This is a genomic window from Belliella calami (genome assembly GCF_022549695.1).
In the GTDB taxonomy this organism is placed as follows: Bacteria; Bacteroidota; Bacteroidia; order Cytophagales; family Cyclobacteriaceae; genus Belliella; species Belliella calami.
The window spans coordinates 1-57,671 of sequence record NZ_JAKZGS010000007.1; the positions used below are offsets into that span (position 1 = coordinate 1).

Sequence of the window (57,671 nt, forward strand, 5' to 3'; positions counted from 1 at the left end):
CCTCCTCCATGGATCAGCTGAATAACCAATGTAGAATTTGTCAAAAATTGAAGAATATAATATGTATAAGTAAAAATCCACTTCTTGAAAAGAAAAAAAACCTCAGATTTCTCTGAGGTTTTGCTCCCCCTCTAGGGCTTGAACCTAGGACCCCATGATTAACAGTCATGTGCTCTAACCAACTGAGCTAAGGAGGAATTTTGTTTGTTTTGTCAACGCTTTCCGTTAACGTGATGCAAACATAACAGGATGTTTGATTTTTTCCAAACACTAACATCAAAAAAAATCAGCTTATCAGCCTTCAAAGATTTTTTAACCTATTAATCAGACACTTATTTTTTCATAAAAAAGAAAGAAATTTTCTTTATCTTCAAACATTAAAAAAAAACTCCCAATGAAAACCAAAATCCTCTTATTGGCTATTGCCTTATTTTCTTTCAGTCATGCATATTCGCAAAGCAAAATCAAAATCGCATGCGTGGGAAATAGCATCACACAAGGTCCTGGCAGAGATCACCAAGATAGCTACCCACTTCAGTTGCAGGAAATGATTGGCGATGAATACTTGGTCAAAAACTTTGGTGTAAGCGGTAGGACGCTGCTAAAAAAAGGGGACAAACCTTATTGGAACGAACCACAGTTCAAGCAAGTGAAGAGATTTTCTCCTGATATTCTAATTATCAAGCTGGGAACGAATGATTCCAAGCCTCAAAATTGGATACATAAAAAGGATTTCAAACAAGATTACCTAGATTTAATAGCAGCATTCAAAACGGCTATGCCACAAAATAGTCAAGTCTATATCTGCATCCCAGTACCTGTCGCAAAGGATAATTGGGGAATCAATGAAAAAGTAATGATAGAAGAAATCAGACCTCTTTTGCTCGAAATTTCAAATGAAACAGGTGCCAAAATCATTGACTTGCACAGCCCATTAAAAGAACGTCCAGACCTTCTCCCTGATGGCGTACACCCTAACACGGAAGGGCTGGGAATCATGGCACAGACCATCGCAACCGAAATTACTTCCTCTCGCTAAAATTGCTGAGGGACAGAGAACTCTAAGAATAAGTTTTATTTACTGAGTTTACTTGGCATTTTTTCTTATCGTTTTCAATCCTTGGACACGCTTCTTAATCGAAGTAAAGAGACCTCTCCTGCCGTCGAGGTGACATAATCATAGAAGCCCTGATTCTTGTATCTTGTTTTTCGCTTCTCGTTTCTTGCCACTCTGTCTCTCGCTTCTAATCTCTCGCTTCTCTTTTCACAGATTCCCCAAATCTAAAATCAACCCTCTTTAATCTAAAATCACAACTCAATCATCTCCAAGACAGGTTCTAAAGACATTCCTCCTGGATTCAACCCTGGCTTACCTTCTGGTATTTCTACACCCAATTTATCAAAATACTTTTCCCAGATGGGAAAGAGTTCTCCTGTACCAGGATCTTTGTAGGTCATTGGTTTGGGAGTAAAGAAGTCCTCTCCCCCATTTGCCGCCTTAAAGGAAAAATGTATCAATTCGGAGCAATAGAAAGCATCATTTTCAAAATCAAAAACTGAATCATACGGCTTACCCAAATGCTTTTGTGCTTCTTCAATGGCTGCTGGAATCAAATGTCTATACTCCTGATTCAATCTACCGACCATCACTTTAGGGTTTCCATTTGAGTCCACATGCTTATCCAAAAAACTATGAAGTGGTGTTTTACTGACACCTTTCCCAATGGCTTCCAAAACAAACCAATCTCCGGATTCCTTCATCAGTAATCCATTATGTGAAAAATCCCTACCATCATACCCTTGGGTAACTTTCCTAATTGCATCACAAAAATCACCACAATCTCCATCTTGAAAAAGGATATCTCCTTCTTGAAATTGAAATTCTGTGGTACAGGAAAAGCTGATTATAGCTAGGAAATATAGTACTAGAGAATACTTTAATCTCATTTGAATAAATATTTACAATTTGACAACCAAAGAGAAATAAAACAATGTAAGAAGTACAAAGAATGCTATCCGTTCTCTTTCGCACTTCACTTAACATAATCTTAAAATTTCTCAATCTTTCAATTTAACTATCAGTTGAAAATAGTAGCATCGGCCACGGCGGACAAGATTTATAAGGTACAAAGAATGCTATTTAACCACTCTCGTACGTCAGCTAACCTTCCAACTCTCTAACCTTCCAACCTTGCAATCCTTCTTTCAAATCACCAAGAAGAAAAAGAAAAGAGCTACACCCAACACCAAAATCATTTTTTTTGATTTATCCTTGACTGCTTCTGTGATTTTTCTTTTGCGAAGCACAAGAACTGCAATGCTGAGTCCAAAAAACTGTAAGGCTATCCCGACACCATTCAATGGCCCCATTGGCGCTTCCAAAACTTGATAATATGTATTTGCCAATGCCAAAAGACATAAAATGATCCCTGTCGCGCCAAATAAAAACGATCTTTGCAATAGCAAATCCTCGTCTTTTTCCATCCAATTCATATTTCTTTATTTAATAAATAATGCAACCAAAATGCTTTGGCTATAATTCAATTTACTTTTTCTTTTTGGAAAAATGCTTTTCAATCTCCTCAAGATTCAATGCATTGAAAGTCATATCGGCTGTCAAGCCTCCTTTTCTTCCTACCAAAACACCATAACGCATATCCGCATATCCTTCCATAGCATGCGCATCAGGATTGACAGAAAGCATAACTCCCTGCTCCAATGCATAATGAATCCAGCGCCAATCCAAGTCCAATCTCCAAGGATTTGCATTGATTTCAATAACTACACCGTTTGCCGCGCAGGCATCTATGATCACTTTATGGTCGATAGGATAACCTTCCCTTCTCAGTAGAAGTCTACCCGTAGGATGTCCAAGAATAGTTGTATGTGGATTTTCTATGGCTTTGAGCAAGCGTGCTGTGGCTTTTTTTCGATCCATACTCAACCCTGAATGGATCGAGGACACAATAAAATCAAAACTAGCCAACACTTCTCCTGGATAATCCAAACTACCGTCTGTCAAAATATCACTTTCTATCCCTTTGAAAATCTTGAAGGGAGCCAACTCTAGATTCAACTCATCGATTTCCCTTTGTTGCTTTTGTACTTTTTCGATATCCAATCCGCCAGCATAACTTGCTGTCCGGCTATGGTCAGAGATCCCCAAATACTCATATCCCAAGGACTTGCAATGCTCAGCCATCTGCCGCAAGGTATGCTTTCCATCACTGTAGGTAGAGTGATTGTGCAGGATTCCCTTTAGGTCTTTCTCTTCCAACAATGCCTTTTCTTCATCTTTTGCCCAGTCAAATTCGAAAAAACCCTCTCTCAATTCTTCAGGAATCCACCTAAAACCAGCTTTCTTATAAACTTCTTCTTCGGTCATAAAAGCTTCAGAATTCAGAATATCGATAAATGGCACATTCCCTTCCATTGGAAAAAGCAAATGCGCCTTGCAACCAGTTCTCAAGATTTTCTCTTTGATGAATTTTTCACTATCTGTGAAATGGATAATTATTTGCACTTCAGGATCAATGATCTTTCCTCTCCATTTGAAAGGACTGCTTCGCTTATAATCCTGCTCTATGTTAATTATTGAACCTAGTGCTTTGATGACTGTATCCTTATCCTCTACTGCAAAAAGCCATTCTACCTCAGTAATGATTTCCATTTTCCTGGCAAATTCACCTACAATAGCTTGAGTCTTTACATCTTTCAAAATCTTGAATTCATTATCCAAAGCAAGCACAGCCTCCTCTATATCGGCAAAGAGCCATTTTCCCTGATTTGACGCTTTAAATTCAAGCGCTTGGATAATACTTTCCTGCGTCTTCTCTCCAAAACCTTTTATTTTTGCCACTTGACCAGCTTGGCAAGCTTCCAAAAGTTCGTGCGTAGAAGTGATATTCATTTCTTCCCAAAGTATTTTTACTTTTTTTGGACCAAGGCCTTTCACTTCCAACACTTCCAAAATTCCCTTCGGAGTCTTTGCCAGCAATTCTTCTAGATAGGTATGCGTTTCAGTTGTATCCAAATGAAAAATCACTTCTGCAATACTCTTTCCTATTCCGGGGATTTTTTGGAGCTCTTCAAAGCTTTTTCCTTCTATAAAAATATCCTCACCTCTTTCTAAGGTATTGACAGCTGTTTGATAGCTGCGGATCTTGAATGTATTTTCGTCATGAAGCTCCATCAACTTAATGATGAGCTTGAGTTTCTTGATTATGCTTTTCTGATCCAATGTTTTGATGGGCTTAATTCACGATATAGACAAATGTCCTAATTAATTGTTTCAAAATAAAATCATAACGCTTAACTTAAGCAAATGATAGCAATAAAAACGCTATTCTTTCTTGCTGATAAAGTTCTAAACTTTGCCAAGAACAAAACAGAGCTAGATCAAGTAAAATATCAGAAACAAACCATGAAGTATCTATATTCCTTTTGCTTTTTTGCAATTATCTCTTCTAGCCTTTTTGGTCAAGTCGAGTTCACTCATAGATTAGAATTTGAAGCTGAATTTTTAGCAAACAATTTCATGACTTCTTTCTATAAGGATGGAATTATTGGTTTTAGAACAATGAAGGAGAAGGGTTTTAGTTCAAAACTGAATTTTGAGATGTTCACAGCTGATTTCGATCTTAACCAAGGGCCTTTAAAAAAAATGGCTGTACGTGACAATCACGAGTTAGCAGGGTACGATCTTGACGGGGAGATTTTCTATGTGCTATTTCAAAAACGAAATTCCACAATCGGTGAAGATCGATATATCATCGAAATCAATCTTGAGAATCATCAAACAAAAGAGTATAACCTCTCAAATGTACTGGACATGGAGCTCAAGGAGTTTTATGTAATGGAAGGAAAAGTGATTTTTATGGGAATTTCGGAATCTTTGCCTGTTTTGCAACTTTTTGACCTTTCGACAAACAATATTTTTACAGCACAAGGGATCTACTCAAAAAACACCGAAGTATTGCAATTGAGAAAAGATCACGAGCTTAAGGTTTTGGATGTATTGGTCAGCAAAAGAAACCAATATAAAGTGAAAGAGGTCTCTATACTGACTTTTGACATGGAGGGAAATAAATTACGGGAAGTAAATGTAGATCGACTGGATGATCCTAAACTCGAAATAATCGAAGGAATTCTAACACCTTTTCAAGAATATTCACAATCCCTTATCGGCACATTTGGAAAACAAAGGCAAGAAGCTTATCAGGGTATCTATTTGATAGATATCAACGAGTTTGGTGAGTCCACAAAAAAGTATTATACGTTAGAAGATTTCCCCAATTTTTATAATTATTTATCTGAGAAGCAGCAAGCAAGGAAAATCAAGTCTCTTGAAAAATCTCTCAATAAAGGTAAATCCCCAGATATTAGAGCTGCATTTTCAACAAGAGAAGTAATTACTTTGGGAAACGGTTATTTGATTTACAGCGATTTGTTCACTGCCAATAATCCACGGTATTATCCTCGGGATGGAGTCTATGCAAACAATATGTATAGAATGAATCAATTTGGCCCTATGTACAACTCGATGATGTTCAATGACCCTTATTTTTTAAGAGGATTGCCCTATGGCCCAGGTATGAACAATTACAGAGAAGGCGAATACAAATTTCATGCTGCCCAGTTGTTGTTACTTGACAATGATGGCAATATCATTTGGGACAACTCCCTCAAACTTCCCGGAAAGACTACAAACAATCCAGGGAAATTTGGGGAAATCAGTTTTACCGGAGAAAAATTGCACTTTATGTTTCTCGATAACAAAATGCTTTCTTTGAGCTATATTTATGATGGTGAATTGATTTTTGAAAATGAAACCTATGAGATTGCCTTGATTGATCAAAACGAGCGTATTCGGGAAACTGACGAAAACAGCCTGATGCTCTCTTGGTGGTATGACAACAACTATTTACTTTCTGGAAAACAAACAATTAGATTTCAGGATAACCAGAATAGACAAAGCACAAAGGATGTGTTTTTTTTGACGAAAATAGCTGTGAATGGAGCTTTATTTGATCCTGAAAAAGAGGATTAAAAAAATAAATTCACTGTGATTAAATTAAGCTGCTATTAAAAGTTGTTTTGATTTTTCAGAGTATTATCTCCATCCACCGGGACTTTTTTTGATCATTTTTTTATATTCAGACGGTGTCATGCCAGTTATTTTTTTGAATTGGGAAGAAAGGTGTTGGACTGAACTGTAGTCTAATTTGTAGGAAATTTCACTTAAGGAGATTTCTTCATAAAACAGCCACTCTTTTACTTTATCGATTTTTAGGGAAATGAAGAATTTTTCAATCGTCACCCCCTCCATGCTACTAAATAAGTGACTTAATTTACTATAATCTTCATTCAATAAAGATTTGATATGTTCGGACATACTAAATCCAGGAGGAACATCATCATTTTGCAATAGTTGGCGAAGAATTGTTTTTATTTTTTCTATTTTTTTGACATCCTTATCTTGGAGAATTTCGAAGCCCATTTTAACTAAACCCTCTTCTAGACTGGCCATAGCATCTTTGGTGGGTTTTTCTTTTATAAACACTTTCCCCAAAACCACCTTTTCAAAAGGAATATGTTGGTCTATCAATAGATTTTCTACGGCCATTACACATCTTGGGCATACCATATTTTTTATCTGCAGCTCTACCATCTAGCTAATTTAACCAAAGATTCCCATTGTGAAGGAATCTTGCTCGAAATCATTCAGAAATTGAATAGAAAACTCTATTTTGTGGCTACAAAATAAGCCCATTATGAATAGAGAAATTTTCGCTGATTCGCCTGTTGATTTTGATCGAAAAAACTATGGTGATGATACCTTACTTGATCTTTATCGATCCTTGCTTTTTCCAAGGAAAATAGAAGAGAAAATGTTGATATTACTCCGACAGGGAAAAATATCGAAGTGGTTCAGCGGCTGGGGTCAGGAAGCTATTTCCATAGGAGCTGTCAATGCACTGGATAAAGATGAGTTCATACTTCCAATGCATAGGAATCTGGGTATTTTCACAGGGAGAGGCATTCCTTTGGAAAGGCTATTCGCACAGTTTCAGGGAAAAAAATCAGGTTTTACCAAAGGCCGAGACAGGTCATTTCATTTTGGAAGTAGAGCGCACCATATAGTCGGAATGATATCCCATTTGGGACCTCAACTGGCTATTGCCGATGGAATCGGACTTGCAAATAAACTCTCACAAGAAGAGAAAGTCACACTTGTTTTTACTGGAGATGGTGCTAGTTCGGAGGGTGATTTTCATGAAGGACTCAATGTGGCTGCAGTTTGGAAACTGCCTGTCATCTTTGTAGTGGAGCACAATGGCTATGGATTGAGTACCCCAAGTGAAGAACAATTCGCTTTTCGGTATTTTACAGAAAAAGGGCCTGGATATGGAATGGAAACTGTCAGGGTAGATGGAAATAATGTACTGGAGGTATATGATTGCATCAAAAATCTAGCAGAAGATATCAGAAAAAACCCAAGGCCAGTATTGGTAGAGGCTATCACCTTTAGAATGAGGGGACACGAAGAAGCTTCAGGGACCAAATATGTTCCAAAAGAACTGATGAAAACGTGGTCCCTCAAAGATCCTGTAGAGAATTATGAGAAGTTTCTCTTGGAAACGGGTGTTTTGAGTAAAGAGAAAAATGAAGAAATGATTTCGGAAATCAAAGCTGCAATCAACAATGGACTTGATATTGCTTTTGCTGAAGAACCTGTAAAGCCAAATACAAAAGAAGAGTTAGAAGATCTATTTTTTCCATTTGAGCAAAAGAAAATCTATCCAGAAAGTGATCAAAAAACTGAAAAACGATTCATTGATGCAATCTCTGATGGCCTCAGGCAGTCAATGGAAAAGTACCCCAACTTGGTCTTGATGGGTCAGGATATAGGCGAATATGGAGGTGCTTTCAAAATCACGGATGGTTTCAAAGCAAAATTTGGCGCTGAGAGGGTAAGAAACACGCCACTTTGTGAAAGTGCAATCATAGGAGCTGGACTGGGGCTTTCTATGAAAGGTTACAAAGCCATGGTAGAAATGCAGTTTGCCGATTTTGTCACTGTGGGATTCAATCAGATTGTGAACAATCTTGCCAAAATCCATTATCGTTGGGGACAAAATGCAGATGTAGTTATCCGGATGCCCACAGGTGCAGGAGTTGCTGCAGGCCCATTCCATTCCCAATCCAATGAAGCGTGGTTTTTCCATACACCAGGATTGAAAATCGTCTATCCTTCCAATCCATATGATGCAAAAGGCTTGCTCAATGCAGCTTTGGAAGACCCTAACCCTTACCTGTATTTTGAGCATAAAGGACTTTATCGTTCTCTTTCAGCTGAAATCCCAGACGATTACTATACCATAGAAGTAGGAAAAGCCAAACTTGTGTCTGAAGGACAAGCAGTTTCCATTATTACCTACGGAATGGGAGTTCATTGGGCAAAAGGAGCAGTAGAAGAAATGAGAATTGATGCTGATATTCTTGATTTGAGAACGCTTCTTCCGTGGGACAAAGAAGCAGTCAAAGCGACAGTTGAAAAAACAGGGAAAGTAATTTTCCTTCAAGAAGATTGCCTGACTGGCGGAATTGGCAGTGAAATATGTGCGTGGATATCCGAAAATTGCTTTGAATTGCTAGATGCACCTGTGATGCGGGAAGGCAGTTTGGACACCCCAGTCCCTTTTGCCCCAAACCTAGAGAAAAATTTTCTTCCAGTAGAAAGATTCAAAGAAAAGCTAAAAAAATTAATTGACTATTGATAAGGATTTTTTGACAACAAGATTCGATATTTGAATAACCTTTGGACAAAAAAGGGCTTTTCTTCACAGAAAAGCCCTTTTCATTTTTTCTTCCACACTTACATTTCCAAATAGAAACTATCAAATAATTGATTTCAAAATCAAAAAGGAAGTTGAATTTCAAAAATAAATCAACAATTTTCCAATTATCAAGTGTTCGTGCTTTGGACAGACATTGACTACTTTGTTTTATAAAGGTTGTTGAAAAGCATTTTGAATGTACCATGAGCTTGTGCCCTGAAAGTAATTTCTGGACCGAAGGCATAAAGCTTTCCTTCTCCCACCGGTGCTTCAAATGCAACAATTCCATTTTTCAGATACGACTCACCCCAAGCCCATCCGCTTACCAAAGGTGATGTTTCATCAAACCATGCCAAAGGTTTTACTCCCTTTGCTGTAGCTTCATCAGTCAATCTAAATACTGGTGAATTATTGAAAATCATGTTTGCGGTATCTCCCATTCCATAATTAACACCACTTTTTTGATTGATATTTGCTTTTAAGATACTTCCAGGAATATAATATTTATCACCTGTCAGTCCTCGTTCTTTTCCATCATCTGTTTTTTCAACCAATGCATTTTCAACAGAAAGATCCAAGTGATAAGCCAAAGTAGTGGCTGCACCTACAGCAACGACATCTCCCCCATTCTCCAAGAAATTCATTATTGCTGGTATAGATTTATCTGTAGACAAAGTACCTAGCAATGAATGATATTCCGAGTCAATTTCATCAGGAATTGCTTGATTTCTAGATGGATAATCCCCTACTCCAGGAATTCCATTTCCAATAAACAATATTACATCATACTTCTTGTTCAAATCACCTTTGTCAATCTCTTGTGGATAGACAACTTCAAATGGAAAATTATACTGCTCTAGCATCCATCTAACCCATCCGGATGGCATAGAACCACCATAATAATCAAACAAGGCAATCCTCGAGGCTTTTACTTTATTCAGGGCCTGGGGTTTTGAAGCCGAAACAGGCTTGATCCCATATTCCTGAGCTGCCTTTTCAAGGATTTTTTTACCTTTGGAGCCAACATAGAAAGATCCTACGGGCAAGCCTTCTACTTCGGAGGTTGTTCTCTGAACTTCTACACCAGCCTTCAAAAGATCATTGACTGCGATAAACGAATTATTGACCCGCACATCGATCAAATAACCAGATCCATCCGCTAATTTTTGGGCTGGCATGGCTTGAATTTCTCCATATGGAACTTGCTCAAAAGAACCTTCAAAATCATCCAAAATCCTATCAAACTCAACTCCCATAGAAAATGCAAGCGTCCATCCAGCAGCATCATATGGCCTTACAGGAGGGCCTCCTGGGTATTGGAAGTCATTTGGATGGTCTTGGGGTTCAAACATATCCAAAACATGTGGCCTAAAAGCCTGAGCTGTTTTTACAATGTAAGAACCTGCTGGATAACTTTTTCCATTATGGGAAAAATCTGCAGAAGCCTTATGAACCATCACACCAGATTTTATCAATGCATTGATAAACTTGACCGCGGTAGGAAAATCCTTTTGGTTAGATGGTAAAACAAAAGCACGTGGATCTCGCAATGAAGGATCTTTGAAGACTTTGTCAAAATATTTGGTCGGAATCACTCCCCTTCTGGCATTATTTGATTCGGAATCTTTATCTGCATTATATGCTTCGGTGACTGCTGCCGCTCTTTTTGGATACTTTGTCCAAGAATCAGTATTGCCTTTATCTATGGCATTTTTCCCCATTTTGTAAATGTTAAACAAAAGGGCGTCTGAATTTCTTCTGGCATAATCCAATACAGCATAGTTCATCGAAACTGAGTAATCTATCGATTTTTTGAAATTCCAAGATTGAGGCTCTATTGGAAATGGCGTAGCATGGGTAGGAATCAATCTATCTGGTACCAAAGGAATACTAGAAGGCGTAGGGCTACCAGTAGTTTCAGTCAAGATTCCTATAATATTGTGAAAGTATGGAGTTGTTCTCAATCCACCGTTCCACCAAGAAGAAAAAACAGACCCACTCAATCTTGTATAACCCGGCTTATCTTCGGCGTTCAGACGATTGATCATTGCAGCACCGACTCCGTCCAAACTTGTCATGATCAAAGGATCGAAAACATGATTGAATGGATCTCTATAAGGAGGACCTGCTACCACTGTACCTGCTGGAGATGTTTGATGGTGATTATAGATAATCTGAGGGATCCATTCCACATATTGCTGAAGAGAAATATTAGTAGACTCTTTCATATTATTCATGAAAAAATCCCTGTTATTGTCATGTCCTACATATTTTTGATACATATAAGGACTTCTCATATTCCTTTTTTCCAAATCCTCTTGCCCCATAAACCAATTTGTGACAATCTCTTGTCCATCAGGGTTCACATGCACCAATAGAATGATCAAATCATCCAAAAGCTGTAAAGTCTCAGGGTCATTTTTAGAAACCAACTGATAGTAAGTTTCGATCAATTGATGGGAAGCAACTGTCTCTGTGGAATGTAAGCCTCCATCAATCCAAACTACTGGTTTCCCTTCCAATGAAAGCTTTTTTGCTTCTGATTCAGAAACTTCTGCACGACCTAGGAGCTGGGATATTTCTTTGTATCTGGCTAGTTTTTGGTGATTCGCAGGGGATGTTATGATCATCATTGGCATCTGACGGCCTTCCTCTGTCGGACCTATCTCTACGAATTTTACCCGATCTGAAACTGCTGCAACTTTTCTGAAGTAGGCATCTGTAGCTTCATAAGTGGCAAGCTGATAGTCATCACCAATCTCAAATCCAAAATGCTCTTTTGGTGTTGGGATCTGCTGTGCCTTACTCACAGCGACTGACATCATCACAAAAGCAAACAGAATGTATATTTTTCTCATAGTATTGTTTTTTATTGCTATTCTAAAAATACAGGCTGAAACTTCCACATCAAAACACCCATCTATGATCGGAGTTAATTAGGTTTGATTGGTATGGAATAAACTTGCTGGAAGGTCAAGAAAGATGCTTTCTAAAGTTTTTATATAAGGGTAGCAAATTTTAATTTAAAATTTTGGCCTTTGGGGACACTGAATATAGGAATCATTCTTTGGTCTGTGAGGACACAGACCAAAGGACCAACTTTCCATATGCTTAAATCTCTTTTTGCATATAGAAACGTATATTAAGATGTTGTTTTGCAACAATTCATCTATACTATCTGTTTGTTCCTTGATAGGTGAACAAAAAATCTATAAAATACAATTACTCCTCAATCAATTTCATTTATGAAAAATACAATTCATCAATTCATAATTACGCTGACAGTTATGTTCATGATCAATTTAGCTTCTTGTTCCGAAGCCAAAAACGGATCAGACAAATTGGTGGAAAATGAAACTAAAGATACTTACGCTGGCCCTGTCGAAAAGGCAACTTTTGCCGGCGGTTGCTTTTGGTGTATAGAAGCCCCTTTCGAAAATGTCGCCGGTGTAGTATCAGTGGTCTCTGGATACAGCGGTGGAAAAGAAAAAAATCCAACATATGCCGATGTAAGTGCTGGAAAAACAAGTCATAAAGAGGCAGTCCAAATCACCTACAATCCAGAAGTAATCAGTTATTCAGAGATCGTGGAAATTTTTTGGCAACAATTTGATCCTACTGATGCAGGCGGATCATTTTATGACAGAGGTTCTCAATATGAATCTGCAATATTTTTCCACAATACCACCCAAAAGAAAGTCGCTGAAGAATCTAAACAAAAACTTGATAAATCAGGGATTTTTCAGAAACCCATCGTCACACCTATCGTGAAGTATGACACTTTCTATGAAGCGGAAGCATATCATCAGGATTATTACAAAAAAAATCCAGATGAATATTATGCTTATCGCAAAGGTTCTGGAAGAGATGCATTCATCGCTGAACATTGGCCTTCAAAGCTAGAAGATAAATATACCCGGCCGTCAAAATCGGAGTTAAAGAAGACACTCGATGAACTCCAATATGCCGTTACGATGAACAATGAAACGGAAATTTCCTTTTCGAATCTTTACAATGAAAATAAAGAAAAAGGAATATATGTATGTATCGTATCTGGAGCCCCATTATTCAGCTCAGCCGATAAATATGAGTCCTATTCAGGATGGCCCAGCTTTACAAAGCCAATCGATGCAAGGTTGATAGATAAACCTACTGATGAAGAATATGGAATGATAAGGGTCGAAGTCAGAAGTAAACTAGGTGACTCACATCTTGGTCATGTGTTTTTTGATGGACCCAAACCAACTAATTTGAGATATTGCATGAATTCAGCAGCGATGCGATTTGTTGCCAAAGAAAACATGGAAAAGGAAGGCTATGGACAGTATGTGTGGTTGGTAGATTAAACTCTAAATTACCCGCAATGACATCAGAAGGTGAATTCTCAGATGAAATTACGCTGCTGACGATTGTTGACTATCGACAGCAGCAAAATTGATCTTGCCTGAATTTGGTTTACACATTATTATCCAGAGTCAGGTTTTGATTCTTGGTTTAACTCTGTATCCGCTTTCTTACTAATAGCGATTAATAATATAGTATGAAGTTCATTTCAATCAGCTGTGGTCTTAAGACTGTAGAGGCTGTTGACGAATTCAAGGTATTTATTTTATAAAATGTAGATACTGGTGTATTAAAGATGAAACACATATTAAACCATATATGAATAGCTTATTTGCAGACAAACAACCAATTACCATCATAAACACTTTCGGAGAAGTTGATTATATACCCGATTTTTTCAATAATTCAGATAGTGATGCATTTCTCAAAGCATTGATAGAAGACATCGAATGGGTGCAAGAGCCAATATGGATGTTTGGAAAAAAAATAATGCAACCTAGACTGACTGCACTCTATGGAGACCCATATATCCCCTATCGGTATTCGGGCATTGAAATGACTGCTCATAACTGGATCAAACCATTACTGAGGATCAAAGATGAAATAGAGGCCTTTTGTGGAAGTGAATTCTCACATGTCTTGCTGAATTATTATAGAAATGGTCAAGATAGTATGGGTTGGCATAGAGACAACGAAAAATCACTCGGTGAAAATCCCTTGATTGCATCAGTAAGCTTTGGGATTGACCGAGAATTTCAATTTAGAAAATACGAAGACAAGCAATCCAAAAAGGCAGTAAATCTTACCCATGGTTCTTTGCTCTTGATGAAAGGCAAGACACAGCAATTTTGGGAACATCAATTACCAAAAAGCAAAAAAATAAAAAATCCAAGAATCAATCTGACTTTCAGAAAGATTCTTGGATGACTTGATTGAAAATCATAAGGATTTCCACAATGATTTAAGCTTGCATTTCTGTGGCTTAAATTGAAGTGGATACGCAACTCGCTATATTTTGCAAAAGAAATCCACTTGTGGAAAACAGCGAAAAGTCGTTAATTTTAAAAGGTCTATTTGACCTAATTAAAAGGAGTTCCTTCAGACTCTTTTTTGGCATCTGACACGTCCAAGACCTCAATCACAACATACTCACTTGCACCTCTCCAAGGCACTGGATGAAGATATTCTTTGTAGCGAAGTTCTACGAATCTCCCACTTGCCCTTTCCAATTTTTGCGCTACATCATCACCTTGGGCACTAAATCTAAATTCATTGCTCTGCAGAGCTCCAGCCGTTGGACTTTGGAAACCTTCCTGCACCAATCTACCTTCCCATGTTTTGAAAGCAAAACCTTTTTTCTCAAAGTAGTTTAAATTTCCAGCCTTTACACCTTCACTGAAGACAAAAAAGTATCGCCAATAAACGACGGCTGAAAGTACCACAACTAAGACTAAAATCCCGATTTTTACATACTTGTTCATACTTTACATTTTTTGAGTCTATATATAGTTTTTGTTTTTTATTAATTCATTCTATCTAAAATTTCAAAACGGGAAGAATTACTCACATATTCAGGCACTATTGTCTTTAAATGCGACACAAGTGCATTTTCAGTGTCAGTTCCAATTAATTTATTAAGCAAAGAAAACTGTCCCTCAATCTTCAAAAAATTTACAGGAGTGACTTTTGCAATTAAAATTTTTGGATGATGCGTTATCTTTACTGTCTCAGAATCATTCAGCAATTCCTCAAACAACTTCTCCCCTTCTCTCAAACCAGTAAATTCAATCTTTATTTCCTCGTAATTTTTCTTACCACTCAGCTGTATCATTTTTCTTGCCAAATCTAATATTTTCAGAGGTTGTCCCATATCAAATACAAAAATTTCTCCTCCACTACCCATAGCACCCGCTTCCAACACAAGCTGGCAAGCTTCAGGTATGGTCATAAAATACCGGGTGATCTCAGGATGTGTCACAGTCAATGGCCCTCCTCTCAGAATTTGGTTTTTGAAAAGTGGAATCACAGACCCACTAGAACCAAGTACATTGCCGAATCTGGTTGTGATAAACTTGGTGTAACGCTCCTGATGATTAGCCTCCAAATAGGAATTCAAAGACTGCACATAAATCTCCGCCGCTCTTTTGGTCGCTCCCATTACATTGGTGGGATTTACGGCTTTATCAGTGCTGACCAAGACAAATTTCTCTACTTTAGCCAATACAGCCAAGTCTGCCAAAATTTGTGTTCCCAAAATATTACACTTAATGGATTCTTCTGGATAATTTTCCATCATTGGAACGTGCTTATACGCTGCTGCATGAAAAATCACTTGAGGTTTATGATTTCTGAGTATAATATTCATTTTTCTCCTATCCCTCACATCAGAAAGAATCACTTTATGATTGACCTCCAAATCACCTTGCTTCAATTCCTGATCCAAGTCATACAAAGCTGATTCTGCTTGATCAAGAAGAATCAATAATTTTGGTTTGTAATAAGCTATTTGACGACTAAGTTCGCTTCCAATTGTGCCTGCAGCCCCTGTGACCAAAATAACTTTATCTTTGATATCTTCATTGATATGCTTTTTGTCCAGGGAAATTTGATCTCTACCCAAAAGATCCTCGATCTTGACATCCCTGATTGCTTGTGCTTGAAGCCCTCCATTGACCCAATGCCTTATAGGTGGGACAATGCTGACATGCAAGTTTAGCTTCAAACATGCATCTGTGATCTCTCTTTTCCTTTGAACAGAAATATCCTGAATAGCAATAATCAGTTCTGTTACATTATATTTTTGGGTCAATTCCTCCAATCGATCTAATCCTCTGTACACCACCATTCCATCTATTTGCTTTCCTTCTTTCTTAGGATCATCATCCAAAAAACCATGGATAAACAAATTTGTGTTGCTATCTCTTTTGATGACTTCCAGTGTGATGACACCTGCTTCTCCCGCTCCAAAAATCACTCCTACCCTTAAATCCTCTTCTATCCCAATGCTTTTAACATAAAGCCATAATTCCTTGATCAAAAACCTGTACATCACCAGAAAAACCAATGACAGCAATGATGCAATTATCAATACCGATATTGAAATATAGCTTTCGTAGTCAAACAAATACACTGCTCCTATATTAATGAAGGTCACCAGTAGAATCGTAAAAATCACTGTCTTGAATAGGTTGATGATATCTTTGATTCCAAACAATCTTACAATCCCATCATAACTTTTGAAAAAAAGCATCACAACAATACCTGAACATACATATATGGCTAAGCCAGAAAAATTCCTATAAACATCTTGTTCCGAAAAATCAAAATTGAACCGGATAAGAAATCCCGAAAGTACTGACAGAAATAAAATAAAAGCATCTATCATTAAGATCACCCACTTTGGCATGATCCGAAGATTCTTAACATGATGCTTAATTTTAAACATATTTACAATTGACAGATTGAATATAAAAAGCTTTTCACAAATTCATTCAAATTGTATACAAATTTATTATTTCAAACTAGTTCCGATCCATGTGAGCCCATCACCTATACTTTTATGAACAACACTTCCTGCCCCAACCACACACCACCTCCCAATGGAAACCCCAGGGAGTATCACCGATTTGGCACCTATCATACTCCCTTCTCCTATCGAGACACCACCACATAAGGTCGCACCTGGACCTATATGAGCGTAATCATCAATTTTGCAATCGTGGTCTACAGTTGAGGCTGTATTGATGATCACATGATTCCCAATTGTAGTATCCACTTTCACTATCGTATTTTCCATAAAAACAGATCCATCACCAATTTTTACAGATTTTGATAGAATAGCCGATCCATGATGTAGGGTTTGGAAATTCATTCTCATAAGTTTTCCCGTGACTATTTGCTTCCTGATTGCGTTGCTCCCAATACCAAGGACGTAAGGGAAATCATTTGGTAAGTTTTGCATAGCGGAATGAAAAACTCTGAATTCCAAAACTTTAAGTTTGTTGGGATCATCATCAAAAACGCCTTTTATCAAAGAACTATCTTCAATAAGGTCTATCAATGCTTTCGCATGCCCTGAAGCTCCGTAGATATACATGCTATTAATTTTATTAATTTGAATTTTCACGACCCGTAAATTTCCCAACGGTGACATGGCCTTGTTGGGACACACCCTTTCCACTTATCACATTGCCAAATGTCAAGAGCAATATTTTCAAATCAAGGATAAAACCCACATTTTCGACATACCAAACATCCAAGTCAAATTTTTTTGCCCAAGAAATTGCATTTCGCCCATTAATCTGAGCCCAACCTGTAATACCAGGCTTCACCCTGTGCCTTAAACCTTGCTTTTGGCTGTAAAGAGGCAAATACTCAACCAATAGCGGCCGAGGTCCCACCATACTCATTTCACCTCTTATTACATTCATCAATTGAGGCAACTCATCAAATGAAGTCTTTCTGATAAACCTGCCCATTTTGGTAATACGCAAAGTATCTGAAAGTGGATTGCCATCAAGATCAAAGATATCATTCATTGTCTTGAATTTGATAATCCTAAAGATCTCACCATTCAACCCCGGTCTATTTTGAAAGTAAAATACCGAACCTTTATTGTTCCAAAACAATAAAACCCAAATCAATACAAATATTGGCGAAAATAACAGAAACAAGAAAACAGCAACAAGCAGATCCAGTGTCCGCTTCCCGTATCGTTTATACATTTGGACTTGCTTTTTTTTGATGAAGTGCTGCTATTACCTTTACCACGTGAAGCTGATCTTCCATAGTCAGATGCGAACTGCTTGGAAGACATAGACCTTTATCATAAATCTTTTCCGCTATGTCTGTTCCATAATATGGAAAATCCTTAAAAACCATCTGCAAATGCAAAGGTTTCCAAAGATAGCGACTCTCTATTTGCTCCTTCTCCAAAGCAATCCTTAAATCTTCTCTATTGTATTCAGCTTTCTGTGAATCAATCTGTATCGCAGTCAACCACCTGTTTGAAAAAACATACGCTGGTTCTGCCAAAAAAGAAATCTCAGAAAAATCATCCAGCATCTTTTGATAGTTTGCAAAAACAGCTCTCCTTTGGGAGATTTTTTGATCTAGTGTCTCTAACTGTGCCAATCCAATTGCAGCAGGAATGGTTCCCATTCTATAGTTATAGCCTACAGCATGGTGTTCGAAATAATGGACTTTTTCTCTTGCTTGGGTGGATAGATACCTTCCTTTTTCCAACAAATCTAGATTTTTAGATACCAAAGCTCCACCACCACCCGTTGAAATAATTTTGTTTCCATTAAATGAAAAAACACCAAACTCTCCAAATGTGCCACATGCCTTCCCTTTATAACTCGAACCCAAAGACTCAGCAGCATCCTCCAAAATCGGTATTTCGTATTTCATTGACAATGCACATAATTCATCATATTTTGCCGGCACACCAAAAAGATCTACTATGATGATTGCTCTCGGTTTTTTTCCAAATTTCATACGGTCAATGATAGCCTCTTCCAATGCTATTGGACACATATTCCAAGTATCCTCCTCACTATCAACAAAAATAGGCTTCGCACCCAAATAAACAATTGGATTGGCAGAGGCACAGAAAGTGAAGGATTGGCAAATAACTTCATCTCCTTCTTTCACATTCAGAAGTATCAATGCCAAATGGATTGCCGAAGTTCCTGAATTCAAAGCAATAAGTTTGTGGGGATCTAGCAGGGGAGTAAAGGCCTTTTCGAACCTATCCAAAAAAGTGCCACCTGCAGCTATATAAGGGGACTGAAGTACTTCTTCTACATACTTTTTCTCATTCCCTTCCAAAAGTGGGGATGACAATAAAATAGGATTTGACATGTATTCTGGGTGAAATATTCCCGAATGTACAGCAAAGAATATAAAAATCAACGATAAAAGTGGAAGAATTTAATTTTGTGTCAAATTAACCTTTTCCAATATCTCTTTGTTAACATTTGGCTTTGAAGCCTTCTTTTTTCTTTCTCTCAATGAAAGTATCGGTGGAGTTTCCCGATGGATTTTCTTGACCCTACTCAGTGTAATCACATCCAACCTAAGCCCCAAGATCACTGCCATCACCGCAATGATAGGAATCAAAACATGATCATTTAGATTAGAACCGATAAACATCATTCCTATAAAAAATGAATTGATCAAGACTATTGTGATGGTTACTTGATCATGTCTCAGCCCCATTCTCATCATAAAATGATGAATATGACTTTTATCGGCAGCCAAAGGAGACTTACCCTTCATCGTTCGCTTTGTAAATATCCTACAAGTATCATAAATAGGAATAATCAAAAGTGCAATCCCTGATGCTATTGGTGCACTGAACTTCCATCCTTCATAATCATTCATGTTTCCGTTGCTATCCACAAAAAGAATGGTCATTACCGCAAGCGCAAATCCCAAACTCAGCGAACCTGTATCGCCCATAAAGATCTTTGCAGGATGCCAATTGAATACCAAAAAGGAAATCACTCCACCTACCAATATGAATGCAAACATAGAGAAACCAATCATGCCTGCCTGCATAAACCACCAACCCAAAAACAAGAAGGTGACTACACTCACAGAACCCGCCAACCCATCAAGACCATCTATAAGGTTAAATGAATTGGTCAATGCAATGATGGTGAATATACTGATGCCATAACTTACTGCGTCGGGAATTTCATAAATCCCCAAAAAACCATACATACTTGAAAATCGAATATCTCCAAACACTACAACTATACAAGCTGCAATTAATTGACCTCCGATTTTTTGCCAAGCAGATATATCGACCATATCATCCCTCAATCCCAACAAAAACATCAAACCAAAGGCAGTCAATAAAAACCTGATTTCTATTAGCTGACTCATTGAAAACCAAGTCAGAACTGAGATTATTGCTCCTACCACGAAGCTGATTCCACCCATAGATGGAATAAATCCGTTGTGGATCTTTCTCCCGCCTGGAGCATCTATAAGGTTCAATCTTTTCAATACTAAGATCAAAACCGGTGTTATTAAAAACCCGATCAAGAACGCTGTAAAGATTGCTAGAAAAGTCACCATAAAAAACCAATTTAGGCAAAGGTAAGTAGAAGGATACTCAAATTCAAAACATCTACAAAAAAAGACAGCACTTAAAAATACTTAAATTAAACCAAGAAATAGTAATATTATCTTGGCGAAATTAAGTCAATGCAGCTTAAACGCATTTTAAATGAAGAAATTAGTAAATTGAACCAAAAAGTATAACAATAAACAGAACCAATAATAATTCAATAAATTATTATTTCTTCCCTACTTTTTTAATCAAGTATTTGCCGTAATCATTCTTTTTCAAAGGTTCTGCCAATTTTAGAAGCTCATCATCACTGATATAACCCATTTCATAAGCTATCTCTTCCAGGCAGGCTACTTTCAGTCCTTGACGCTTCTCTATCGTGTGTATAAAGTTGGAAGCCTCCATCATAGATTCATGTGTTCCCGTATCAAGCCAAGCATATCCCCTACCCATCAACTCCACCTTAAGGTCTCCTTGGTGCAAGTACACCTGATTCACAGATGTGATTTCGAGCTCGCCTCTTTCACTGGGTTTGATCTCTTTGGCTATCTTGACCACAGAATTTGGGTAAAAATACAAGCCTACTACTGCATAATTACTTTTAGGGTCTTGTGGCTTCTCTTCTATACTTAGAACATTTCCTGATTTGTCAAAATCCACCACACCATATCTGTTGGGGTCTTGAACATAATACCCAAATACAGTAGCTTTCTTTTCGTTTGCAACTGTCTTAACAGAATTTTGAAGCATTTGTGTGAGTCCATGACCATGAAAAATATTGTCTCCCAACACCAAGCAGACGTCATCATCCCCGATAAATTCCTCTCCTATGATAAAAGCCTGTGCCAAGCCATCTGGACTTGGTTGCTCACGATACTCAAACCTCATACCCAAATCAGACCCATCACCCAAGAGATTGATAAAATTCGGAAGATCTTGTGGCGTAGAAATAATCAAGATTTCCTTGATCCCAGCAAGCATCAACACCGACAATGGATAATAAATCATCGGCTTATCATAAATTGCCAACAACTGTTTAGAAACTCCTTTGGTAATTGGGTAAAGTCTCGTACCTGACCCTCCTGCTAATACTATTCCTTTCATCCTCCAAAATTAGAAAATAAATCAATACAAAAGGATTAATTTTAAATGAACGCATTTTTGGGAGAAAAAGAGAGGGGTTAAGGGTTAAGAGCGTTAAACGTTAATAGCGTTAAACGTTAATGGCGTTAAACGTAGAACGATTAACGATTAACGATTGAACGTTGAACGATTAACGTTGAACGATTGAACGATTAACATTGAACATCGAAAATTCAACCAACATCCATTCCCCCAAGTAAGATGATTAATTTTGAGAAAAAGGGTTTATTTTATAAAAAAAGTACAATTTTTAGTGCAATTTTTGATAAAAAATACCAACTACTTGGTATTTTTTGGGATTGAATTAAGACGTAATTTTACATCGGTGATTTAAGCAGCTTTTCTATTCTTTATATAAGGTATATAGGAAAATCATTGTACTAGGTTTTTGAATCCTATCAGTTTTTTGTGGGGAAATGAAGTTACGGTATTCATTTCCCCACTTTTTTTGTCTTGCACGCTATCCCGCTAGCAAGCAATTGTCTTTTAAAAATATTGCTACTTTTTCAAGTATCACTCATTTAAGCTTACAGGGTAACTCTTTACTTCCAATGTGAAAATTGATAACTCCTAATCATTCAAATATTCCCTCAGAAACCAGTTATCAACTTATTGAATTGATCTAACTAATTAAGTTTTTATGATGGCATTGACAAAAAAGCCAATTTCAATAAATACTCACTAACCTAATATTGAAAAAATTAATCTATAACCCATAAAATAATAAAACCCCGGAATACCTAAGTAAAACGGGGTTTTTAAAATTCATTTTGCTTGATGCTAATTTACCAAGAAATTTCCTCTATCTTAAACTGATTCTATTTTTGCGGAACTTTGTTACTTAGCCCCCTTAGCGAGCAGATAACCTTACTTCCTAGCATAATCATCCTGCAACCTGACAATATCTTCTTCATTGGAAGGATTGTTGGCATCTGTATGAACCCAGATTTCTGCTACTACTCCCCATCCATCAGTACCAATCAAGCGATGTCTTTCCCCTTGTGCGAGTTTGACTACTTGGTCTTTGATCATGGGTTCGGAAGGATTCTCTTTGTCTGTTTCAGACCTGGCGATCGCAGCTTCCCCTGTTACCAACTTCCACAATTCAGACCTTCTGTAATGATACTGCCAAGAAAGTTTTTGATTGGGTGCGACCAAAAGGATCTTGGGACTAAAGGAAAGGTTATTAGTCAGATCAATATCTACTTCCTTGAAAAACATTTCTTTGAAAGCCGCTATTTGGTTAGGGTCAATCACAAAAAAACCACCCCATGGTCTATTTTGATCCTGGGCGATGATTTCAAAATCAAAGTTTTTTAATTGTACTTCAATTTGGGTGAATACTTCGTTTTTTTCGAGATTTTGATCTAGTGATTTGAACATTGTTTTTTGGTGGTTAAGAGGTGAACATTTATAGCGATAAGCATTAGTGTAGTAAAACGTTAAGCGTTGAGAGCGTTAAGGGAGTTAAGCGTTAAGAGTGTTAAACATTAAGAATGTTAAGCGTTAAAAGCGTTAAACGTTAAGCGTTAGACACTGAACGATAAACGCTGAACCTTAAACACCAAACGCTCCTACCCAAAACTCCTACTGCTGCTTTTGAAACAAGTATATCAAACTAACCTGACTATGCACAGAGAATAGATTTTCCCCTTTAGGAAATTCAGGTGTACTGTCAGGAGCTAGTTGCCATTGGTAGTTCATACCATTGATCAACTGAAGTTTTGAACTTAGGAGGAGATTATTCCACTGCTTATCAAATAAGAAGCCTACACTCAGATCTATCCAAGGCTGATGCTCTTTCTGCTGACCAAAAGCCCGGTAATAGAAATCTTGATGGTTTTCCAAGCGTTCAAAAAGTATCCCAAACTTATCAAATTTATCTACCAAAGAAACTTCCAATGTCTGTATATTGGAACCAGTTCCTATACCTACTCCCAATGGTTGGCCATAATTTGCAAATCCTCTGGCTATCCCATGTGTATGCCAAGAACCTCCACCCAACAATCCTGGATATCTGATATATCTATTTATAGATTCTTGCTGATGTGTAATTTCCCCACCTATTTGAACCATTTTATTTTCCTGAGTCAATTCAAATAGTTTTTTGAATCCAAAAAGATATGCTCTAGCATGCTCTGGATTTATAATGGCCTCCCGCCAGTTAAAAGCATGATCTCTTCTTCCAAATTCAAAGTACACCTCTGCTTTTGCTTTTGATGCTACGTATCTAACGGCAACACTTGCTTGTTGATCTTTTCCGTCTGCATCTCGATCAAAACCCACCTCAGTTTTTTGAAATGCATCAAAAATCGGAAAAAAGTCTCTAAACTCATTTCCCCTAAGCTCATTATATTGCTGATAGGTTCTAGAGAGACTTAAAAATAAACCAGGAACCCATTTTGGATTATAAGATATTGTAATCCCATTTAAATATCTCCAATCTCCAGAAAATCTTCTAAAAAATCTATCATTTAAATCATCAAATTGTGTAGGTGCAAAACCTGAATTTTCTAGTTTACCGACAATAATTTGCCCTTCAAAATTTCCAAAGAAAGTCTTAGCTGGTTTGATTGTATTCATAGTCAAATGTGGGAATCCCTGCGCATTGTTTGAAAAGGTCAAAGCATTCCATTGACCCGGCCCCCACCAAATGTTTTGTGTGCTAATTCCAGTTTCAAATGCACCAAACTCTAGACTAATTTTCGTCTGTCCCCACCATACACTGGTGTATGCTCCATCTCCAAAGCGCTCTGGTAAATCATCACTGTTATAAAATCTAAATCTATCAAAAACTTGTTGTGGTGTTCTGTTATTACCAAATCCATCAAAAGATTGATTTTGAGCAAACATTAATTCTGGTTGGATTTGGATTTTTAAGATTGATAATTTCGCAAAAAATCCAGTTGAAGTATATGATTGAAAACCCTTGGAAGGAATCATTGCCCCGTCGCCCCATCCATATGGTCTATTTGTGTTAAATTGTAATCTTTGGAAAAATGGCAACACGCCAAATTTTATTTGTTTAAATCCTACCTCTTGATTATTGTCTATTATCGATAAGGAAAAGTCTTTGATCTGATTAGGTTGAAAAGTTCTAAAATTAAAGGAGGATTGTACTGAATCAAAACCATCTTTTAACTGCATTCTTCTCAAATACTCTTGAAGTTGGAGATTGTTGGATATTAAGTTTTGAGAATAGATTTCAGTTATTTGAAAAATACAGCAACTCAATAAAAATATAATAAAATATTTTTTCATATTGATTTTAAATCATCCCAATCCAACCAAAGATTAGAATCAAATTTATAATTATCTTCCTTAGCTTCCTCTAACGATAAGTCAGAAAATATGATCAGCTTTGATTGGGGTTCAATTGCCTTCAAACCATTTGCATAGCCAGCTGGTATATGTAAAACCTTATTATCGTTAACAGATATGTTTTTATAATTGGCAATTAACTTTTCTGACGGGGTAATAAAATCATCAATTTTTACATAACCAATAGTAAATGATCCTGATATAACATAAAACCATTTACTTTCAACTCTATGCCCCTGCCAAGCTCTTATAATAGAAGTATCTGAATGTTCAATTTGATACATTCTTTTAATTTTCTCTAGAGAAAAATCATTGAATGCTACTAGCTTGCCTCTATCATCAATAAATGATATTCCTTCTGAACTTAAATTAACCATAAACTATATTTTTTTTTCAGAGAAAATAAAATCATACATAGTCCTCAACAAGATAACTATAGAGTTCTTTTAGACTTATCGATTTATCTTTAATTCTATTTTCTGTATCAACAACATAACCTATTCCATCATGTTCTCCATTTTTTATGGCGACAAAAGCAATATACTTTTTAAAATTATTCACAATAATATCCCCTTTGATACTAAAGTCATCATCAATATCTGAAGAGAAAATTAATTCAACAAATAAACTTTTTCCACGATTATCTATTTCAAAAATCCTTTCATCACCATTAGCATTTATATATTTACTTAAAACTTTTTCTCCTTCTTTTGCTTCCTCCGAAGAATTAAACTCAATTAAAAAATCTCTTGACATTCTTGGAACAACATTCGAATAATTGGTAACTCCAATCTTTTTTAAGAAATCTGCATGCTCTTTAATTCTCCAATAAAATGTTAGTTTTTCATGAGGTTTTTGATGTAGACCTGTCGCAACAATAAGCCTAACATCAAGCTTTAATAATTTACCTAATATTCTATCATATAATTCTAGGATTTCGAACAAAGGATCCTGATCTTTTGGACAATACCACTCTGGATTGTTATAGCCTCCCTTGTATGCCGAAGAATTGAACATGTAATGATGCTGAAAATGGGCTCCAGTGTTGAGAAAAAGGTTAGCAAAGTCAGGGGTACTTTTTTTCCACTCCTTTATAAACGTATCAGATAGTAATTTATCAAGGATAATAGCTCTTACGCCAATTTGTGTTTTTAATTTTGAAATCTTATTCATGTAATAAGCATAGTCTTTCGGAGAGGTATATTTCCCAAGGCCTTTAACTAATGCTAAGATTGATTTTTTTGTTAATTTTCCGTGTGCATTATCATTGACTGCTTGGCTTACAGCATCACTTAAACCTACAAATATTTTGTTCCCAATAGGTTTTGTTTTAGTCCAAGGATCTGGGGCAAAAAAAACAGGTTTAACAAGTCTATTATCAACATTAAAAGGACTGACTGCACCAACTGTATATCCTTTTTCTTCAATTGCTTCAAAGATTTGAGTTAAGTCTTTTCTATCAACTATATCGCCTAATCTAAATACTTTATGTTCATCAAAACTTTTACCAGTAGTAACTGTGACCCATTGTATCCAAGGTTCCAATAAATGATATTTATCTTCTGATTTAGTTTCAACAATTTGATTTTCGTTAAAAAGTTTTTTAAAATTCTTTAATGAACCCTCATTAATGTAATAATTAATGAATTCGAAATTGAGTTCATTTAAACCTAACAAAATTGTCTTTTTCATAATTATTTTTGATAAATTTTTAACACTTTCAAATATGAATTTATTACTAATTGAACGTCAAATTTTTCTAAAGCAAATTGCCTTCCCAAATTCCCCATTTTTATTCTGTCCATTTCATCCATCATAATCATTGTTCTCATTTTCTCTAATAAATCACTGCTACTTCTTACTTTCACCAACAAACCATTTTCTCTATCTATCACAACATCTGAACAACCAGGGACATCAGTAGTAATTATTGGTAAACTCATTGCAGAGGCTTCAATTAGGCTTTTAGAAAGTCCTTCACGGTAAGAAGGTAATACCATAATATCTGCTGCTTCATAAAATTCTTTAATATTACTCACTTTACCTAAAAAGTAAAAGTTACTATTGGAGATTTTCCAATTATCTACTTCTAAAATCGGGATAGAAGAGAAATTATTGTACCCGATTTCTCCAACAAAATAAAATTCTAAATCGAGAAATTCTTTAGAAAGTTCCTGCGCAGCAGCAATAAGCTCTCTAATACCTTTCTCTCCCATAATTCTACCCACAAATAAAAACTTTTTACCTAGGTTATTTTTTCTTTTAATTTTAAATGATTCGAGGTTAACTCCAGATCCAGGAATAACAGAATAATTCAACTTTAGAAAATTCTTTTCTTTAAAGTATTCTAAATCATGAATGTTTTGAAAAAAAATCCAATCAGATAAACTAAAAACTAATCTATAAAAAATTAAAACAAGTTTGGTGATAACACTTTTATTAATAAAAATAGAACCCAATCCACTAATATTATTTATGACTTTAATTCCAAATAGTTTAGCAACCAAAGTGACATATAATGTCGGCTTTATTGTATAGGTTAGAACAACATCAATTTTGGGTGATTTTAAGAAAAAAATAAAAAAACGAACGCATAAAAGAATGTCCGAAAGTGGATTAACTCCATTTACCTTAAAATTAATAGGGACACACTTAATACCAATTTCTTCAAGATCTGCTTGAAACTTCTCTGATTTAGGTGCCACAGCAATAATTTCATGATCATTAAAAATCAGAGCTTTTACTAAATCTTTCCGGAAATTTAAAATATTCCAATACGCATTATCAAATATTACAATTTTCAAATTTTTAAAGTTGCGTTATAAAATGATTAAAATTAACGGAGTATTTTTGAAAAGAGAAATTTTCATATTCAAAACAAGATTTCTTTAAAAACAATATTTTTGCTTTATCAAATGACAATATTTCTTCAAGCAATTTGATAAAATCAGTGTTTTTTTCTGGACTTACTCCAAATCCAAGTCTATCCACAGATAAATACCTTTCTAAATCACTTGTATAAGTAGTCAGCATTGGAGTACCACAAGAAATACTTTCTACAAATTTCGTTGGAAAACCTGAATTAGATAATCGGTTATTTTCTCTAAATAATATTGAAAAATCAGCATTTGCGATATATTGAAGAGCTTTAGAGTTTTCAACTTTACCATGAAAAACTATATTTTCTTTTAGCTCAGTCAAGATATTTCTGTGAAAATTAATGACTTTTAGATATTCTTCTTTTGAAATTCCGTAAATATCGAAAATAAAATTACGATTTTTCACTTTGAAAAGAGATTCTATAATTATATCTAACCTATCCTTGTAAGCCGATTTAGAAACTGAACGCCCATTTCTATTAGGGAATGGATAACCAACATAAATTAAATTAACTCTATCAAAATTTAAATTAAACTTTAAATTACTATATCTGAATTTATCAATTAATGGCGGAATAAGAACTGCATTTTTCCCTTTGGACAAATAGAAATTTCTTAAGTACGAACTTATAGTAATAACCCCATTTGATTTGCAATTTAAATATTTCATCCTAAACTGAATATCAAAAAGTTTTACTAACCTAATAAAATAATTTCCTGAATTAGCAGAATGCCAATCTGCTACATCTACAACAAACTTAATTTTATTTTTTGCACAAAAAGTATTAAGCAAAAGATGAAGGAAGGAAATCACTGGATTTCCATATAGTATAAATACTTGGATTTTTTCTTTTTTAACTATCTCTTTAAGTATTAAAAAATATTTCCAGAAAAAAAGTCTGTCAAATGCAGTAGGTGAAGGAAGGCTATGACAAATAAAACCATCAAATGTTTTTTTAGAAGAAATATTAAACCGACCACTTTCATTTAAATCAACAAAAACGATATTATGTCCAGCCTCTCTCAAAGATTTTCCATTACCTAAAACTCTAGCTCCAGCCGCATTTCCATATGGAAAGTTGAAATTTCCAAAATACAATATATTTACAACCATCTATATATAATTAATTATAAACTAATCTACTAATATAATCAACATAAGAAATAATAATTCTGACCACTTTTTCAGATACATTTGGCATAGAATAATCTTCAACTAATCTAAAATTTCGTTCTTTATCAACTTTTTGATTGGCTAATTGTGAAATACCCTGTAGAATCCGTTCTGGATTCATACCCACCATCATTACTGAAGTCTCTTCCATTGCTTCGGGTCTTTCATGAGCATCTCTAATATTGAGAGCTCTAAAATTTAAAATTGAAGATTCTTCTGAAATAGTCCCACTATCAGAAAGAACTGCAAAAGCATTTTTTTGCAATGCATTGTAATCTATAAAACCCAAAGGTTTTAAAAATTGAATTAATGGATGTGTTTTAACATTTTTAGACTCAATCATTTTTCTAGTTCGCGGATGTGTGCTGACTATAATTGGATAATTATATTTTTCAGCCAAAAGGTTTAAACTAGATATCAATCCAAGGAAGTTTTTCTCACTGTTTATGTTTTCTGCTCTATGTGAAGAGACCACAAAAAACTCACCTACTTTAAGTTGCAACCTCGAAAGGACTTCAGATTTCTTAATTCTCTCTGCATGAAAATGAAGGACTTCATACATCGGTGAACCAGTTTTAATAATCCTATCAGCCGATATTCCTTCCCTAAGTAAGTATTCTCTAGCAATATCACTATAGGTCAAATTAATATCGGAGATATGATCCACAATCTTACGGTTAGTCTCCTCAGGAACTCTTTGATCAAAACATCTATTTCCAGCCTCCATATGAAATATAGGAATTTGTTTCTTTTTGGCAGGTATAGCACAAAGACAAGAATTTGTATCTCCCAAAACTAAGAAAGCATCAGGTTTTACCAAATCTAATACTGAATCAATTTTTATCAAAATTTGACCAATTGTAACAGTTGCTGTTTCGCCTGCTGCGTCTAAGAAGTAATCAGGTTTACGAAGTTGGAGATCCTCAAAAAATATCTGATTCAACTCATAGTCATAATTTTGACCAGTATGGACTAGAATATGTTCAATTGCCTCAGACTTATCTAATGCTGTAAGCACCCTTGAAAGTCTGATAATTTCAGGTCTAGTACCAACAACTGTCATTACTTTTAGTTTTTTCATTGTATTGGAACGCGGATAAAGCTGATCAAGCTGACTTCCACAGATTTTTTAATTAAAATTAATTTTAGAGTTAATTCAGTATAAAGAAATACTTTCGTACTAATTTAAACAGGCACAAAATAAGTATCAGGGTCATTAGGGTCATAGTGTTCATTGATCCAGAATACTGTTAGTAATTCGTCTTCCCCAATATTTTTGATGTTATGGGTGTACCAAATTGGCATATCAACATAGCTTGGTTCATTTCCATCCAAATAGAAATCTAATATATCGTCAGTACCAATCTTTCTTAGTTGAATGAGTGCTTTACCTTTAATTACTGAAAATCTTTCAATTTTTCTAGTATGAAAATGATTCCCTCTAATAATACCCGGAACTGTTGTAGAATATGAAACTTGTCCACCAATACCTAGTCTTATCACCTCTACAAATGCACCTCTATTATCGATATGCTGAATAAATTTCCTTGGGAAATAATTCTTTATATCCATGTAGCATCTGAAAGTATTGAAAAGTTGGATTTCAAATCTTTCTTTGAGACTTGGGATTTGACCATTATCTTGATAAGATTCTTTAAAATCGTTAAGCAGCTGCATGATTTCAGAAACCTTCGCTTCAGCAGTATATGCTAATTCTAATTTTGGTGAATTGACTCCATCCCTAATTACTTTTATAATTTCTAATACTAATTCTCCGACATAAATCAGTTTGAGATACCCATCTACTTCTATCTTAGGCTGTTCTCCCCTGCTTATTTGATGACAAAAAGTAGCCACAACTGAATTGTAAAAAGGCTCTCCAAATGGGCCAAATACGTTGGGGATAATTAAGCCAGTAAATTTGGCATCCACTTGCTGAGCCCATCCCAAAAGCATTTCTCTACCCGCTCTTTTTGATTTGCCATACACATTATCTCTTTCTTCCTGTGTTGAAGAAGATATAATTACATGTGGAGCAACTTTTTCCCTTTCTAAGGCTGCTCTTAATTTCTCAACAAGCTGGGTGTTTACATTATAAATTTGATCCGCATCATTATGCCTATTTAGTGCAGCAAGATGAATGATTACATCACATTGCCTCACAAATTGATCTAGTAAATTCTTATCATCAAAATAACTTCGTTGAAAATCAATGAGGGCAAATTCATCTGGGAATAAAGAAATTGTTTTATAAAGGTGAGACCCTACAAACCCATTTTGTCCTGTAATTCCTACATTAATCATATTGAAAATTATTCTGGGTATTGTAAAATATCAGTATCTCCTAAAATATCCTTCTTAATCATCGGTAATTTCAAAAGCAGGGATTTCATACCTTCGACATCAAGTCTATGGGTATTATGAGAATGGTATTCTTCAAAATTTGAAACATTTAACTCTCCTTCTGAAAAAAATTGATTGTAATTTAAATCTCTTGTATCTGCAGGAATTCTATAATAATCACCCAAATCTTCTGCTTTTACCATATCCTCTCTATTCACTAAAGTTTCATACAGTTTTTCTCCATGTCGGGTACCGATCACTTTGACATCCACTTTTTTATTATAAAGTTCCATTAGGGCAATTGCAAGTACTTCAATTGTTGCGCCAGGGGATTTTTGAACAAATAAATCTCCTTGATTACTGTGGTCAAAAGCATAAAGAACCAAGTCTACAGCATCTTCCAAAGTCATCATAAACCTAGTCATGTTGGGATCAGTAATCGTAATGGGATTTCCATTTTTTATTTGATCAATAAACAATGGAATAACCGAGCCTCTTGAGGCCATTACATTTCCATACCTAGTACCACAAAAAACCGAAATATCATCATTTAAATTTCTCGATTTGGCAACCATTACCTTCTCCATTAGTGCTTTGGACATTCCCATAGCATTGATAGGATAAGCTGCTTTATCAGTACTTAAGACTACTGCTTTTTTTACTTGATATTTTTCAGCCGCAGACAACAAATTATCAGTTCCTAAAATATTGGTCTTAACCGCTTCCAGAGGAAAAAATTCACATGACGGAACTTGCTTTAAAGCAGCTGCATGAAAAATATAATCAACGCCATTTACTGCAGATTCTATACTCCTTGCGTCTCTTACATCGCCAATATAAAATTTGACTTTTGGGTTATTTACTCTTTTACGAAGATCATCTTGCTTTTTTTCATCCCTACTGAAAATTCTTATTTCAGAAAACTTTTCTGTAGAGACAAACCTATTTAGCACAGCATTACCAAAAGATCCCGTACCGCCTGTGATCAATAATTTTTTTTTGAATTTTGACATTATTTATAATTATTAAATGGAGAATTTGAATTTTTAAGTATTTACGCCTTTTTACCAGTGACCAGACAAAATGTTTTATTTTTAAATCAATTGATAACTTATCTAACAATAACAAACAGAAATCATCCGCTTGGGCTAGCATTTTAATTTCGCTTCTGTTGTTTTTTAGGGTAATCATGTTGAATTTTATTAATTACTTTAAATAAACCATGTTAGAATATTTAAAAATGTAATTTGTTTTTAAATATCAATTCTGTTTTAAAATGAAAAACCAATTGTACAAATATAAAAAATTTTAAAGGAGAGATTAAAACAGTTATAAATTTATTGGTTATTGATGAAAATAAGACTTTCATAAAAATTACTCTAATCAAGAAAATATTAAAATAACGAAGTGAAAATATTTAGTTTTAATGAAAATATTAGCCTTATTTACATAAATCACGATTGTAAAAACTATTAATTTATTTATGTTGTTTTAAATATTTCCAATTTACAAATGGCTGAACAAAAACTGCTGGAAGCATTATTAATACATTTACAAGCATAATCAAATTCCAATTAGAGAAATATTTAAAGAGAATGTATATTAATGGAATTTTAATTAATGCAGCAATTAAGCTTGTAAACAATTGAGGTTTTAACTTACTAATTCCATTTGCAATGCAATTAGCGGAATAAATATATAGTAAAATGATTGAATAAAAACTGAAATAAACAACTGTCATAGAGTTAGCGATTACTTTTCCATTACCCAACCATAAATTGACTATATCTTCAAAATAAATAGAGACGAAAATAATACAAAACGAAAAAATAGTGGCTGTGAAGTTTAAATATTTCTGAACTTTTTTTATCCAAACAATCCTTCCTTCTGCAAATGCTTTAGTTATTCCTGACCAAATTGGAATTGTCAGAATTGAAAACAAAACCGTTGTCAAATTAAAAATTCTGAAATATGCTTGATATTCTACTACATTTTCTGGAGAATAAAATTTAGAAATTAAGAATTCATTTGATGAATTAATTATAAGAAGCGATAGTTGAATAATCAGGAATTTCATGCCTAAACCTACAACATTAACAGAAAATTCTTTTCTGTAAAACCTAATATTTGGTCTTGAATTTTTTAAATACGTTGAGAAAACAAAGATTGTAGCAACTAACAAAGGTATATTTATTGCTAAAAAATATATATAAGAAATAAAAATTAAAGATTCTGAAATACTGCTTTTTTTAAAAAAAATCAAACAAATTAGAATACTAAAATTTGAAAATAAAGAAATGAAGTTAGCAATTGCTGTTTTTTGCAACGCATACAATATAGATATAATTAGCCTTAGGAACAATTGTAAAGTTACAGCAAGAAAAATTATAGAAATTGAAACAATTAAGGTTTCATTGGATAATAACCCATTATCTATATTAAGAATTTTATTCCAATTTATGAAGTTATTAAATATTACAAAAAAAACACTTAATAAAAATGCAATTATCCCAATAGTGATATATGAAGTTGATATGTATTGTTTAACCGTTATAAAATCTTTTATACCCAATGGTTTAACGATTAAATTCCTTAAACCGTTGCCAACACCTAAATCAAATGTTAAAATCCAATTTAAAACAGAAATAATCGTGAACCAAACACCTAATACTTCATACTCTGAAAAAAAATTCATGTAGGCTGGTAACGATAAAATATTAATTATCATTGCCAACCCTTTGATACCAATAGAGCCTATAATATTCCAAAAAAGCTCAATATTTGAACTGATTTTACTAAATACTTTATTTAGAACCATAGACATTTGAAAGTTTAATATTTTTCAAAAAATAAAATAATATAATAAAAGTAGCAGTAAAATAAATATGTGGTTCCTTATTAATTTGGGACAAAACAATAGTTAGAAATGTAATTCTTGAAATAATATTGACTTTATCGAATGATAAAATTCCTATAACAAAAGAAATTGTATAAAAAACACCAGAAACCCCAAAAGCTGCAAGAAAGTATGTTGAAGTTGATGTTTGGGAACCATGTGTCAATAAAACAAAAAGATTTTCAGTATTTCCTAGGCCAGCACCAAAAAGAAAATTATTTTTAAATATTAATATATTAGTTAAAGGTGAATCTATTCTTTCATTAAAGGAAACAGATTCTGACACTAATTTTCCAAAAATAGTTGGATTTAATTGATTCAAAAAATATAAAATTAAATTAAGATTCATATAAACTAAAATGATTAAACTCAATATTAATAAATATAACAAATATTGCTTTTTACTTACCACAGAATTAATAGTTAAAAAAGAAATAAATATTGGGAAAATCATTAAATATGCAAAAGTAGATTTTGTAGTTAGAAGCGTTATTAAAAACAGAGCTAAGTTTAATTTTGTAGATTTTCCTGTTTTCCAAAGCTCTAAAGTAATAGCTACTAGTAAATAAGTGGCAAATATTCCTGGTTCCCAAAAAGCACCAATATTTCTTTTAAAGCCATCATTCCCCCAAACACTAAAACTTTTAATCGCAAAATAAATTATTCCATTATAATATTCTACATCATTAATATTCTTAAATGTACTTAAAGGTAATTGTAAATTTGTTAGATTTAAAATAATATATCCAATTAAGGAAATTACTGAAATTATTTTCATCATTTTAATAAAAAAAACTGAAAATTGATCAAATGAAAATCTATTTGTAAAAACATATGAAAAAGTCAAAACCAAAATGAATTTTAAATTTGTAGATAAATTACCAATATTAAAATTTATTAAAAATGAAAATACAGTTACGGACAAGAAAAATAAATAAAAGATTGTTGAATAATTTTTTTTGAAAAAATGATTTCTTCTTTTTAAAGTTAGAATTAATACAGGTAATATTAATAAATGATAACAAAAGTTACCAGGAACAGAAGATAAAGGATAACCACTTGTAATTAAAACAAAAATTAATAAAACAGAAATCGTCAAAGACTCCTTCTTAAATCTAATTAAATTACTGCTATTGCTTGAAAAAGTTGCCAATTTTTTTTTAAAAAACTATGTTATATTTTTAACTTATATTATTGTTCTGGGAATTGATTAAAAAAAAGTTTTATTAAAATAATATAATCATTCTTTTTTTTGCTAGTAGCTTCAATTCCATAGTGAATTACTCAATTAAGTTCAATTTCTATGAATATCCAATGTCAGTTAATATCAGAGCCATAGTTAATTAGGCTTACTATTGATTACTACTAAATCTTTCAATATCCGATTAGAATAAATAATACTTTATATGTTTTATTCTAAATGTTAGTCTTAACTTTTAAACAACCTTTTAAAACTAGCGTATTTATTTATACCTAACAAAGGCTTAATTATTGTCATTAACGAAATTTTTAACCTTTCAAATCTTGGCATTAAAACAATTTCATCAATCTTTTTTTCAAAGTTATAATCAACCTCAATATTCTTTGGATGGTTTAAAGGGAATTCCAGTGGTGCAGTATTTATAGTACAAAACCTTCTAGTCATTTCTTCAGCAGCAGAATTTCCTTTTATTGACTTAGCTCCATGAGTAGAATGTAAATCGATACCTATATTCTGGATTTGATTAAATTTAGGGCAAATACCTAATAAATTATGATGTCTCAAGGAAAATCCTATTTGAGAGTCCCAAGAAGCTAATTTAACTGAGTTTTGAAGAGTATATTTAGTTTTGAAATATTTTATAGTTTCCTGATTATACAAGCTGATATTATTAAATCTTGCTTTTAAATTTTTAACAGAAACTTCATCTAAATTTTTTAATTCACCATCATAATATTTATTGAATTTTTTGCTCCAAGATGCCCAGCCACAAGGTAACATATGTTGAGTAAACATATAGCTAGCTTTATTTTTTGGTTCATAATGCCCCAAATAATTTGTTCCTACTATCCAAAGTAATTTTTCATTACTTTCATATTTTTCCAACATTTCTTTACAGAATGCAAAAAATGTCAACTCAGGCAGATTATCATCTTCTAAAAAAATAGCAGAAGTTTCATATTTTAAAACCCAACTTGCTCCTTTACCTATATTAGCATAAACACCTATATTTTCACTTGAATATTTCTTAACAATTTCACAATCCCAATCTATGTATTTTTCAACTGACTTTCTAACATCATCAATAATTACATTTTCTTCAGGATTTCTACCACCATCTGACAAAAGATAGACTTTTTTAGGCTTTACCTCCCTTATACGGTCTAAAATCTTAAAAACTGTTTCCTTTCTCCTAAAAAGAAAAATTACAATTGGAATATCAAACATTGCTTCATTTTTTTTATTAAACATTATTTATTGTGGTATTGAAAGAAAAACTAATTTATATACCACTCTACAGCCTCTTGAATACCTTTCTCAATATTATGAGTTGGATTGTAATTTAAAAGCTTCTTTGCTTTTTCGATTGAAGCCAAAGAATGTGGTATATCTCCATTCCTATTAGGGCCATGAGTTACTTCAATTTTAGCTATATCTTGATCAAATTTTGATAGACTACTCTTTAAAAAATTAATCAAAGAAACTAAAGTGGTTCTATCGCCAACTGCTGTATTGTAGATTTGATTTAAAGCCTCTTTATTCTCCGTAGTTAAGCAAAGTAAATTCATTTGAATTACATTATCGATGTAGGTAAAATCCCTTGAGAATGTTCCATCGCCATTGATTATTGGACCTTCATGATTCATCAGTTGTTTAACAAAAAGAGGTATCACAGCAGCGTAGGTTCCATTTGGGTCTTGCCTTCTACCAAAAACATTAAAGTACCTTAAACCCACGGTATCTAAACCATATGACTTGTAAAAAATATCGGCATACAGTTCATTTACATATTTTGTAATTGCGTAAGGTGAAAGTGGTTTTCCAATTTCATCTTCTATTTTTGGTAATTTTTCAGAATCTCCATAAGTAGATGAACTTGCTGCATAAATAAATCTTTTTACTTGGTTGTCCCTAGCAGCTACGAGCATATTTAGAAATCCTGATACATTCACTTCATTTGAAGTGATAGGGTCATTGATAGACCTAGGAACTGATCCAAGGGCAGCTTCATGTAATACAAAGTCAACTCCTTTGCAGGCTTGTTGACAAGTTTCCAAATTTCTAATATCTCCTTCAATCAATTCAAAATTAGGATTATCGAAAAACGATTCAAGATTATGTCTATATCCAGTCGCAAAATTATCCAAGCAAATTACTTTTGAACCAAGAGCCAACAAAGCTTCACAAAGGTTGGAACCAATAAATCCAGCTCCTCCTGTCACCAAAATTTTTTGTTCTTCTAGTTTCTTAAACTGAGCATTTTTCTTAAAGTCTTGCATCTACACTTTCTTTTGTTAAAACAGATTTCACATCAAAGATAACTTGAGTATCTGATTTCTTCAAATCCCAAGATTTAAACAATTTATGAGCTACAGCCATAATGATCGCTGAATATTGACTCAGATTATTCTTAATGTCTCCACCAACGATCTCCAGTCCATATTCATGCTTTACTTCAGCTGGATCAGCCCAAGGATCATACACATCCACGTCCATATCAAATGATTTCAATTCTTTGTATATATCAATTACCCTTGTATTTCTTACATCAGGACAGTCTTCTTTAAAAGTAAAACCTAATATCAAAACCTTGGAGTCTATAACCCTTAGGTCCTTACGCATCATATGCTTAATAGTCTCAGTAGCTACGTGCTTGCCCATAGAGTCATTCAATCTTCTTCCTGCCAAAATAATCTCAGGATGATAACCTACTTCCTGTGCCTTCTGAGCCAAGTAAAAAGGATCGACACCAATACAATGTCCGCCTACTAAACCTGGCCTAAAAGGCAGAAAGTTCCACTTGGTACCTGCTGCTTCTAATACTTCTTGGGTATCTATATCAAGCAAGTTGAATATCTTCGACAATTCGTTTACAAAGGCAATGTTAATATCTCTTTGAGAGTTTTCAATCACTTTTGCTGCCTCTGCTACTCTGATGGAAGAAGCTTTATGCGTCCCTGCTGTAATCACTGATTTATAGAGCTGATCTACATATTCCGCTACCTCTTCCGTGGATCCAGCGGTGACTTTCAATATCTTAGTTACAGTATGTTCCTTATCCCCTGGATTGATTCGCTCCGGGCTATAGCCAGCAAAAAAGTCCTCGTTGAATTTTAGTCCTGATACTTTTTCAAGTACCGGTACACATTCTTCCTCTGTTACCCCAGGATAAACAGTGGATTCATAGATAACTACATCACCTTTCTTTAACACCCTTGCAATCGCCTCGGATGCCTTTAGCATAGGAGTTAATACTGGTTTATTATGCTTATCTGTTGGTGTGGGTACAGTCACCACATAGATATTGCAGGAAGAAATCGGAAGTACAGCATCCGTGATTTGCAATCCAAGTCCCTTCTCTTCCAATTCCACTGGTGTTTTTACTAATACTTTTTGAAGTTCAACATCAGTGACTTCCAAAGTTCTGTCATGTCCTTTTTGAAGTTCATCTACTCTTTTGGAGTCTATATCGTATCCTACAGTTTTATATTTCTCTGCAAAAGCTACTGCCAAAGGAAGTCCGACGTACCCCAAGCCAATAATGGCAATCTTTGATTCTGAAAGTGGTTTTAACATATTATATTTTGATTATTTTATTTTGTGTCACGCAGAGGCGCGGAGAAAAGAGTGTTAAGGTCGTTAAGCGTAATAGTTTATTTGGGTTGAGAGGTTAAGGGTTAAATGCGTTAATGCTTCGCGTTGAATTGTTAAACGTTAATGCTTCGCCCGCCACGGCGGGTAAACTGTTAAAACGTTAAATGTTAATGTTTGCCTGCGGCTACACGTTAAAGCGTTAATGCTTCGCCCGCCACGGCGGGTAAACTGTTAAAACGTTAAATGTTAATGTTTGCCTGCGGCTACACGTTAAAGCGTTAATGCTTCGCGTTAAAATGTTAAACGTTAATGTTTGCCTGCGGCTACACGTTAAAGCGTTAATGCTTCGCGTTAAAATGTTAAACGTTAATGTTTGCCTCCGGCCACACGTTAAACGCTTAACGATTAACGTTGAACGGTTAACGTTGAACGCTTAACCATGAACCCAAAATGCACAAAGTCCAATAAATCTAGATACTTTTATACATTTTTATTCCAATAACCAGGTTTTCTTTGCAAATGGGCTATAGCTAAAACCAAGATTTCTTCATCCCGAATTTGATAAATAACTCCGTAGGGAAATTTATTCAACAAACACCTTCTAGTCCTTTTTGAAATATTTGACCAAGCAGAAGGGTTCTCTTTGATCCGATTTATCGTTAACATCACTTCTTTCAAAAACACTTCGCCAAGACCGAATTGCTGAGATTCATAATAAGCATATGATTCATCTAATTCGACTTTTGCAGGACTGAGAAACCGAATTATCATTTAATTTAATTTCTTCTTATTTTAAAAAACTCTTCTTGTGTAAGAACTTGCAATTTCCCCCTGTCAAATGCATCAATACGACTTTCAACTTCCTTGGCCCAAAGTTGATCCATCACCGGATCAGGTTCATCCAAGCTCTTTAAAAGCAAATCAATCACATTCGCTTTTTCAATAGGTGACAATTTCATTAAATGCTCTATGATTTTCTTATTGTTCTCCATCCTCAAAAATCTATTTTGATTTATTCTTCCCAATATAACAAATTTTACTAAAATAAATCTAAGTACTTGCTGGTTGCTTTGGTTTAAAGGTTTAAAAGGTTAATCGTTAAGTCGTTAAGTCGTTGAGCGTTAATGCATCGCCCGCCACGGCGGGTAAACTGTTAAAACGTTAAATGTTAATATTTGCCTGCGGCTACACGTTAAACGATTAACGATTAACGCTGAACGTTGAATGCTGAACGCTTAACCTCTACCCCTCCTACTTATATCCCTTTCCACCACTATTCTTTAACTTTAAGATTAAAGCATTAATTTTAAACTTAATGGTTTCTGTAAGCATAAGTAAGATTGACAATTGTTCTTTGTTAAAGAAGTTTGCATCAAATGCTCTATAAGCTTGTGATCTAACTTCACCACAAGAACCTTTAGCAATATATAGAAATTGAATAAATTCTTTATTTCCATCTCTTTCAAACCCCTCCGCAATGTTATCCATAACAGATCCAGCAGCACTATTTATCTGAGAAACAAACCTAAAATCATTTTTAAAAGCTTGATTGGTGGCTTGATCTCTAACAATTTTAGCAAGTTCTCTTGCCTTTTGCCAAATTTCAAGATCTTCAAAAGATTTTATAACCATGATTTTGCCCGCTACGGCGAGTAAATTGTTAAACGTTAATGCTTTGCGGTGAATCGTTAATGCTTCGAGTTAAAACGTTAAATGTTAATGTTTGCCTGCGGCTACACGTTAAACGCTTAACCGTGAACGCTAAACGGCTACCCCTAACGCTAAACACCTATTCCATAATGCACAAATCCCAACTCCTCTAGGTACTTTTTGTCGTAGATATTTCTACCATCAAAGACCACTTTACCATTCAAAAGCTTGCCCAATGCTTCCCAAGAAGGAATTCTAAATTCTGACCATTCGGTGACCAAGAGCAAGGCATCAGCATCTACACAAGCATCATAAGCATCTTTGGCATAAGTGATTTTATCACCAATGTAGATATGTTGGGCTTCTTTCATGGCAATAGGATCATAGCCTTTCACGGTAGCTCCTGCAGCAATCAATTCATCGATGATCACAATCGCAGGTGCTTCTCTGAGATCATCTGTATTTGGCTTGAAACTCAATCCCCACATCGCAAAAGTCTTTCCAGTCAAATCTTCCCCAAAATGGTTCTTGATTTTCTTCACCAATACGTGTTTTTGTGCATCATTGACGTCCTCTACAGCTTGAAGCACTTTCAGGTCATAGCCATATTGCTTTCCAGTCTTGATGATGGCCTTGACATCCTTTGGGAAGCAAGATCCTCCATAACCAACTCCTGGGTAAATAAATTTTGTTCCTATTCTTGGATCAGAACCAATTCCCTTTCTAACCATATTGGCATTGGCACCAACTAACTCACATAGGTTGGCAATATCGTTCATAAAAGAAATCTTGGTGGCCAACATGGCATTAGCAGTGTACTTGGTCATCTCAGCGGATGGGATATCCATAAAAATAATGCGGTCACCATTTAGTTGGAAAGGCTTATAAAGACGCTTCATAATACCCTCAGCCCTTTCATCATCCACACCTATAACAATCCTGTCTGGCTTCATAAAATCTTCTACCGCTGCACCTTCTTTCAAAAACTCAGGATTGGATGCTACTGCAAAAGTAAATTCAGAGTTTCTCTTCTCTAAAGCTGCTTTTATAGATGCCCTTACTTTCTCTCCAGTAGTGACAGGTACAGTACTTTTGGTAGCAACTACAATATAATCAGACATCTTCGCTCCTATCTCGTCTGCTACTGCCAATACATATTTCAAATCTGCGGAACCATCTTCTCCTGGAGGTGTTCCCACTGCTATAAAGGCCACTTCAGAACCTTGGATCGCCTCACCCAAATCAGTTGAAAACTGCAACCTGCCAGAAGCATAGTTCCTTTTGACAATCTCTTCCAAACCAGGCTCATAGATTGGCATAATCCCATTCTTCAAGCCATCGATTTTCTTTTTGTCTACATCTACGCAAATAACCTCCAAACCAACGTCTGCAAAACAAGCTCCAGATACAAGTCCTACATATCCTGTTCCTACTACGGTGATTTTCATTTCTTATGGTAAAGTTTTATGATTAATGAATAAGGTTGTTTTTGGTTAAGAGGATTAAATAAGTTTAAAAGATTAAAGGGTTAAATGAATTATGGGATTAAATTTCAATCTTTTAAAAGTCATCTTCTATTTTATTTATTTTGATTTCTAATTAGAGTATTTTCTTTGTTTCCCAATTGATAATTATATAGAGAATTTAACATGTGCGCTATCCTGTCTAATTCGAATCTTAATTCCTCGTATTTCTCTTGACTTATGTAATTCATATCAAGGGATGTATTCAAATGATCTATTACTTCCATTGTACTAGAAAAAGCTACATTTGTAAGGTGTGCTTGATCAAAATTAGATGATCTTCCTATCCATGTATAAACCTTTTAAACATTTAACCCAAACTCAATGACGTTTAACACCTATTCCTCCTCCTCTCCCCACTGCTCCTTCACTCCTCTTAGAAACTCTGATCCGAATACATATGCTAGAGCAACGATAATCCCTAATATGGTGAAGATGACTAAGATCAATGGCCTTTTAGGTGCTGACTTTTCAATAGGCACAGATACGGGTTGAATCACTGAGAATACAGGGGTATCCTTGGATACTTGAAGCTTGGCTTGTTCAAGTTGCTTGGCAAGCTCTGTATAAATATTGAATGCAAAATTGTATTCAGCTTCCAACCTTTGCAATTGATTCATTGCAGTGGCAGAATTGATATTTTGATTTCTATCCCTAAAATTGGCCAAGCGCGATTGGATTTGGTTGAACTCAGTTTTTTTTTCCTCAAAACGCTCTTCGGTAAACTTCAACTGCTCTTTGGCATTGGAAATTTTGTATGCGATAACTTCCTTTTGCAACAATTCCTGTGCAAATATCGCCATCTGTGCGGCCATTACAGGCTCTGGCATCACAAAAGTAAGGGAAACAAAACCTTCCTTATCATTGGGTGTCACCGACATTTGGCTTTCCATTCTTTGAAAATGTTCATGCTCTTCTGCTGAGATCTTGATCAGGCCATTGTCTGTTTCTACGATTGTTTCCTCACTTTCACCCTTTATGGATTTGATAATCACTCCCGGTAAGCCCAAAGTATATTTCTTAACATAACCCAATACTCCTGGGCTATGGATACTGTCATAATATTGTCCATAACTTACTTGGCCTGCTACCCCATCTACATTGAGTTTGGCAGCTAGCAGTGCTTTTTTATATGTAACAGAGGAAGTGATTTTAGGATAGAGCTGTGGCGGTATTTCTGTCCCTTGTCCAACTCCACCCATATTGATTCCTGCCAAAGAAGCCAATCCCCCAAGAGATCCTCCTGCCCTATTTGGTTCAGAGATTTGTGGTACAAATGTAGAAGAGGCTGTAAATTCCTTTCCCGAAAAGATAGCGACAAAAAGGCCAATGAACATAAAGGTCAAAAGGATCAGCAATACTTTTCCCCTTTGCTTCCAAACAGTTTTGAATAAGTCCAAAAGATCTATCTCATCTTCACCTCTAGTTGCTTGGCTATTTGAATTTATTTGTGACATAATTATGGAAATGAGAGGTTTAGCGTTAATTGTTCAACTTAACTATAACCATTTTTTATTTAATTTGAAGCGCTTTGATTTAGCAAGTTATTGAGAATAAGCGCAAGCGTTGCTACACTAGTTCCTATCCCTATCCAAGCCTGTGCAGGCATTGACTCTCTATCAGGTTTTCTCGGTACTATAATCTCGGCACCAGGCTCTATATGCGGATAAAATTTAAAAAACAAGAATTTCTTCGTTCTTGACACATCCCCATTTGCATAGACCACATAAGACCTTCCCCTTCTGGACTTTTCGGTAAAACCACCTGCACGTGACACATAATTTTTGAAACCTGCAAATTCCCTAAACCTTGTCGTTGTTGGAAACAAAACTTCGCCTCGCATCCTTACTGTCTGCAGTTCTTTTGGAATGGAAAGCACATCCCCTTCCTGTAGGATCAAATCATTTGACCCACCTGGATTATCCAATATAGCTTTTAAGTTGATCCCCACCATTTCCCTTGTTGAAATCTTGATTTCTGCTAAGGAAGAGTCCTTTTGGGAGAGATTTTCGAGGGTTTCCTGCCTGAAGTCATCAGCCAACAATCCACCCTTTTTATTGGCAAGGTCTCCACCTTGTTCTCCTATTTTCCTGTCAATCCTATCCAACATTAATTTTTCCGATTCGGTATTGTCTTTGCCATCCCTAGCAGCATTATCTCTTACTTTGGAAAGATTTTCACTCTTGATATCATTTTCACTGGGACCATTATAGAATTCATTTCTTCTGATCAGTGTTGCTCCATTGATATAGGCAAATTGATTTAAGCCACCTGCCCTTTTTAGCATATCAGAAATCCTTTCATCGGCACTGGAAATCGCATACTCTCCAGGGTAATAGACTTCTCCTTCTACCCTGACAAGCTTTTCCATTTGAAAACCTGGGGATTTTCTGACGATGACATGGTCGAAAGGATGCAAAATCATATCTGCATTTTTATCCGTAATCTTCAGGTCTTTGTCTATATCTATTCTGATTATTTCCGCCAATTTGCCACTTACGTCATCCTTTACCCTTCTTGCGATTTCTATCTGGGAAGCTGTAGCGGATTCTTTGAAGCCTCCTGCTTTGAGGATGATGTCTTCGACACGCATATTTTCTCCAAAAGCAAATGCACCAGGTCTGTTGACTTCACCTGTTATCTTTACATAAAATTCTTCCCTCATATCATAGATACTTGGGATGTTCAGTACATCTTCCCTTTTTAATTGAATATCTTCTTCTTCACCCCTTACGATGGCGCCGATATTGACGGCAAGAATTTCCAATGAAAAATCGGGCCTTGTTCTATACAAGGTAGCTCTATTTAGGAATGCATCATCTCTCAAACCCTCTGCTCTTTGGATAAGGTCTCTGATTCCCAATCCTTCGCTCATGGCATAGACTCCCGGTCGCATGAGTGCTCCTGTAGCTTGAACTCTATTTTCGAATCTTGTAAGGATCTCTCCAAAAATATAATTGTCGCCCTCTTTGGGTATAAAGGACTCAAATTGGGATTGCTCTACATTTTCTACTTTCATCTGCTTGTCGGTAGTCCTATATACCGTAACCCTACTCGGGTAAGCAGTACTGGTAAATCCTCCTGCAAATTGAATAAGGTTTGACAATGTTTCATCATTTTGCACCTCAAACAACCCAGGTCTTCTCACGGGTCCTTGCACCTCTACCCTTTTTTGCACAGGAGGAACCATCACAACGTCATTGTCTTGAAGGCTGACATTGGATGCTTGACTGCCATTGATCAAGAAATCATATACATCGACTTCCGCCAAAAGCTTGCTGTCTCTATAAACTTTGATCGCTCTAAAGGAGCCTGATTCGGTAATTCCTCCTGCTGCGTACAAGGCATTGAAGACAGTGGAGAAAGAGGATAAAGTATAATTTCCAGGTGCATACAGCTCACCTACCATTGATACTTGTATAGATCTGATATTTCCTACCCTGATCTGCATGAATGTATTGGGATTGGATCCAGCCAAACCTGAATAAATATTAGTCAAGGTGGATTTCAGTCTTGAAGTAGCTGCTTCTACTGACAAGCCACTTACATTAACAGGACCTATGTTTGGAATGAATATATTTCCCTCACTGTTGATCTGCATATCATATCGCTGCTGGGAAGCTCCATAAATGTCTATCAATAACTGATCGCCAGCCCCAAGTCTATAATTCAAAGGGGTTGGAAGATTCATATTGGGTGTAAATGTTAATTTGTTGTTTTTAAACAATGCATACCCAAAAATTTTCTTCTGATCTTCTTTCAAATCCTCTCCTTCTTCCTTGACTACAACATCTTCGGTGATGCCTTGCCTTCCTACATCTTCCCCACCATAGACATCATCGTTGTTGCCTGTATTTCTGATCTTTTGTATTCTACTTTGAAGTTTGGAAATCTCACCAGCTGGCATTCCCCTTTCCCTAGCCATCGAAATCAACTGCTGTTCATTCATTCCAGTTCCTTCAGCCCTTTTGACAAGTTGTTCTACCTGAGCATCTGAAAGGTTATCCACTTTGATTGACTGAATGTCTGAAAGGTTTTGTCCAACCACTATTGTTTGAATAAAACAAAAAAACAATGGAAGTAAGATTCTAATTGTCATGAATTTTTGAAAGGAAGCCATAGGTATTAATTTGACTACTAGAAATTATAAATTTTTAATATTGAGTTTAATGCTATGTTTCAATCTTAAAATATGGGATTGAATAAACATTTGCGACAAATATGTCTATAGATTTTAAAGAATAAAATTAAAATTTTGAGCTGTTATAAGTAGTATGCTTCTCTACAATTTTAGATAGATTGGCTACAGCTTCGCCCTTTCAGTCACATCAGCTGTGCTTAGGTTGAGTTGGTAAATATATTTTGACTGAGTAGCAGATATAGCTAACTCAAAGAATAAGTCAATCCAGGCTTTGATAAAGCATCAATGCTTCCGGATCTATAATTTTATACTGAATTTGGAAAACGACATGCTTATGAATCAATGATTCAATCTTATTCTCAAGCATCTCTAAGTATTGTTCATCAAGGTCTTCGCCGGTGATCTGAACCTCAATTTTTCCTGAATCAAGTCCTCTTGCGTAGTCTCCTACCAATGCTACTTGATTGACATTTCCCATCCTCTCCAAAACTGTTGCCAAAAGTCTATCCAACCCCAAATATTTTCTGATAATGTCTTGAAGGTTGGAAAAAAGAGGATGCTCGATATTTGCCTGATAGTCTATTTTATTTTTGTCTGCCACTTTTATAAGAAGCCCAGCCTCTGTAAGGTTGTTGAGTTCCTTTCTGATGGCATTTGTAGAATCCCCAAATTCATCGGCAAGTCCTCGCAAGTGTCCCTGATTTTTGGGATTGCTAAAAAACTTAATCAAAAGTTTTAACCTTGTTTTTGAAGTAATTAAAGAGTCTAACATAAAAAGCTATACAAGCGAGCAACAAAAGTACTCGCTCAAATATGAATTACAAAAGTTTTTTTTTAAAATTTTCAAGTAATGTGAGACAAAACGTTTTTGTGCATTCTTTAGGTCTAAATTCTGTGATGAAATGGATTGTTTAAATTAAGAAAAAAAGTTGATCAGAAGATTAGGGATTAGTGAAATAGTCAACTCCCCCCTGTCACATCGACCTTCGGAGATGTCTCGTAGTGTTAAATTCAGGGAAAACAGTTGATTAGGGGATTGGGGATTAGTGGATTAGTGAATTAGTGAAATAGTCAACTCCCCCCTGTCACATCGACCTTCGGAGATGTCTCGAAGTGTTAAATTCAGGGAAAACAGTTGATTAGGGGATTAGGGATTAGGGATTAGTGGAAAAGTTAACCTCAATTTTTCTTTGTTCATCGTACTTTGTGCTTGGTACAATTTTTTAACCATATTTTTTTTAAATTACACCTCAATTGAAGAGTTTATATGAAATACATTGGTTTTGCGCTTACTCTAATTATCACGATTTCTCTTGGTGTGGCGCTTTCGCTGCAATTTGGTTCTGTACCTCCATTAGGAAAATTGCTTGATCCTAACCACGGCTTTTGGCAAAATGCCTACACGGAAGATCAACTTGCTGAGGATGAATTAACGATTGAGGGGCTTTCTGCACCTGTCAAAATTGATTATGATGAGGATTTGATACCGCATATTTTTGCCCAAAATGAAGAGGACCTTTATAGGGCTCAGGGTTACGTCACCGCAAAGCACAGACTTTGGCAAATGGAATTCCAAACGATGGCTGCAGCAGGGAGGGTTTCTGAGATTGTTGGGGAAATTGCTTTGGATTTGGACAGAATGACTAGAAGAAAAGGTCTTCCATTTGCAGCTGAACAAGGCTTGGAGTTCTTGGAAAAAAATGATCCTGAAACTTTCAAATTGGTCAACGCTTATGCTGCAGGTGTCAATCAGTATATCAATGAACTCTCAGCTGCTCATTTGCCAATTGAATATAAAATTTTGAACTACCGCCCAGAAGAATGGTCTGCTTACAAATCAATTTTGCTTTTGAAGTATATGGCAGACATGCTTGTCAATGACAGGGATTTGGAATATACGAATTTGAGAAATGTCCTTGGAGAAGAATTGATGGACAAGCTTTTCCCTCTTTTCCCGGAAGAAAATGACCCTGTTATTGAAGCCGATAAAAGTTGGGATTTTGAGCCGATGCAAGTTAGTATTCCCGATAGCATTTCTTTTCCTGATGAAGATGTTTTTGTGAAAACGATGATTCAACCTGAACCTGGAATCGGCTCAAATAATTGGGCTGTTTCTGGATCGAAAACACAAAGTGGTAAGCCTATTTTAGCGAATGATCCGCATTTGGGTTTGAATCTCCCCTCCCTTTGGTATGCCATGCAGCTGACTACGCCAAATCACTCTGTAAAAGGAGCTACATTGCCAGGAGCTTTGGGGGTAATTTCCGGTTTCAATGAAAACATCGCTTGGGGTGTCACCAATGCCACTAGAGATACTAGAGATTGGTATGCCATTCAGTTTCGAAGAGAGGATAGAACAGAATACCTTTATAATGATCAATGGATCCAGAGTACTTTTAGAATTGAAGAAATTAAAATAAAAGGCCAAGCTGATTATTTGGATACGATTGTGTACACCCATCACGGACCGATTGTGTATGATAAAAACTTCCGTTCAGATCGGAAGGACACCAACTTTGCTTTAAAATGGACAGCACACATGCCCTCTAATGAACAAAGGACATTCCTGCTTTTGAATAAGGGTCAAAACCATCAAGATTATATCGGAGCACTTGACAATTACACTTCACCAGCACAGAATTTTGTATTTGCTTCCGCATCAGGAGACATTGCCTTAAAAGTTCAGGGAAGATTTCCCCTGAAATGGGAAAATCAAGGAAAATTTCTAATGGATGGAAATGATCCAAAAATGGAATGGAAGGAATTTATCCCCAACGAACACAATGCTGCCACTTTGAACCCTAGTAGAGGATTTGTGTCTTCTGCCAATCAACATTCTGTAGATCCGTCTTATCCTTACTATGTATTTGACAATAGTTTTGAACATTATAGAAATAGAAGGCTCAACCACAGACTATCCGTCCTCACCAATATTCGCATTGAGGATATGATGAATCTACAATTTGATAATTTCAATTTACATGCTGCTGAAGCACTTCCAGCCATGTTGACTTTGGTTCAATTAGACAGTGCTGTTATCCTAAATGACGAAAAGTCAACTTATATCTCACAATTGAGTAATTGGGATTATCACACAAATCCAGACCAAACAGAACCGACACTCTTCGACATTTGGTGGAAGCATCTCAACAAAAGCATTTGGCAAGATTTGTTGGAATTGGATCAACCTATTGTATTGCCAAATAAATACCAAACTGTCAGACTTTTGACAAAAGAGCCTGAATCCACTCTATTTGATTTGAAGGCTACAGAGACGATTGAATCTGCCAAATTTCATGTGCAGGCAAGTTTTGACTCCATGTTGCTGGAAGTCGGAAGGATAAGGGAAGAAAAAGGAGAATACAACTGGGCATCATTCAAGAATACCACTGTCCAACATTTGGTTCCCAATTTCAAATCCTTTTCCCACACGGGTGTACATACCGGAGGAGGGGCAGGTATTCTCAATGCCACCTCAGGAAGGCATGGAGCAAGCTGGCGGATGGTAGTCGAGCTTGGAGAAGAACCACAGGCATTTGGCATCTATCCCGGAGGACAATCCGGAAATCCGGGCAGCAGGTTTTATGACAATTTTCTCAAGAAATGGGCAAATGGAGAATATATAAAGTTTAATTTGAGAAAAGAAGAAGACAAGCAAAATCTATTATTTTCCACCACTTTAAAACCACAATCATGATCAGATTTATTGCATTATTAATATTCTCGACATTGTTTCTGCTTATCCTTGGTCCATTTTTTCCTTATCCTATCATGATGGTTGGCATTTTTGTATTGGCCTATTTGGTAGGTGGAAATGGAATCACTTCCTTTTTGGCTGGAGGTCTGTCCTTTGGATTTGTTTGGTTTTTTATGGCAGTTTATATCAGCTTAGCTTCAAACTCCACACTTCCCTCAAAAATGGCTGAGTTGATGGGGGTAGAAAACAGTAACCTACTCTGGCTGGCAACTGCTATTCTTGGATTTTTATTAGGAGCGTTTAGTGCTCTTAGCGGATCCTTATTGAGAAATATATTGAAAAAGAAACGTGATGAAGGGATTTATAGATTTTAGGTGCAAGAGGTAAGAATCAAGAGACAAGAAGTGAGGGGTAAGAATTAAGTGTCAAGAGACGAGAGGCGAGAAAAAAGAGACGAGACGTGAGATATGATATGAGACACAAGACACAAGATGCAAGACTTGAAATTCACGACAGAGAAGCGAGAAATGAGAAGACCTTTGATGCGCCACGGCGTATCGAAGGTCTTCTCAATAAAGTATGAAAAAAGATCGAGATGTGACAGAAAAAGTTGACACTTTTTTGTTTCAATTAGAGGAGTTCAACCCCTCTCGGGGTTGTTGTCCTCGTCATCAACTTTGATCCCCGGGTTGCAACCCGGGGCTATTGAAAGTTCAACCCCTTTAGGGTTGTTAAAACCATCCTTACCCATCTTTTTATTCCCCGCATTTCATACGGGGCTATTTAAGGTTTAACCCCATTCGGGGTTGATTGCATCGCTCATTGTCTCTGTTCTTGCTTCTTGGATCTTGACTCTAAAATCTCATATCTAGCGTCTCACATCTCACACCTAATTACTAGCTCCTCTTACTTCGCCAAAAACTCTCTCAAAACATAATGAAGTATTCCTCCATTTTTGTAATATTCGATTTCTATGGCAGAGTCAAGTCGACAGACAACCTCAAATTCTTGGGTGAAATTATCTTCACGTGTTGCTTCTACTTGAAGTGTTTTAAGCGGTGATAATCCATCACTTATACCTTTTATCGTAAAGCTTTCTTTACCTGTCAATCCTAGTGTTTCAGCAGTTTCACCATCGCTATACTGAAGCGGCAATACTCCCATTCCTACGAGGTTGCTTCTGTGGATTCTTTCATAACTTTCTGCTAAAACAGCCTTGATTCCCAACAAACTTGTTCCTTTGGCAGCCCAGTCTCTAGAAGATCCACTTCCATATTCTTTACCAGCTAAGACGATCAAAGGTGTGTTTTGGGATTGGTATTTTTGTGAAGCGTCATAGACACTCATTTCCTCACCACTAGGAATATAAGTCGTATATCCTCCCTCCTTTTGAGCCAGTTGATTTTTGATTCTGACGTTGGCGAAAGTTCCCCTTACCATTACTTCATCATTTCCTCTTCTTGAGCCATATGAATTAAAGTCTTTTCTTTCCACACCTCTGCCATTCAGATATTGTCCTGCTGGGCTGCTAGGTGAAAATGATCCTGCGGGAGAAATGTGGTCTGTGGTAATCGAATCTCCAAGTTTCAAAAGTACATTCGCTCCATTGATATCTTTAGGTTCTAAAACTTCCTCAGGCAAGCCATTGAAAAACGGTACTTCTTTGATATAGGTACTTTCTTCTGACCATTGATAAATTTCGTCTTTTGGTGCTTCCAGATTCTTCCATTGTTCATTCCCTTCAAAGATTTCTCCGTAACTTTTCTCAAAATCTGCTGGGGAAAGCACTTTATTCATGACTTCAAAAATCTCGTCATTGCTTGGCCAAATGTCTTTCAAATATACAGGCTCCAAATTTGGATCATATCCAACTGGCTCCTTGTTTAGATCTACATCTACACGCCCTGCCAGAGCGTAGGCTACTACTAGCATTGGAGACATCAAATAATTCATTTTGACCTGAGGATGTACCCTTGCTTCAAAATTTCTATTACCTGACAATACTGAACTTACTACCAAATCATTTTCTTCGACTGCCTTTGCAATATGGCTTGGGAGTGGCCCTGAATTTCCTATACAAGATGTACAGCCATAACCTACAACATGGAATCTCAATGCTTCCAAATCATCCAAAAGTCCTGCAGTGGTCAAATAATCCGTCACCACCTTAGATCCTGGTGCCAAGGAGGTTTTCACCCAAGGCTTGACATCCAAACCTCGTTCTCTTGCTTTTCTCGCTACCAATCCTGCTCCGATCATCACAGATGGATTGGAAGTATTGGTACAAGAAGTGATCGCTGCGATTACTATGGATCCATCATAGAGTGCAAACTTCTCGTTATTGAGCTTTACAACTACCGATTTCAAGCCATTTTTGACTTTAGTTTCGTATTCGACTGTTGCTGAAGTTTCTTTTTGATTGTCGGCATTTTGGCTTCCGCCCTCTCCATACCAACGGCCTTCATCTCTTTTATCGATAGGTATATATTCTCTTCCGTGGACTTCACTCAAAAGCTCACCAAATTTCTGTTTGAATTCACGAACCAAAATTTTGTCCTGTGGCCTTTTTGGTCCAGAAACAGTAGGTTCTACCGAGCTCAAATCCAATTCTACTACCGAACTATATTTGATCTTATCTTCGCCAGCTCTCCAGAGCATATTTTCTTTGGCATATTCTTCTACCAATTTGATCTGATCTGCTTCCCTGTTGGTTTTGGTCATGTAGTCCAAAGTACGATCGTCAATCGGGAAATAAGTAACTGTACAACCAAACTCGGGTGACATATTGGAAATAGTAGCCCTGTCAGGAACTGTCAAGTTATCCAATCCAGAACCAAAGACTTCCACAAACTTACCTACGACTCCATGTTCTCTAAGCAATTGGGTAATGGTCAAGACCATATCTGTGGCGGTAGTTCCTAGGGGAAGTTTTCCAGTTAATTTCAACCCTACCACTTCAGGCATGATAAAATAAATCGGTTGGCCTAAAATCGCTGCCTCAGCCTCTATTCCTCCGACGCCCCAAGCGACTACACCGATTCCATTTACCATAGGTGTATGAGAATCTGTACCTACCAGCGTGTCTGGAAATACATTTCCATCACGAGCAATTACACCTTGTGCTAAATATTCCAAGTTCACTTGATGACAAATCCCCATTCCTGGAGGAACAACAGAAAAATTATCGAAGGCTTTTTGTGCCCATTTCAAAAATTGGTAACGTTCACCGTTTCTTTCATACTCTACATCTACATTCTTTTGGTAAGAGTAATTGGTACCAAAATAATCCACTTGAACTGAATGGTCAATAACCAAATCTACAGGAATCAAGGGATTGATTTTATTCGGATCTTTTCCTTTTCTTACAGCCTCAGCCCTCAAAGATGCAATATCAACTACCGCAGGCACTCCTGTAAAATCTTGCATCAAAACCCTAGCAGGCTTGAAAGGAATATCCTTATCAGATGGCTCAGGAGACCAGTTTGCAAGTGTTTCTACATGTTCTTTTGTGATTGCGAAATCATCAAAATTTCTTAAAGCATTTTCAAGTAGAATTCTGATGGAAAATGGTAATTCATCAATCTTGAACCCGGCATCCTTGAGTGCATTTAAGCTCCAATAATTAAAATCGCCTTTGGCAGTTGTGATTGTTTTTTTTGCATTAAAAGGGTTGAGTGACATAAATAGACTTCAGTTTTAGTGGAAAATCATTTAAAAATAATACATACAAATAACCCACTTTCAAAGATAAAAATTCACTAGTTTGCGATTTATTCACGTTTTGGATGATATTTCCCAAAATATCGAACTCCTCCTTGTAATCAAATAGCTTAAAAATGAATTACGTTTTAATTATTATTTCTTGCTTTTTGATCATTTCGGGGATCCTCCCCTTGATCAAACATGACAATTGGACGTTTAGGGTTTTCGAATACCCACGAGCTCAAAAATTAATTATTTCGATCATCATATTGGCTTTATGGATTGCGAAAACAGGGCTAAACCCTGAATTTTCAGATTTTTTCTTCATTGCACCTATTTTTGCAATTGCTGTGTATTTGATGGTAAAAATCTACCCGTTTACCTCTTTGGGTAAAAAAATGATCGTCAACAGCACCTCTGATGACATGGAGTCAGTTCATCTTTTGGTTCTGAATGTATATCAATACAATACTGAATACCAAAAAACAATCAACTTAATCAAAAAGGTAAAGCCTGATGTGTTTTTTCTTGTGGAAACAAACCAGGAATGGGCCAATTCAGTGGCCATTTTCAAAAATGACTACCCCTATCATATTGAAGTCCCTTTGGAAAACACTTATGGACTCCTTTTTTATTCAAAATTTGAGTTTTCAAATGAATCCATCAATTATTTGATAGATGAAGAAATCCCATCTATTGAATTGGATTTGATTGTGAATCCCAAAAAGTCAATCCGCATATATGGCATTCATCCGACCCCACCTGTCCCTGGCGAAAATCCAAGTAGCACAGATAGAGATGCTGAAATACTGATCGTTGGGAAAAAAGCAAAAGAACAAAAAGGTCCATGTATCGTCATGGGTGACCTTAATGATGTAGGCTGGTCATATTCAAGTGAATTGTTTTTGAAAATCAGTGGACTTTTGGATTTGAGAAGAGGAAGAGGGTTTTTCAATACCTTTCATGCCAAGTACTTCTTTCTAAGATGGCCGCTCGATCACATCTTTGTCAGCGAACATTTTACAATCAAAGATATTTGTAGACATCCTGGAGTAGGATCTGATCATTTTCCAATCGGAACCATTTTACATTTGGAAAAAAATGGAAACAATGAATGCTTGGATGCAGATCAAGAGGACAAAAATGAAGCTGAAGAGAAAATTGAAGCTGCAGAATAAACTTAATGAAACTGATAAATTAAGAAGTTACTGCAAACCTTTGCTGATGATCAAAATTTGCTTGATTCCACTGAAATTAACAGGTGAAAGTTGAATTTTATTGCTGTGATCAATGACACCAACATAAATCAATTGCTTTGCTGCCAAAATTGATTTGACTTTTTCTGGGTTTTTCAAGTGATCTTCTCTGATGTGATTTCCTACCTCAAGAATATTAAATTCTGAGCCTTCTGCAAATGCCAATTCTGTGAATAAGCTGTCTAGGTTTTTCTGGAATGCCAATTGGGCAATGTACCTAGCTGCTAGTTGATGAGAAAGAACGGTACTGACTTGGTTCGAATGCTCTCTTAGTAATTGTTCTGTCGTAGGATCTCCAAGTAGCGTGATGATATTTGACCTGAATTCAACATTCTCTTTTTTGATATTTGACAAAATCAGAGATAATCTAAAACCCAAATCATCTCGCAGATTGATTACTATGTTTTCATTTCTGGAATTGATCAAGGAATTCAGAAAATCTTTATCGAAAAAATCACTTTCGGATTTAAAGACGAAATGTGATTTCCTGATATTTGCCAGACTATCATTGTCTATAAAATCTCCAATGTTTCCAATAGGCCATGCATTGCCAATAACAGCTATTTTTTTGGAGATTAGTTCACTTGGTGGCTTTACTTCTGCTGATATTGCTGTTTCAAAAACCGAATCTTTAACTTGATATTTCAGAGACTTAATGTTTTCTGTCAAAAAAATCAACCAATCTCCCGATTCCAAACACTTATCGAATGGACACAATTGAATGTTGAGCTTTCCTTCTTTTGCACCAGAAAAACCTATCAAAGTTCCACCAGAAAAAGATAACAGTAACTCTTGAAAGCTTTTTCCAACCAAGCTTTTTGCTTTTTTGATTTGAGTTGGATCAACAAAATGGATTCTGGCACCTGCAAAAGAAAGTGTTTCGAAGAAAATGTTATAGTAACTCATATCCACCATTGCCCTTGAAATCACGCTCCCAATCACATCACTAGGCGTCGTGACGGCAAACAAGTTTCCTGCTTTGGATGCTGTCAGCGCCTTTGCAATTTGACTGCTTTCTTTGTTAGCCGATAATTCCAAAAGACATTTGACTGGTTGATTTGCCAAGTGCTTTTCATTGAGGTAATCAAAAAACTTTCTATTATTGACAAGATTAATAAGCAGCTTTAGGTTAAAATTATCAGCTTCCAATGAAGATGATGTATTATTTGGCAATAAAATGACTAGTCCCAAGGCTTTGAAGATTGCTTGACGCTCGTAAGTCTGAAATGATAATAAATCACCTTGTCTCAAATAAATATCTAGGTTTGGCCATCTTCCTGTATCCATTTCTACCCTGAAACTAGCTACGGTATCCGAATCAGGAAACAATAATACAACACGTTGTTTTTTCTTTTCTTGGTAAGATTTGATATCAAATTCATCCAGAATCATTGGCAATTTGATGTTGTAATTGACGAAAAGAATATGTCCTTTTTTACTAAAAGGCAAAGTACCACTTTTGATTTTTTCTATCAACCCAATCAATGCAGCTGACAAAACAGAGATAATAAATGAAAACAATACCAAACCTAACAATACTTGAAACAAACCAAAAAAGAGTTCATTCCTAGAATTCAGAAAAGCATAGCTAGAAGGATCTGCAAATAACCGGTAACTCATGGAAAGGTCTCCTATAAGCAGCGACATTCCAAAAATACTTAAGGCACTTACCAAAAAAATAGCTGTTAACTGTATCCAAACAGAAGATAATGCAAAACCATCTAAGGTAAAAACTCTTGTAATTTTCCTGAAAAAGGATTTGATCTTATACCACATGAATTGAAATACTCAAAATTTAGAGTTTCAAGATAGGCATAGACCTATAAATAAACAATGCCAAAGGTCTGAGTAGAATAAGATAATCTTTATAGTGGCTATTTTTATAACACTTATTTAAGTATTGAACTCAAGTCAAGTCTCGATAAATAGTATTTCAATAGTTATAAGTATCTGGCATGAAAAAACATCAGTATTTATTGAACGATAGTCAATTCTCCATATTAATGATTTTTGTTACTTAAATTGATTAAAGAGGGATATGGTTTAGGTTTGGTTTGTGAGGACACAAACCAAGGTTTGGGTTTTAAGGACAGAAACCAAGGTTTGGGGGATACAAGTCGAGGGAGGATTGATTGGCTTGTGAGGACACAAGCCAAGGGTAGGAAAACTTAGCTTGGTAATAAAGAATGGTCTGTGTCCCCACTAACCAAGTTTATTATTTGGTCTGTGGGGACACAAACCAAGGGAAGGAGTTTAGTATTGATTGGCTTGTGAGGACACAAGCCAAGGTATAGGTTATTTCATAAAAAAAGCCTCCTTGGTATGGGAGGCTTTTTTCTTGTGAAGTGTTAAAGTGAAATTAATTTCCTTCTGCTTTGTTCATTCTTTTGAATCCTCTTCTGAATGGCCAAGTATATTCCAAAGCTTCCAATCCCCTATTTAGGTTCATCGAAGAGCTATCAAGATTAACAAATGTGCTTTTCAAAGTATTGTTAAACTCAGCATCGTTGAGCAAAGTACCCAATGCATTATCAGAACTGTTTAATTTATTCGTGACAGTATTTAAGTTGTCTGTCATTTTCTGTGCATTTTCAGCAGTACCCTGAAGGTCTGTAACAGCACTTTGGAGTTTGCTATATAATTCCTTGTCTGTAGCGAGATCGTTGAATAGCGTGCCTTCTTTGTTGAGATTTGCGGAGAAAGTAGTCATATCAGCTAGCATTCTATTGCTTTTCACAGAAGTGCTTTCCAAGTTTAGTAAAATATTCCTAAAATTGATAGCAAGCGTGCTATCCGTCAAAACTGCACCAATGATACCTTCGCCTTCTGCAATTTTTCCAGTAAGGATTTTTAAGTCATTGGTGATTGAAACAAGGTTATTGT

General features: G+C 35.7%; 45 protein-coding genes and 1 tRNA gene (1 of these 46 running past the window's edge). 8 read left to right on the forward strand and 38 right to left on the reverse strand.

Translation table 11 applies throughout. The annotated features are described in order from the left end of the window. Positions 1-123: 123 nt before the first annotated feature. Positions 124-197: transfer RNA gene (locus MM236_RS09960), tRNA-Asn, on the reverse strand. Between the two features lie 197 nt (positions 198-394). On the opposite strand from MM236_RS09960, the gene MM236_RS09965 reads away from it, so the two are divergent. Continuing rightward, the gene (locus tag MM236_RS09965) at positions 395-1,039 is read left to right on the forward strand and encodes a GDSL-type esterase/lipase family protein (RefSeq protein WP_241274831.1); all 645 of its coding nucleotides are present in this window, start codon (positions 395-397) and stop codon (positions 1,037-1,039) included. Positions 1,040-1,308: 269 nt separating this feature from the next. Here the strand turns inward: MM236_RS09965 and MM236_RS09970 are convergent, their stop codons facing one another. The 3 genes from MM236_RS09970 to MM236_RS09980 all read right to left on the reverse strand — a co-directional run bounded on the left by MM236_RS09970 (position 1,309) and on the right by MM236_RS09980 (position 4,192). Next, positions 1,309-1,947: a YiiX/YebB-like N1pC/P60 family cysteine hydrolase gene (locus MM236_RS09970; RefSeq protein ID WP_241274832.1), complete on the reverse strand. Its 639-nt coding sequence runs from the start codon at positions 1,945-1,947 to the stop codon at positions 1,309-1,311. 258 nt (positions 1,948-2,205) lie between these two features. Then, the gene (locus tag MM236_RS09975; protein ID WP_241274833.1) at positions 2,206-2,493 is read right to left on the reverse strand and encodes a hypothetical protein; all 288 of its coding nucleotides are present in this window, start codon (positions 2,491-2,493) and stop codon (positions 2,206-2,208) included. A gap of 52 nt (positions 2,494-2,545) precedes the next feature. Continuing rightward, entirely contained in the window at positions 2,546-4,192 is a 1,647-nt protein-coding gene (locus MM236_RS09980; RefSeq protein ID WP_241274990.1) for a DNA polymerase/3'-5' exonuclease PolX, read from the reverse strand. 132 nt (positions 4,193-4,324) lie between these two features. On the opposite strand from MM236_RS09980, the gene MM236_RS09985 reads away from it, so the two are divergent. Continuing rightward, on the forward strand, positions 4,325-6,049 hold the full coding sequence (locus tag MM236_RS09985; protein ID WP_241274834.1) for a transcriptional regulator: 1,725 nt from the start codon (positions 4,325-4,327) through the stop codon (positions 6,047-6,049). Between the two features lie 63 nt (positions 6,050-6,112). Here MM236_RS09985 and MM236_RS09990 read toward each other — a convergent pair whose 3' ends face one another. Further along, positions 6,113-6,670, reverse strand: a complete 558-nt coding sequence (locus tag MM236_RS09990) for an AraC family transcriptional regulator (protein WP_241274835.1) — start codon at positions 6,668-6,670, stop codon at positions 6,113-6,115. A gap of 103 nt (positions 6,671-6,773) precedes the next feature. Here MM236_RS09990 and MM236_RS09995 point away from each other — a divergent pair, with 103 nt between their 5' ends. Further along, a complete protein-coding gene (locus MM236_RS09995) occupies positions 6,774-8,780 on the forward strand; it encodes an alpha-ketoacid dehydrogenase subunit alpha/beta (RefSeq protein WP_241274836.1) in 2,007 nt (668 codons plus the stop codon). A 218-nt stretch (positions 8,781-8,998) separates the two neighbouring features. Here MM236_RS09995 and MM236_RS10000 read toward each other — a convergent pair whose 3' ends face one another. Next, positions 8,999-11,698 carry a M14 family metallopeptidase gene (locus MM236_RS10000; protein ID WP_241274837.1) on the reverse strand — a complete coding sequence of 900 codons (2,700 nt, stop codon included), beginning with the start codon at positions 11,696-11,698 and terminating at the stop codon, positions 8,999-9,001. Between the two features lie 387 nt (positions 11,699-12,085). On the opposite strand from MM236_RS10000, the gene msrA reads away from it, so the two are divergent. Together msrA and MM236_RS10010 are read left to right on the forward strand one after the other, a co-directional pair. Further along, positions 12,086-13,186 (forward strand): peptide-methionine (S)-S-oxide reductase MsrA, encoded by a 1,101-nt coding sequence (msrA, locus tag MM236_RS10005; protein WP_241274838.1) that lies wholly within the window; start codon positions 12,086-12,088, stop codon positions 13,184-13,186. Positions 13,187-13,502: 316 nt separating this feature from the next. Then, positions 13,503-14,111 (forward strand): alpha-ketoglutarate-dependent dioxygenase AlkB family protein, encoded by a 609-nt coding sequence (locus MM236_RS10010; protein ID WP_241274839.1) that lies wholly within the window; start codon positions 13,503-13,505, stop codon positions 14,109-14,111. A gap of 152 nt (positions 14,112-14,263) precedes the next feature. Here the strand turns inward: MM236_RS10010 and MM236_RS10015 are convergent, their stop codons facing one another. The 29 genes from MM236_RS10015 to MM236_RS10150 form a co-directional block, all read right to left on the reverse strand. Further along, complete coding sequence (locus tag MM236_RS10015; RefSeq protein WP_241274840.1) at positions 14,264-14,665, reverse strand: hypothetical protein; 402 nt, start codon at positions 14,663-14,665, stop codon at positions 14,264-14,266. A 41-nt stretch (positions 14,666-14,706) separates the two neighbouring features. Then, positions 14,707-16,629 (reverse strand): polysaccharide biosynthesis protein, encoded by a 1,923-nt coding sequence (locus tag MM236_RS10020; RefSeq protein WP_241274841.1) that lies wholly within the window; start codon positions 16,627-16,629, stop codon positions 14,707-14,709. Positions 16,630-16,695: 66 nt separating this feature from the next. Continuing rightward, positions 16,696-17,280 carry an acetyltransferase gene (locus MM236_RS10025; protein WP_241274842.1) on the reverse strand — a complete coding sequence of 195 codons (585 nt, stop codon included), beginning with the start codon at positions 17,278-17,280 and terminating at the stop codon, positions 16,696-16,698. A 13-nt stretch (positions 17,281-17,293) separates the two neighbouring features. After that, positions 17,294-17,908: a sugar transferase gene (locus MM236_RS10030; protein ID WP_241274843.1), complete on the reverse strand. Its 615-nt coding sequence runs from the start codon at positions 17,906-17,908 to the stop codon at positions 17,294-17,296. Next, positions 17,901-19,049 (reverse strand): DegT/DnrJ/EryC1/StrS family aminotransferase, encoded by a 1,149-nt coding sequence (locus MM236_RS10035; RefSeq protein WP_241274844.1) that lies wholly within the window; start codon positions 19,047-19,049, stop codon positions 17,901-17,903. Before MM236_RS10035 ends, MM236_RS10030 begins: the two co-directional genes overlap by 8 nt. Positions 19,050-19,118: 69 nt before the next feature. Continuing rightward, positions 19,119-20,273, reverse strand: a complete 1,155-nt coding sequence (locus MM236_RS10040; RefSeq protein WP_241274845.1) for a glycosyltransferase family 4 protein — start codon at positions 20,271-20,273, stop codon at positions 19,119-19,121. Between the two features lie 220 nt (positions 20,274-20,493). Further along, positions 20,494-21,372: a glucose-1-phosphate thymidylyltransferase RfbA gene (rfbA, locus tag MM236_RS10045; protein ID WP_241274846.1), complete on the reverse strand. Its 879-nt coding sequence runs from the start codon at positions 21,370-21,372 to the stop codon at positions 20,494-20,496. A gap of 906 nt (positions 21,373-22,278) precedes the next feature. Then, positions 22,279-22,794: a cupin domain-containing protein gene (locus MM236_RS10050; protein ID WP_241274847.1), complete on the reverse strand. Its 516-nt coding sequence runs from the start codon at positions 22,792-22,794 to the stop codon at positions 22,279-22,281. A gap of 204 nt (positions 22,795-22,998) precedes the next feature. Next, positions 22,999-24,672, reverse strand: a complete 1,674-nt coding sequence (locus tag MM236_RS10055) for a capsule assembly Wzi family protein (protein WP_241274848.1) — start codon at positions 24,670-24,672, stop codon at positions 22,999-23,001. Further along, positions 24,669-25,109: a cupin domain-containing protein gene (locus tag MM236_RS10060; protein WP_241274849.1), complete on the reverse strand. Its 441-nt coding sequence runs from the start codon at positions 25,107-25,109 to the stop codon at positions 24,669-24,671. Before MM236_RS10060 ends, MM236_RS10055 begins: the two co-directional genes overlap by 4 nt. A 31-nt stretch (positions 25,110-25,140) precedes the next feature. Next, positions 25,141-26,424 carry an alkaline phosphatase family protein gene (locus MM236_RS10065; protein WP_241274850.1) on the reverse strand — a complete coding sequence of 428 codons (1,284 nt, stop codon included), beginning with the start codon at positions 26,422-26,424 and terminating at the stop codon, positions 25,141-25,143. Between the two features lie 2 nt (positions 26,425-26,426). Further along, entirely contained in the window at positions 26,427-27,536 is a 1,110-nt protein-coding gene (locus MM236_RS10070) for a glycosyltransferase family 4 protein (protein ID WP_241274851.1), read from the reverse strand. Positions 27,537-27,540: 4 nt separating this feature from the next. Next, positions 27,541-28,725, reverse strand: a complete 1,185-nt coding sequence (locus tag MM236_RS10075; protein ID WP_241274852.1) for a glycosyltransferase — start codon at positions 28,723-28,725, stop codon at positions 27,541-27,543. A 10-nt stretch (positions 28,726-28,735) separates the two neighbouring features. Further along, the gene (gene wecB, locus MM236_RS10080) at positions 28,736-29,866 is read right to left on the reverse strand and encodes a non-hydrolyzing UDP-N-acetylglucosamine 2-epimerase (protein WP_241274853.1); all 1,131 of its coding nucleotides are present in this window, start codon (positions 29,864-29,866) and stop codon (positions 28,736-28,738) included. 104 nt (positions 29,867-29,970) lie between these two features. Continuing rightward, the gene (locus MM236_RS10085) at positions 29,971-31,089 is read right to left on the reverse strand and encodes a polysaccharide biosynthesis C-terminal domain-containing protein (protein ID WP_241274854.1); all 1,119 of its coding nucleotides are present in this window, start codon (positions 31,087-31,089) and stop codon (positions 29,971-29,973) included. Between the two features lie 8 nt (positions 31,090-31,097). Then, positions 31,098-32,141: a polysaccharide biosynthesis protein gene (locus tag MM236_RS10090; protein WP_241274855.1), complete on the reverse strand. Its 1,044-nt coding sequence runs from the start codon at positions 32,139-32,141 to the stop codon at positions 31,098-31,100. A 464-nt stretch (positions 32,142-32,605) separates the two neighbouring features. After that, complete coding sequence (locus MM236_RS10095) at positions 32,606-33,946, reverse strand: lipopolysaccharide biosynthesis protein (RefSeq protein ID WP_241274856.1); 1,341 nt, start codon at positions 33,944-33,946, stop codon at positions 32,606-32,608. Then, positions 33,933-35,177 carry a hypothetical protein gene (locus MM236_RS10100; protein ID WP_241274857.1) on the reverse strand — a complete coding sequence of 415 codons (1,245 nt, stop codon included), beginning with the start codon at positions 35,175-35,177 and terminating at the stop codon, positions 33,933-33,935. The genes MM236_RS10095 and MM236_RS10100 overlap by 14 nt, the downstream gene beginning before the upstream one ends. A 276-nt stretch (positions 35,178-35,453) precedes the next feature. After that, positions 35,454-36,476, reverse strand: coding sequence for a hypothetical protein (locus tag MM236_RS10105; RefSeq protein WP_241274858.1), 1,023 nt, complete (start codon positions 36,474-36,476; stop codon positions 35,454-35,456). A 26-nt stretch (positions 36,477-36,502) separates the two neighbouring features. Next, complete coding sequence (locus MM236_RS10110) at positions 36,503-37,504, reverse strand: SDR family oxidoreductase (RefSeq protein WP_241274859.1); 1,002 nt, start codon at positions 37,502-37,504, stop codon at positions 36,503-36,505. Next, the gene (locus MM236_RS10115; RefSeq protein WP_241274860.1) at positions 37,491-38,801 is read right to left on the reverse strand and encodes a nucleotide sugar dehydrogenase; all 1,311 of its coding nucleotides are present in this window, start codon (positions 38,799-38,801) and stop codon (positions 37,491-37,493) included. Before MM236_RS10115 ends, MM236_RS10110 begins: the two co-directional genes overlap by 14 nt. Positions 38,802-39,299: 498 nt before the next feature. Beyond that, a complete protein-coding gene (locus tag MM236_RS10120) occupies positions 39,300-39,590 on the reverse strand; it encodes a type II toxin-antitoxin system RelE/ParE family toxin (RefSeq protein WP_241274861.1) in 291 nt (96 codons plus the stop codon). 5 nt (positions 39,591-39,595) lie between these two features. Continuing rightward, the gene (locus tag MM236_RS10125; protein WP_241274862.1) at positions 39,596-39,811 is read right to left on the reverse strand and encodes an addiction module protein; all 216 of its coding nucleotides are present in this window, start codon (positions 39,809-39,811) and stop codon (positions 39,596-39,598) included. A gap of 259 nt (positions 39,812-40,070) precedes the next feature. Continuing rightward, positions 40,071-40,451 carry a four helix bundle protein gene (locus tag MM236_RS10130; protein WP_241274863.1) on the reverse strand — a complete coding sequence of 127 codons (381 nt, stop codon included), beginning with the start codon at positions 40,449-40,451 and terminating at the stop codon, positions 40,071-40,073. A 149-nt stretch (positions 40,452-40,600) separates the two neighbouring features. Then, positions 40,601-41,917 (reverse strand): UDP-glucose dehydrogenase family protein, encoded by a 1,317-nt coding sequence (locus MM236_RS10135; protein WP_241274864.1) that lies wholly within the window; start codon positions 41,915-41,917, stop codon positions 40,601-40,603. A 131-nt stretch (positions 41,918-42,048) separates the two neighbouring features. Beyond that, complete coding sequence (locus MM236_RS19790; protein ID WP_369415205.1) at positions 42,049-42,279, reverse strand: four helix bundle protein; 231 nt, start codon at positions 42,277-42,279, stop codon at positions 42,049-42,051. Between the two features lie 51 nt (positions 42,280-42,330). Then, a complete protein-coding gene (locus tag MM236_RS10140; protein ID WP_241274865.1) occupies positions 42,331-43,449 on the reverse strand; it encodes a Wzz/FepE/Etk N-terminal domain-containing protein in 1,119 nt (372 codons plus the stop codon). 59 nt (positions 43,450-43,508) lie between these two features. Then, positions 43,509-46,091, reverse strand: a complete 2,583-nt coding sequence (locus MM236_RS10145) for an SLBB domain-containing protein (protein WP_241274866.1) — start codon at positions 46,089-46,091, stop codon at positions 43,509-43,511. 301 nt (positions 46,092-46,392) lie between these two features. Further along, a complete protein-coding gene (locus tag MM236_RS10150; protein ID WP_369415203.1) occupies positions 46,393-46,863 on the reverse strand; it encodes an ArsR family transcriptional regulator in 471 nt (156 codons plus the stop codon). 537 nt (positions 46,864-47,400) lie between these two features. Here MM236_RS10150 and MM236_RS10155 point away from each other — a divergent pair. Continuing rightward, positions 47,401-49,830 (forward strand): penicillin acylase family protein, encoded by a 2,430-nt coding sequence (locus MM236_RS10155; RefSeq protein ID WP_241274868.1) that lies wholly within the window; start codon positions 47,401-47,403, stop codon positions 49,828-49,830. Next, positions 49,827-50,204, forward strand: a complete 378-nt coding sequence (locus MM236_RS10160; RefSeq protein WP_241274869.1) for a hypothetical protein — start codon at positions 49,827-49,829, stop codon at positions 50,202-50,204. The genes MM236_RS10155 and MM236_RS10160 overlap by 4 nt, the downstream gene beginning before the upstream one ends. A gap of 532 nt (positions 50,205-50,736) precedes the next feature. On the opposite strand, the gene acnA is transcribed toward MM236_RS10160, so the two are convergent. Then, positions 50,737-53,511, reverse strand: coding sequence for an aconitate hydratase AcnA (gene acnA / locus MM236_RS10165; protein ID WP_241274870.1), 2,775 nt, complete (start codon positions 53,509-53,511; stop codon positions 50,737-50,739). A gap of 155 nt (positions 53,512-53,666) precedes the next feature. Between acnA and MM236_RS10170 the strand changes: the two genes are divergently transcribed. Continuing rightward, complete coding sequence (locus MM236_RS10170) at positions 53,667-54,710, forward strand: endonuclease/exonuclease/phosphatase family protein (RefSeq protein WP_241274871.1); 1,044 nt, start codon at positions 53,667-53,669, stop codon at positions 54,708-54,710. 27 nt (positions 54,711-54,737) lie between these two features. On the opposite strand, the gene MM236_RS10175 is transcribed toward MM236_RS10170, so the two are convergent. Continuing rightward, positions 54,738-56,564 carry a hypothetical protein gene (locus MM236_RS10175; protein ID WP_241274872.1) on the reverse strand — a complete coding sequence of 609 codons (1,827 nt, stop codon included), beginning with the start codon at positions 56,562-56,564 and terminating at the stop codon, positions 54,738-54,740. Between the two features lie 583 nt (positions 56,565-57,147). Continuing rightward, on the reverse strand, positions 57,148-57,671 hold the 3' portion of the coding sequence (locus MM236_RS10180) for an MlaD family protein (RefSeq protein ID WP_241274873.1). The gene runs 445 nt beyond the window's last position; the window shows 524 of its 969 coding nt (coding positions 446-969); its start codon lies off the right edge, out of view; its stop codon occupies positions 57,148-57,150.

Excerpts from the sequence above, each read along its gene's own strand:
- MM236_RS10115 (WP_241274860.1), bottom strand. The coding sequence starts at position 38,801 with ATGTTAAAACCACTTTCAGAATCAAAGATTGCCATTATTGGCTTGGGG.
- MM236_RS10030 (WP_241274843.1), bottom strand. The coding sequence starts at position 17,908 with ATGTATAAACGATACGGGAAGCGGACACTGGATCTGCTTGTTGCTGTT.
- MM236_RS10170 (WP_241274871.1), top strand. The coding sequence starts at position 53,667 with ATGAATTACGTTTTAATTATTATTTCTTGCTTTTTGATCATTTCGGGG.
- MM236_RS10025 (WP_241274842.1), bottom strand. The coding sequence starts at position 17,280 with ATGTATATCTACGGAGCTTCAGGGCATGCGAAAGCATTGATAGACCTT.
- msrA (WP_241274838.1), top strand. The coding sequence starts at position 12,086 with ATGAAAAATACAATTCATCAATTCATAATTACGCTGACAGTTATGTTC.
- MM236_RS10020 (WP_241274841.1), bottom strand. The coding sequence starts at position 16,629 with ATGTTTAAAATTAAGCATCATGTTAAGAATCTTCGGATCATGCCAAAG.
- MM236_RS10035 (WP_241274844.1), bottom strand. The coding sequence starts at position 19,049 with ATGTCAAATCCTATTTTATTGTCATCCCCACTTTTGGAAGGGAATGAG.
- MM236_RS10130 (WP_241274863.1), bottom strand. The coding sequence starts at position 40,451 with ATGGTTATAAAATCTTTTGAAGATCTTGAAATTTGGCAAAAGGCAAGA.
- MM236_RS10060 (WP_241274849.1), bottom strand. The coding sequence starts at position 25,109 with ATGGTTAATTTAAGTTCAGAAGGAATATCATTTATTGATGATAGAGGC.
- MM236_RS10135 (WP_241274864.1), bottom strand. The coding sequence starts at position 41,917 with ATGAAAATCACCGTAGTAGGAACAGGATATGTAGGACTTGTATCTGGA.
- MM236_RS10055 (WP_241274848.1), bottom strand. The coding sequence starts at position 24,672 with ATGAAAAAATATTTTATTATATTTTTATTGAGTTGCTGTATTTTTCAA.
- MM236_RS10065 (WP_241274850.1), bottom strand. The coding sequence starts at position 26,424 with ATGAAAAAGACAATTTTGTTAGGTTTAAATGAACTCAATTTCGAATTC.
- rfbA (WP_241274846.1), bottom strand. The coding sequence starts at position 21,372 with ATGAAAGGAATAGTATTAGCAGGAGGGTCAGGTACGAGACTTTACCCA.
- MM236_RS10110 (WP_241274859.1), bottom strand. The coding sequence starts at position 37,504 with ATGCAAGACTTTAAGAAAAATGCTCAGTTTAAGAAACTAGAAGAACAA.
- MM236_RS10105 (WP_241274858.1), bottom strand. The coding sequence starts at position 36,476 with ATGTTTAATAAAAAAAATGAAGCAATGTTTGATATTCCAATTGTAATT.
- MM236_RS10050 (WP_241274847.1), bottom strand. The coding sequence starts at position 22,794 with ATGTTCAAATCACTAGATCAAAATCTCGAAAAAAACGAAGTATTCACC.
- MM236_RS10125 (WP_241274862.1), bottom strand. The coding sequence starts at position 39,811 with ATGGAGAACAATAAGAAAATCATAGAGCATTTAATGAAATTGTCACCT.
- MM236_RS09975 (WP_241274833.1), bottom strand. The coding sequence starts at position 2,493 with ATGAATTGGATGGAAAAAGACGAGGATTTGCTATTGCAAAGATCGTTT.
- wecB (WP_241274853.1), bottom strand. The coding sequence starts at position 29,866 with ATGAAAAAACTAAAAGTAATGACAGTTGTTGGTACTAGACCTGAAATT.
- MM236_RS09985 (WP_241274834.1), top strand. The coding sequence starts at position 4,325 with ATGATAGCAATAAAAACGCTATTCTTTCTTGCTGATAAAGTTCTAAAC.
- MM236_RS10145 (WP_241274866.1), bottom strand. The coding sequence starts at position 46,091 with ATGACAATTAGAATCTTACTTCCATTGTTTTTTTGTTTTATTCAAACA.
- MM236_RS10090 (WP_241274855.1), bottom strand. The coding sequence starts at position 32,141 with ATGTCAAAATTCAAAAAAAAATTATTGATCACAGGCGGTACGGGATCT.
- MM236_RS10095 (WP_241274856.1), bottom strand. The coding sequence starts at position 33,946 with ATGGTTCTAAATAAAGTATTTAGTAAAATCAGTTCAAATATTGAGCTT.
- MM236_RS10175 (WP_241274872.1), bottom strand. The coding sequence starts at position 56,564 with ATGTGGTATAAGATCAAATCCTTTTTCAGGAAAATTACAAGAGTTTTT.
- MM236_RS10015 (WP_241274840.1), bottom strand. The coding sequence starts at position 14,665 with ATGAACAAGTATGTAAAAATCGGGATTTTAGTCTTAGTTGTGGTACTT.
- MM236_RS09965 (WP_241274831.1), top strand. The coding sequence starts at position 395 with ATGAAAACCAAAATCCTCTTATTGGCTATTGCCTTATTTTCTTTCAGT.
- MM236_RS10000 (WP_241274837.1), bottom strand. The coding sequence starts at position 11,698 with ATGAGAAAAATATACATTCTGTTTGCTTTTGTGATGATGTCAGTCGCT.
- MM236_RS09980 (WP_241274990.1), bottom strand. The coding sequence starts at position 4,192 with ATGGAGCTTCATGACGAAAATACATTCAAGATCCGCAGCTATCAAACA.
- MM236_RS10155 (WP_241274868.1), top strand. The coding sequence starts at position 47,401 with ATGAAATACATTGGTTTTGCGCTTACTCTAATTATCACGATTTCTCTT.
- MM236_RS10160 (WP_241274869.1), top strand. The coding sequence starts at position 49,827 with ATGATCAGATTTATTGCATTATTAATATTCTCGACATTGTTTCTGCTT.
- MM236_RS09990 (WP_241274835.1), bottom strand. The coding sequence starts at position 6,670 with ATGGTAGAGCTGCAGATAAAAAATATGGTATGCCCAAGATGTGTAATG.
- MM236_RS10085 (WP_241274854.1), bottom strand. The coding sequence starts at position 31,089 with ATGATTAATGTAGGAATTACAGGACAAAATGGGTTTGTAGGGTCTCAC.
- MM236_RS10040 (WP_241274845.1), bottom strand. The coding sequence starts at position 20,273 with ATGGTGACTTTTCTAGCAATCTTTACAGCGTTCTTGATCGGGTTTTTA.
- MM236_RS10075 (WP_241274852.1), bottom strand. The coding sequence starts at position 28,725 with ATGGTTGTAAATATATTGTATTTTGGAAATTTCAACTTTCCATATGGA.
- MM236_RS10140 (WP_241274865.1), bottom strand. The coding sequence starts at position 43,449 with ATGTCACAAATAAATTCAAATAGCCAAGCAACTAGAGGTGAAGATGAG.
- MM236_RS09995 (WP_241274836.1), top strand. The coding sequence starts at position 6,774 with ATGAATAGAGAAATTTTCGCTGATTCGCCTGTTGATTTTGATCGAAAA.
- MM236_RS10010 (WP_241274839.1), top strand. The coding sequence starts at position 13,503 with ATGAATAGCTTATTTGCAGACAAACAACCAATTACCATCATAAACACT.
- MM236_RS10120 (WP_241274861.1), bottom strand. The coding sequence starts at position 39,590 with ATGATAATTCGGTTTCTCAGTCCTGCAAAAGTCGAATTAGATGAATCA.
- MM236_RS09970 (WP_241274832.1), bottom strand. The coding sequence starts at position 1,947 with ATGAGATTAAAGTATTCTCTAGTACTATATTTCCTAGCTATAATCAGC.
- acnA (WP_241274870.1), bottom strand. The coding sequence starts at position 53,511 with ATGTCACTCAACCCTTTTAATGCAAAAAAAACAATCACAACTGCCAAA.